The sequence below is a fragment of the Butyrivibrio fibrisolvens genome (assembly GCF_023206215.1).
Classification (GTDB): domain Bacteria; phylum Bacillota; class Clostridia; order Lachnospirales; family Lachnospiraceae; genus Butyrivibrio; species Butyrivibrio fibrisolvens_C.
This window is the reverse complement of sequence record NZ_CP065800.1, coordinates 2,997,859-3,055,529: the sequence shown is the minus strand read 5'-3', so window position 1 is coordinate 3,055,529 and position 57,671 is coordinate 2,997,859. Positions and strand designations below refer to the sequence as shown.

Sequence of the window (57,671 nt, the reverse complement as noted above, 5' to 3'; positions counted from 1 at the left end):
GCAGTTAAGGCTCCTGGCTATGGCGACAGACGTAAAGAGATGCTTCAGGATATCGCAATCCTCACAGGTGGTAAGGTTATCTCATCTGACCTTGGTCTTGAACTTAAGGATACAACACTTGATGACCTTGGACGTGCTAAGAGTGTTAAGGTTACTAAGGAGAAGACAACAATCGTTGATGGTGAAGGCGACAAGGCTGACATCGATTCAAGAGTTGCTCAGATCAAGAAGCAGATCGAAGATACAACATCTGATTTTGATAGAGAGAAGCTTCAGGAAAGACTTGCTAAGCTCGCTGGCGGTGTTGCAGTTATCCGCGTAGGTGCTGCTACAGAGACAGAGATGAAGGAAGCTAAGTACAGAATGGAAGATGCTCTCAATGCTACACGTGCAGCTGTAGAGGAAGGTATCATCTTCGGCGGTGGTAGCGCATACATCCACGCTTCTAAGGAAGCTGCTAAGTCTCTTGAGAACCTTGAAGGTGATGAGAAGACAGGTGCTAAGATCGTTCTTAAAGCTCTTGAAGCTCCTCTTTTCCGCATCGCAACTAACGCAGGTCTTGATGGATCCGTTATCGTAAATAAGGTAAAAGAGTCTGAAGTTGGAGTTGGTTTCAATGCATATAAGGAAGAGTATGTAGATATGGTTAAGGATGGTATCCTTGATCCTGCTAAGGTTACAAGATCAGCTCTTCAGAATGCTACATCAGTTGCTTCTTCATTCCTTACAACAGAAGCTGCTGTAGCAACAATCAAAGAGCCTGTACCGGCAGCTCCAGCTCCTCAGCCAGGAATGTATTAATTAACTGATGGCGGAAGCTCTTAGTTTTTAAGAAGACCTTGAACATTCATAGAAATGGCAGGAGACTTCATATAAGTTAAGATATATTTTGCACCACGACTATATCAATACGATATGATCGTGGTGCATTTTTTGCCCTATATTATGCAGTTTTGATGAGGTGATCATAATAAAAATGCGTAGTATCTTGCTTTACAAGCGTTTTCTTGGTAAAATTACCAATATATGTCTAGTATAATCAGTAAAATGTTATAATAATTATTTAAAAGCGATAACATTTAGACTGGTGATCATTAGAAGTGCATTATAAGTCAAGGATTTTGAAAATTACACGTTCTTGAAAGCGCATTATGACGTTATTGCACAATCTATAATATGTTAAATAATGATGTTAACTAAAAGGTATATTATAAGGATTTGATCCTTCACCTTTATAAACTATCATCATTTTATAATAATCATTCATTGATTATGGAAAAGAGGAATAATGAAAGAATTAAAAGACTATGTACGTACAATACCTAACTTCCCTGAAGAAGGAATTATGTTCAGGGATATCACTACAGTAATGCAGGATCCGGATGGACTCAAGCTTGCTATTGATACAATGCAGGACCTTGTTAAGGATCTTGATTTTGATGTAGTAGTAGGAGCAGAGTCTAGAGGATTCATTTTTGGAACACCTATTGCATATAATCTCCACAAACCATTTGTACTTATCCGTAAGAAGGGTAAGCTTCCTGCAGAGACAGTATCTATTGATTATGATCTTGAGTATGGCAAGGCTACTCTTGAGATGCACAAGGATTCTGTTAAGCCTGGTCAGAAGGTTCTCATCGTAGATGACCTTATCGCTACAGGCGGAACAACAGAAGCTATGATCAAGCTTGTTGAGTCTCTCGGCGGAGAAGTTGCAGGTGTCCTTGTAATGATGGAGCTTGCAGGACTTAACGGAAGACAGAAGATCGCCGGTTACAGACTTGATTCTGCTGTCGTATACGAGGGCAAGTAATTGGAAGATTAATCATAAGATTAACTCCGAGAGATTAATCATTTATATTTTGTGATTAACTTCGAGAGATTAATATCATTTTCATAGATATTGATCTAAGTATATGCATTTTCTATAAAACTAAAAGATTGGCGCAAGAGGGAAAATGTTAGAACAAAGATTTGATGACGGTAAAATTGAATCAATTGAAGAGTTTCAGCCACCGGAAAGGCTTTATGAAGGTCTGATCGCCAGGGTACAGAAGTATCATCCATCTGATGATATCACCATGATCGAGAAGGCTTATAATATAGCGCGCGAAGCTCACAAAGATCAGCTTCGCAAATCCGGAGAGCCGTATATTATTCACCCTTTGTGTGTGTCCATTATCCTTGCAGATCTGGAGCTGGATAAGGAGACTATTGCAGCAGGGCTTTTGCATGATGTCGTAGAAGACACTATTCTCACCAAAGACGAGATAGATGAGCAGTTTGGATCTGATGTAGCACTTCTTGTAGATGGTGTTACCAAGTTGCAGAGTCTGCAGCTTCCTGCCGACTATAAGGACAAGACTGCAGAGCAGCTTGAAATGCAGGCGGAGAACCTCAGGAAGATGTTCCTGGCTATGGCCAAGGATATCCGTGTCATCCTTATAAAGCTTGCCGACAGACTCCACAATATGAGAACACTTGCTCATATGCCGCCTGAGAAGCAGCACAGGATAGCTCAGGAGACGCTGGACATCTATTCTCCTATAGCAGGGCGTCTTGGTATCAGTAAGATCAAGGTAGAGCTTGACGATCTGTCTCTTAAGTACCTCAAACCTGATATCTATAAGGATCTTAAGGAAAAGGTATCTGAGAAAAAGGAAGAGCGTGAAGCCTACGTTGAGAAGATTGCCAAAGATGTTGAAGCTGCTATAAAAGAAGCCGGCATCAAGGGTGAAGTCAACGGAAGAGTTAAGCATTTCTTCAGTATTTACAAGAAGATGCACAATCAGGGCAAGACTCTTGATCAGATCTATGATCTGTTCGCTGTCAGGATAATCGTTGAATCAGTCAAGGACTGCTATGCAGCTCTTGGTATAATCCATGAGATGTACAAGCCTATCCCCGGAAGGTTCAAGGACTATATAGCTATGCCCAAGGTCAATATGTATCAGTCTCTTCATACGACACTGATAGGACCTAACGGTGCGCCATTCGAGATACAGATCAGAACTTTTGATATGCACAGAGCAGCAGAATACGGTATTGCTGCTCACTGGAAATATAAAGAAGCATCTGATGGCAAGAAGATTGAAACTCAGGAAGAGGAGAAGCTGGTATGGCTTCGCCAGATTCTTGAGTGGCAGAGGGACATGAGCGACAACAGAGAGTTCATGAACCTTTTAAAGAGCGATCTGAATCTTTTTTCAGAAGATGTATATTGCTTCACTCCTCAGGGTGATGTCAAGAATCTTCAGAACGGATCTACCCCAATCGACTTTGCATACAGCATTCATTCAGCTGTTGGTAACAAGATGATCGGTGCCAAGGTTAATGGTAAGCTGGTTCCTATTGATTATGTGATCCAAAATGGTGATCGTATTGAGATCCTTACTTCTCAGAATTCCAAGGGACCATCACGTGACTGGCTTGCAATTGCCAAGTCCACATCTACCAAGAACAAGATCAACCAGTGGTTCAGGTCTCAGCAAAAAGAAGAGAATGTTAACCACGGTAAAGAGCTTATCGCTGACTATTGTAAGAGCAAGGGTATTGAGATCTCTGATATAACCAAAACTGAGTATATCAATATCATCATCCGCAAGTATGGTTTCCACGACTGGGATGCTGTACTTTGTGCAGTAGGTCTTGGAGCCTTAAAAGAAGGCGGTATTGTCAACAAGCTCTGTGAGCTCTATGAGAGAGATCACAAGAAGGATCTTACTGATGAAGAAGTTCTTGCAGCAGCTAATGTTTCAAACTCACCTGCAAGGATCAACGGAAGTGGTAATGCCATTATCGTTAAAGGCGTTCATGACGTTGCAGTAAGATTTTCAAGATGTTGTAATCCTGTTCCGGGAGATGATATCGTTGGCTTTGTAACAAGAGGCAGAGGCGTATCTATTCATAGACGTGACTGCGTCAATGTTGCAGAGATGACTATGGAAGATAAGAGCAGGCTCATAGAAGCCCGCTGGGAGAGCGATGGTATTATTGGCTCTGAGAAATATACTGCTGACATCAAGATCTTTGCTAACGACAGACGAGGCCTTCTTGCAGATGTTTCAAGAATTCTTACTGAGAACAACATCAGCATCCTGTCTCTTAATACAAGAACCAGTAAGCAGGGCCTTGCTACCATGGATGTTTCATTCCAGGTTTCAAGCCGTGAAGAGCTTGTAACAGTTACAGATAAGCTAAGACAGATCGATAGCGTCATCGATATTGAGAGAAGTACAGGCTGATACAAACATTCTGATAAGAATAGTCTGATAAAAATAGTCTGATAAGAATGGTCTGATAAGAATAGTTTTATAAGAATAGTCTTATAATAACAGGCTGATTATAATAGACTGATAAGAACAGGCTGTTATATCGGCATCAGTACCTATTGACAAGCATTTTAATAGTTTAAGAATTAATATCAGCATGCCGGCATTATTTATATAATGTCGGCATGGCTGTGCATCATACCAAAGATTGGATCAGCATTCTAATGGACAGTAATATTAAAGTTGGCCAGGTAACACTTGGCCCCGTACAGACCAATTGTTATTTTGTTTTTAAAGATACAGAAGATAGAAGTGCTAGTAATGAGCCAATACCCTGCATCTTCTTCGATCCTGCGGACGCCGGAGAGTATCTGTATGAAAAGCTTACAGAGAAGAATTTTAAGGTTGAGCTCATACTCCTAACTCACGGCCACTTCGATCATATGGCCGGAGCTGCAGATCTTAAAAGGCTCTCAGGAGCTCCTATATGGTGCTGGGAAAAAGAGTCATCGGTATGCGAAGATCCCGAAGTAAACCTTTCGTATGATTTTATTGGAAAAAGTATAACGATTAAACCTGACAGATTTTTAAGAGATGAAGAGATAATCGAAGCTGCCGGTCTTAAATGCAGGCTCCTTGGAACACCGGGACATACAGTTGGTTCCTGCTGCTACAGTTTTGATGATGATAAGATCCTTATAAGCGGAGATACTCTATTTGAAGGATCTGTTGGACGTACGGATTTCCCCGGAGGAAGTTCTCAGGCTCTGGTTAGATCTGTACACGAGAAGCTTTTTGATCTTCCTGATGATACTATTGTATATCCGGGGCACGGCGGTGCTACTACAATTGGAGATGAGAAGCTCTACAATCCGTTTTTAAGGTGAGTTCTATGATTATAGTATATACAGATAAAGAGAAATACTTTTATGACATCCATTCTCTGGTCAAAAGTTTCTATCCGGAGGAGGATGTCCTTGTTTTTGTAAAGGGAAGTAGGCAGATCCCCGAAGATGCCAATATCATACTTACTATAGATATGACTCTGTCCTGGGATGAAGGACATATCGATGCTGATTTTATCTGGGATGGAAGAGCAGCTAAGTCTTTTTCCATGGAATGTATAAGAGAATCGGAAGCCTGCAGCGCAGATATGACGGATTCTCCAAAGAATGTCTTAAAGCGCCTTTTGTATACAGCGCTTAATGAAGAGACCGGGAAAGATCTTCCATGGGGGACTCTTACAGGTATAAGACCTGTTAAGATTGCTATGCACAGGCTCCTTGGTGGTGACAGCGACATACAGATCCGCGATTATATGAAGAAGACCTATATCTGCTCTGATGAAAAGACTGATCTTAGCATCGAGATAGCGCACAGAGAGAACAGGCTTCTTGAAGGCACAACGGATGGCAAAGGATACAGCCTTTATGTGAATATACCTTTTTGCCCGACAAGATGTGCTTACTGTTCCTTCATGTCATCGCCTATAGGCCTTTGGAAGGGGAAAGTTGATGACTATCTTGACTGCATCAAGAAAGAGATAGATGAGACTGCTCCTTTGTTTAAAGATAAGCGACTTGACAGCATATATATAGGCGGGGGAACTCCTACTACACTTGAACCTTATCAGCTTGAAAAGCTTATAGGCTGGATCAAGGACTCTTATGATACCTCTTATTCAAGAGAATTCACCATAGAATCAGGCCGTCCTGACTCTATTACTATGGATAAGCTTAAAGTAATGAAAAAGGGCGGAGTTACAAGGATATCTGTTAACCCTCAGACCATGAGAGACAGAACGCTTGAACTTATAGGCCGTCACCACAGCGTACAGCAGACCATAGACTCTTTCTATATGGCCAGAGAAGCGGGATTTGATCACATCAATATGGATATAATCCTTGGACTTCCGGGAGAAGAGCTTAGTGATGTTCAGTACACAATGGATGAGATAGCTAAGCTTCGTCCTGATGAACTTACAGTTCATTCGCTTGCCATTAAGAGAGCATCAAGACTCTATGACTACGTAGCAGATCACGGCCTTGCAGGTATGGATACCACATCCGCCATGATGAAAGTGGCAGAAGACGGTGCCAGAAGTATGGGACTTGGCCCGTATTATCTCTACAGGCAGAAGAATATAAGCGGCAATTTTGAAAATACAGGATATGGGCGCGGGGACAAGATGTGCCTGTATAACATAATCACCATGGAAGAGACACAGAGCATCCTTGCACTAGGCTCAGGTTCAGTATCCAAGCGTATCTTCGAGGGTAGCAGGATAGAACGAAAAGGTAATCCCAAGGATGTAAAGCTGTATATGGAGAATACAAGTAGCGATCCTTCTGTAATGAGAGATTTCTTTTCATAAAAATGATCCTAAAAAAATAGAATAGTCCCCTACATCCGGTCACCTCGATCTTGATGTGGGGGATTTTTTTGACCTTCTGTTCAAAATTAATAAAAATACATCTTTTTGTCTTTGAAATTTGTTTGAACAGTCGTTCAAAAATCCATTGACATTAGTAGCCGGAGAACTTATATTTGATAACGTAATAAATACCTCTTAATTTTTTGATCGAGTAGGTGATGTCCTTCTCGATTAATATGTTTTTTAAGGGGATTTTGATTTCATCGAAATATAATCAAACGGAGTTTAAGATAATATTTTAAACTCACGGCTTTAAGAGGGCCAGGAAAGGGAGATCATTATGAAGAAGAAACTTTTAAGCACTGTTCTTGCAGCAGCTACATGTGTATCTATGCTTGCAGGATGCGGATCATCAGATGGCGCCGGCACAGACAAGGGTGCTGACAATACTGCAGAAAACACTGCAGAAAACACTGCAGAAGCTGAAGGCGGCGAGGCACTCTCTGCTTCTGACATCAAGATCGGTGTTATCTACATCGGTGATGAGAACGAAGGATATACAGCAGCTCACATGGAAGGTATCGATCAGATGCAGGCTGCTCTTGGTATCTCTGATGATCAGATCATCGAGAAGACACTTGTTCCTGAAGATGAGTCCTGTACAGATGCTGCTGAAGACATGGTAGATCAGGGATGTAATATTATCTTTGCAACAAGCTTCGGTCACGAGTCTTATCTTATGCAGGTTGCTGCAGAATATCCTGAGATTCAGTTCTGCCATGCAACAGGTTATCAGGCTGCTTCTTCAGGTCTTTCTAACTTCCACAACTATTTTGACAACATCTACGAAGCAAGATATGTTTCAGGTGTTGTTGCAGGACTTAAGCTCAATGAGATGATCGCTGACGGCAAGATCACAGAAGATGCTGCCAAGGTTGGTTATGTAGGCGCTTATCCTTATGCAGAAGTTGTTTCTGGTTTCACATCTTTCTATCTTGGTGTTACATCTGTATGCCCTTCAGCTACTATGGAAGTTCAGTATACTAACAGCTGGGCTGATATGACAGCAGAAGGTGAAGTTGCTACATCACTTATCGCTGATGGATGCGTACTTATGAGCCAGCATGCTGATACAACAGGTGCTCCTACAGCATGTGAATCTGCAGGCGTTCCTTGTGTAGGTTATAACGTAGATATGACAACAGTTGCTCCTACATGCGCTCTTACATCAGCTACTAACAACTGGGGTGTTTACTACACATATGCAGTACAGGCTGTTCTTAACGGAGAGGCAATGCCTACAGACTGGACAGCAGGTTACAACGACGGCGCTGTTGCTATCACAGCTTTAAATGATACAGCAGTAGCAGAGGGAACAGCTGATAAGGTTGCAGAAGTTGAGAAGGCTCTTGCAGACGGAACTCTTCACGTATTCGATACCAGCAAGTTCACAGTTGGCGGTAAGTCACTTGAAGATGCTATCGCAGAAGGCGGAGATTATGCCAAGTATGCTGATTATGTAAAAGACGGATATTTCCACGAATCAGAGCTTGCATCTGCACCTGCATTTGATATCATCATCGACGGCATCACTTCTAATGCAAAATAATGCAAACTAATGCAAACTAATGCATAGTGATACAAAATAGAGATTGTAAGTGCAGACAAGAGCACTTAATGCAAATGAATGCGAACTAATTAAAGTTAAAAAGTAGGATTATTATGGAAAATTACGCGATAGAACTTAAAGGTGTTACAAAGCGCTTTGGTAGTGTAGTTGCCAATAATCAGGTAGATCTCGCCCTTAAAAAGGGCGAGATTCTCTCTATTCTTGGCGAAAATGGAAGCGGTAAGACAACCCTTATGAATATGCTCTCCGGAATCTATTATCCGGACGAGGGTCAGATACTCATAAATGGTAAAGAGGTATCCATCAACTGCCCCAAAGATGCCTTTGATCTTGGAATTGGTATGATCCACCAGCATTTCAAGCTTATAGATATACTGACAGCAGCCCAGAATATAATTCTAGGGCTTGATGGCGCTATGAAGCTTGATATGAAGAAGGTTAATCAGGAGATAGATGCTCTTGTGAGTAAGTATGGTTTTGACCTTACTCCTGCAGAGAAGATCTACAACATGTCTGTTTCCCAGAAACAGATCGTAGAGATCGTTAAAGTTCTGTACCGCGGAGCTGATATCCTTATCTTCGATGAGCCGACTGCAGTTCTGACACCTCAGGAGACGCAGCGTCTTTTTACAGTTCTTAAGAAGATGAAGCTTCTTGGTAAGTCTATCATAATAATCACTCATAAACTTAATGAGGTTCTTGAGATATCAGACCGTGTAGCTGTCCTTCGAAAGGGTAAGTGCGAGGGCGTAGTTGAGACCAAGGATGCTACAGCTGCTTCTCTGACTGAGCTTATGGTAGGAGAAAAGGTAGAACTCAATATCCAAAGAAGTGATCCTCAAAAGCCCGAGAAACGTATCGAGATGAGAGGCGTAACAGTTAGAAACAGTGAAGGCCTTTCTATACTCAAGGATATCTCATTTGTTGCAAAAAGCGGAGAGATACTCGGCATTGCTGGTATATCCGGCAATGGACAAAAAGAGCTTCTTGAAGCAATAGCCGGCATACAGAAAATAGACAGCGGAGAGATCCTTTATTATCCTCCAAACGGAGCAAATGTTGAGAAACTTTCTGAAAAAACTGTCAGGGAGATCCAGAATCTTAAGATAAGCCTTTCTTTCGTACCTGAAGACAGACTTGGAATGGGTCTTGTAGGCTCTATGGACCTTACTGACAATATGATGATCAGAAGTTACAGATCAGGTAAGAGCAGATTTTTTACCGACAGAAAGACACCTCAGAAGCTTGCGAAAAGGATTGTAGATAAGCTCGAAGTTGCAACTCCCGATATTGATACACCTGTCAGAAGACTTTCAGGTGGTAATGTACAGAAGATATTGGTAGGACGTGAGATCGCACTTAATCCTGATGTTCTTATGGTTGCATATCCTGTAAGAGGTCTTGATATTACATCTTCATACACAATCTATAACCTTCTTAATGAGCAGAAAGAAAAAGGTGTTGCAGTTATGTGCGTCGGAGAAGATCTTGATGTACTACTGCAGTTGTGCGACAGAATACTGGTACTGTGTGAAGGCAGGATTAGCTGCATAGTTAATGCCAAGCTTACAACCAAAGAAGAAATCGGTATGTACATGACAGGTGCCAGAAAGGCAGGAGTTTAATGAGTAAGATAAGTACAAAAACATCATCACGTATGTCAGTTCATCTTTCAAAGCGTGATACCATATCTGTCTGGAAGGCATGGGGGATCAGACTTACCGCTGTTCTTATAGCTCTTGTCGTATGTGCGATCGTAATCGTAGGAATAACAGGTCAGAATCCGCTTAACGTATATTCGGGTATCATAGACGGAGCAGTAGGTTCAAGGCGCCGTATCTGGGTGACAGTCAGAGAGACTGTAGTACTACTGCTTATAGGTGTGGGACTTATGCCTGCATTTAAAATGAGATTCTGGAATCTTGGAGCAGAAGGCCAGATCCTTATGGGAGGAGCTGCTACAGCAGCACTTATGATATATCAGGGAAGCCTTCCTAGTGTGCTTCTTATAATCCTTATACTTATAGCATCAGCATGCGCAGGTATCATATGGGGATTTTTACCTGCATTTTTCAAGGCACATTTTAATACCAATGAATCTTTGTTTACACTGATGCTCAATTATGTCGCAATGCAGATAATAACCTTTTTGATAGTATTCTGGGAGAATCCGTCAGGATCTAACTCTGTGGGTATCATCAATTCTGCCAATAAAGGCGGTTGGTTTCCTAAGATACTAAACTCAGACTATACTCTTAATATAATCATAGTATTAGTTGTAACTATTATGATGGCTATATACATGAAATATACCAAGCACGGTTATGAGATCGCAGTTGTAGGTGAAAGCCACAATACAGCTAACTATGCCGGTATCAATGTTAAGAAGGTAGTGATCCGTACTATGCTTATTTCTTCCGGAATCTGCGGCCTTGCAGGCGCAGTCATCGTAAGCGGCGCAAGCCATACGATATCTACCTCTACAGCAGGTGGAAGAGGTTTTACAGCAATCATAGTAGCCTGGATGGCTAATCTTAATCCTCTTGGAATGCTCCTTGTATCAGCATTTCTTGTATTCATGCAGCAGGGTGCTATTCAGATAGCTTCTCAGTACGGACTTAACGAGAATGCATCTGACATCATCACAGGTATCATCATATTCTTCCTTATTGGATGTGAATTTTTCATCAAATATAGGGTACGAGTTGAGAAGAAAAAGGAGGATGCAGCATGACACTTCTTCTTACATTTTTGGTTGCGGCAATAGGGCAGGCTGTACCTCTTTTGTTCGGCGCAACTGGTGAGATCATTACAGAAAAATCAGGTAACCTGAATCTTGGAATCCCGGGTATAATGTACATGGGCGGTATTTCAGGCCTTATGGGAGCCTTTCTTTATGAAAATAATACGGATGATCCTTCTAAAGTGGTAGGAGTTCTTATAGCTATACTTTGCAGTCTTATTGCAAGCGGACTTGGCGGTCTTTTGTACAGTGTACTTACTGTATCACTACGTTCTAATCAGAATGTTGTAGGCCTTGCACTTACCACTTTTGGCGTAGGATTTGGTAATTTCTTTGGAGGATCACTTTCAAAACTCGCAGGTGGTGTAGGACAGATATCCGTAGCTCACACAGCAGAAGGCTTTGGCGCATTTCTTCCTAAGGCACTTCAGAATATACCTGTTGTAGGCAAATTATTGTTTTCATATGGCTTCCTTACATATCTTTCTATTGTTATAGCCGTTATTATTACCTGGTTTTTAACTAAAACAAGAAAAGGCCTTAACCTAATAGCAGTAGGTGAGAATCCTGCAGTTGCAGATGCAGCAGGAATCGATGTTAAGAAAAATAAGTATTATTCTACAGTTATAGGCGCTATGATCGCAGGACTTGGAGGACTCTATTTCGTAATGGAATATCTCCACGGAACATGGTCCAATAACGGATTTGGTGACAGAGGATGGCTTGCTATAGCCCTTGTTATCCTGGCTTTATGGAATCCCAACAATGCTATCTGGGGATCGCTTGTATTTGGAGCGCTTTATGTTCTTTATATATACATTCCGGGTCTTACAAGAGCTACATCAGAGCTTGTTAAGATGCTTCCATATGTTGTAACAATCGTAGTACTGGTCATCACAAGTAAGCGTAATAAGCCTGAGAATCAACCACCGTCAGCACTTGGAAGGTCATACTTCCGCGAAGACAGATGAGGAGACTAAATGAAGAATATCGAAAAGAACAATGAAGAGAAAATACTGGACGCAACACTTCGCGTAATCGAATCTCATACAATAAGCGGAACCAGGATCAGTCTTATTGCCAAAGAAGCTGATATGCTCCAGTCCAATGTTTTATACTATTACAAAACCAAGGAAGAGATCCTTGTTGCCATGCAAAAGAGAATCCTGGATATTTTTCCAAAGCTTCGAGAGGAGCTACGTGATAATACTGAGGATACACTTGAATCAGCTCTTGAAGTTTTTTCTAAAAATGAAGAGAATCTTCTCAAGAACTTCCCTGAATACAACCATGCAGAGATGGATTTCTGGGTACAGAGCAGAACTGATGAGGATACCAGAACACGTTTTTCACAGTCGTATGACCTGTGGAGACAGGAGATCAGAGATGTTCTTGTAAAATACGTACCGGATCTTCCGGATAATCTCAAAGAGATCCTTCCGGCTCAGTATGTATCAATGCTTGAGGGATTTACGATTCAGTATCTCATAGATGAGAATAAAATTGACATGACAGAGTATTTTGCCTTGAGCAGACAGCTTATTTTAAATACGGTTAAGCCGTATATGAAATAAGAAAAATAATAACTCAAGAAGTTTGAGATAATAATAATATCGGTATACCAAAACTATAAAAGATATACCCAGCAAGGAGAACAGACATGAATTTTCTGGAAGAACGTATTGCCAGAGACGGACAGGTTAGGGCAGGAAACATTTTAAAAGTAGACAGCTTTTTGAATCATCAGCTGGACGTAGATCTTCTTGATAAGATCGGACAGGCATTTTATGACAAATATAAGGACAAGGGGATCAATAAAGTCCTTACAGTTGAGGCGTCAGGTATTGCTATCGCCTGTATGACAGCAAGATACTTCGGTGTTCCTGTTGTTTTTGCCAAGAAAGCCAAGAGTAGAAATCTTGATGGAGATCTTTATACATCAGTAGTTCATTCTTTTACTTATGACAAGGATTACAATGTAACTCTTGCCAAGAAATTTCTTTCATCTAATGATAAGGTCCTTCTGGTGGATGACTTCCTTGCTGTAGGTAAAGCCATGAATGGTCTTATTGATATCTGCAATCAGGCTGGAGCCAAGGTTGAGGGTATCGGCATCGCAATAGAGAAGGGCTTCCAGGATGGTGGTAAGAGACTTCGCGGTGAGGGATATGATGTAACATCACTTGCTATCGTGGATGCCATGGATGAAGATAAGGGACTTACTTTCAGAAAACAGGATTGATCGATGATCAAATATAATTGATTTTAAATAGGCTGTCGCATTAAATGATTATTGCGCAGCCTATTTTTTCGCAAATAGATCCTAATATTATCTCAGTATATGAGCTGTTTTACCCGATATAAGAAAAGGAAATGAGTTTTTGGACTAATTTACTGGTTCATTCATGTTTGATCAAATATGAACATGCCTGCATACTAAAAGAGAGAGTTCTATGCGTTCATTAAGAACAAGGATCACGGTAACCATGCTTTTGATTGTCTGTGGGGCGCTTATGCTCGTCACTTTTCTTAGTGCGGTCTATATTCAGAGGACCGAGAGCCGCGAATCCGAAGAGATTCTTATGAACATGTGCGAAGCGGGAGTTCGAAGTCTTGATTATTATTTTGACAGTGTTGAGGATACTGTGATCAAGGTCACTGATTACGCTGAGAATCATCTTGAAGGCCTGGGCAAGGATGACCTTGAGGCTCATATGGAGATTGTCTGCGATTATTTTGACATGATGGCATCAAAGACCAAGGGCGTTCTGACCTATTATTATCGTATAGATCCATCAGTTTCTACTGATGTCAAGGGATTTTGGTATGTGAATGTTGAGGGAGAAGGATTCAAGGAACATGAAGTTACTGATATCACCCTTTACGATGTTGAGGATACTTCCAAACTTGTCTGGTTCACAGTTCCCAAACATGAAGGTAAAGCCATCTGGTTACCTCCTTATATCACTGAGAATCTTGATGCATATGTTATATCCTATGATGCGCCTGTTTACTATAAAGACAGGTTTATCGGGGTTGTTGGTATAGAGGTTGACTATTCTACTATGGCGCAGGAAGTTGATGTTATAAGACTTCCAAATAAAGGTTATGCATTCCTTAGTGATGAAAACGGATATCTTTTTTATCATCCCTTCATAGATGTGACAAAGCTTGAAGCCGGAACTGCATTTGAGATACCGTACAATACTGCTATTGATGATGACAATGTAGTTCGGTATTCATATGAAGGGGTAGACAAAAAAGCTGTCTGGCTCCCTCTAAGTAACGGGATGCGGTTTAATGTATCGATTCCGATAGCTCAGACTCAGGCAACATCTAAGAGGCTTGTTCTTAATATCGCTATATGCTCTGTCGAAGTTCTGATTCTTGCCAGTATTTTTATGATGATATATACCAAAAGGCTTACAAGCCCCTTAGAACAGCTTACTAAAGCGGCTGAGAAGGTTGAGAAGGGAGAATATGACTTTACTTTGACTTATGATAAAGATGATGAACTTGGAAGACTTACAAGAGCTTTCCAGAATCTATCTGATAATGTCAAAGAGCATATTAGCGATCTAAGTTCACAGGTGTTTGTGGATTCACTTACCCATGTCAAGAATAAAGGGGCATTGACCAATACCCTTGAGCAGATCCAAAAAGAGATTGATATAGATCCTGACAGCGTAGAATTTGCTATAGGAACATTTGACTGCGACAATCTTAAGCTTATAAACGACAGATACGGACATGACAAGGGAGATATATTCTTAAAGACAGCCTGTTTTGCTATAAGTGATGTGTTTAAACATAGCCCTGTATTTAGAATGGGCGGAGATGAATTTAATGTTATCCTGCAAAAAGAAGACCTTAGTAATATGCAGGTATTGCTAGAGCAGTTTGATGATAAAGTCAAAACGATCAATGAAAAGGCTGATAAGCCTTGGGAGCAGGTATGGATATCCAAGGGATTTGCAGTATATGATAAAACAAGGGATAAGACAACTATAGATGTCATGAAAAGGGCCGACAACCTCATGTATGAGAATAAGCGTATGAGGAAAGCCGCGCGGAAGTGAATCTAATCATTGTCAAGATTTTATGACGCAGTAGATAAATTCATAGACAAGTAATTTGATTAAATATGAATGAGTCAGTACACTAGTCAGATGATCCCTTATCTCCTTATCCAGGGGGTCATTTATGGTATAATATTGGTATGTATATTTCTAAAAAATAATCTATTTATGCCGATATACTTATTTGGAAACCTTTTTATCATCTGTAGTAATACACTTGGAAAGGAAGAATAAGTCTGTGAGTGAACTCGAGCCGCGAAATACAATAGATGAGCTGACAGGACTACCTAATTTTGCCACTTTTATCGCTATGGCTCAGCATGTTCTCAATGATCCTACCGAACGTAAGGATATTGCGTTCGTCTATTTTAATCTGGAAAATTTCAGATCATATAATGAAGCATATGGACTTGCAGCCGGCAATGACTGTCTTGTTACTGTTGCAAGAACTATTGAGGCTTTCTTTCCACAGGAGCTGTGCGGGCGTATTGCGTCTGACCATTTTGGGGTTCTGACAGACAAGGCTGATCTTGAATTCAAAATCGTTGGTGTATGTGATGAGATGCTTCCCTTCAGGATGGATACCCATCTACAGATGAGAGCAGGTATCTATTTTCCTACAGATAAGGACTTCGATGCCCATTCTTGTCTTAATAAGGCCAAGGTTGCCTGTGACAGCATTAGGAAAAAGTATGACTCAATGTTCGGCTATTATGATTCTGCTATAGATGAGAGGTATCAAAGAGAGCGTTTCATAATAGATAAACTGGATAATGCTATAAAGCAAAGGCATATTACTCCTTACTATCAGGCTGTGATTCGTGTTATGACCGGTGAAGTGAGCGGTTATGAAGCTCTTGCAAGATGGGATGATCCTGAGATAGGCAAGATATCTCCCGGAGATTTTGTTCCTATACTTGAAAAATACCAGATGATCAGAAAACTTGACCTGTTCATCTTTGAATCTGTATGTATTGATATAAAAGAGAAGCTGGACTTGGGCGCAGTAGTTGTTCCTGTGTCTATCAACCTGTCCCAGCAGGACTTTCTTGGCGGTGACATCGTAACGGAAGTTGATGATACTATCAAGAAATACGGAATATCCAGCGATCTGTTCCATATGGAAGTTACGGAATCTATCTTTGCCACAGAGCCCGGCAAAGTCGGAGACTGTATTGAAAGATTCAGAAAACTGGGCTATCAGGTATGGCTTGACGATTTTGGAAGCGGTTATTCATCTCTTAATATGCTCAAAGATTACAAGTTTGACTGTATCAAGCTTGATATGATCTTCATGCGCGGTTTTGAAGAAAACCACGAGACCAGAGTCATCCTTCAGTCTATGATCAACATGGCCAAAAATCTCGGGATACAAACAGTTGCCGAAGGCGTTGAGACCCAGAAGGCTGCTGATTATCTTAGGAAAATAGGTTGTGAGAATATTCAGGGATTTTTGTATTCGCGTCCTGAAAAGATAGAAGTTACCTTTAATTCTCAGCTTAAGAGAGAATCTGAGGGTATGAGGAAATATTACACCAGAATTGGTAAGGTTAACCTGTTCTCAGCAAATCCGCTTGATCTAAGCGGCGGCAATGTTGATGAAGAGGGTCTTCCCATGGCTATTATGGAGATGAGAAGAGACAGACTCATCTACCTTAGCTGCAATCCTGCTTATCTTAAACATCTGGAAGAGTTGAATCTAAGCAGTCTTGATGAAGCCGAGGAGTTCCTAAACCAGGGCAAGAGGAAACTCCCATCTATATTTGTTAATGCTGTTATAAGGTGTAAGAACTCGGGCAAGCAGGAATCCTGTGACTATATACTAAACGGACAGAATTGTACTTTTCAGGCAAGGCATATCACAACTTACAGAAACAGATCTGCTTATCTTATAACGAGCCTTAATATGTCTGTATATAAGCAGGCTGCAAGATCTGAGAAGCAGCAGGCTCTTCTTAAGTTCATCTATACTCAGTACAACAAGATTGATGTTCTGGATCCTGAGAAGCTGACTGTGGAGAACATATATATTAATAGTTCTGAATATACAATCGCTGATCATATCATGTCAAGTGATGAGTATAGTCAGCAGTTTATAAATGAAAGCGTACATGAACTTGACAGAGACAGGTTCGTTAACTTTTTTTCCAAAGAAGAGATAATAGGCAAGATATCTAATACCAATAAAGAATACATAACAGAATACTTCAGGATCAAGAATAAAGACGGTTATTACAGATGGCAGAAATTTGACGTTATCTTCATAGAAATCAAAAAAAAGCCAATGTTCATGATATGTATAAGTGATATTGACTTTAGCCGTGTAAGGATGCTCCGGGATATGGATGAGAAGTTACAGGAAGTTCCGCGTAATCCTGCATTTATGTGGCTTTCAAGCCGCGATTTCTCCAAGATCCTGGGTTATAAGTCCTACAATGACTTCCTGGACGGATCCTTCTACTTTGAAGTTAATCTGACTCAGAATACCATCATCGATATGCACCTTAGCGATATCGGTGAAGTCAAGAGTAGTGTCTATAAAGACAGATTCAATGACTATGAAGGTGTTGTTCGGGATATGATCAACACCCAGGTAGATATACAGGATATAGAAGCTGCTTCGCTGTTTTTTGACAGGATCAATATCATAAGAGAGTATCAGGCAGGCAATGAGATCGGCTCTTTGGAATTTCGTTCTTATGCCAAGGGCAAGATGGCATGGCTGCACTGTACATATCAGGTTGTTAAGTCGCAGGAGACAGGAGAGCTTTTTGCTTACTTCTTAAACTACGATGTTGATGAATATAATAGGAAGCTCCTTAAAGAGAAAAAAGCTGTAGAGACAGATTTCCTTACAGGGCTCTTGAACAGATATAGTGCTGTTCCTGTTATGCGTGATTATCTGTTTAATAATCCTGAGAGCTCGTCTGCACTTATCATGATGGACCTTGATGATTTTAAGTTTGTTAATGATACTTATGGTCACGGCTGTGGTGATGAGATGCTCAAGGCTGTTGCAGCCAAGCTAAAGGACAAATTTGAGTTATATGGTATAGTATGCAGACTTGGCGGAGATGAGTTCCTGGGTCTTATAACCAATAAGTCCAAGGACTTTGTGGATGAGTTTTTGGCAGAACTTCTTGCTAAACCTGTAACGATAGAATATGACGGCAATATAGTAAAATGCTCCATGTCAGCAGGTTATGCAATGTATCCGTCACAGGGCAAGGAATATCATCATCTGTATGAAATGGCTGACAAGGCAATGTACTCAGCCAAGCATAGCGGTAAAGCTCGATTTTGCATGTATTCTCATAATGAGAATGAAGAAAAGATCATTAAGATTGAACTTACAACAGATGAGATCTTAGAGACATTGCCTGCTGCATATGCTGTATGTGAGGTATCAGCCAATAATCCTATTCTTCTTGTTAACAGCGAATTTACAAGATTCTTTAAATGCAGTTCTGTAACGCAGCTTCATAATTTCTGCGACGGACATATAATAAATCTTGTAGCCAAGGAAGACAGAGATGGAGTAATAGATACTATCTATAGCGGTTTTGACAACTATACCGGTCAGACTATCAAGATGGCAGTTAACTTCAGGCAATATGATGGAAGTGAAAGTAAGTGTATGTGTCATATCAGATTTGCAAGGACAAGAGAAGGCAAGAGACTTCATGTCATGATAACTTAAAGCATATTGCGCCAAGGCGCGGAAAGCGGGGTAAATATATGATAATTGTAAAATCTCAGACATTTACAACAGAGCGTGAACTTAATGAGTATATCATGAATAAGATGACAGATCCTGTTAAGAAGGATGCTGCATTCAAGGTTCACAGGATCATACCTGTAGTACTTACTTCTTCAGCAGGCAAGGGCGAAGAATTCTCGATATCATCTACTATCAACTATGTCCTTGAAAGTGAAGAAACACTTGATACCAAGAAGGTATACTAAAAATATGATCAGGAGGCCATAAAGAGGAGGAAAAAGCATGGGTGACAAGTACAACATATGCCTTGATATCGGCGGAACCAAGATTCTGGGAGCAATCTTTGACAAAAAAGAAAATATCACTTACAGGCTCAAGAAGAAGACCAAAGAAGGCGGAGAGAGCGCCGGCAATGTAGAAGAAGTCATAATCAGTGTTGTTGACGAGCTTATAAAGGAATCCGGAATCGATAAAAAAGATATAAATGCTATAGCAGCAGGGGCTCCGGGCGTTATAAACCAAAAAGACGGTATCATACTCTTTTCCCCGAATCTGCCATGGAAGAACTATGATATCAAGTCTCCGATTAAGAAAAAATTCGGTGTGCCCTTCTATATTGGCAATGATGTCAATGTAGGAGTCCTTGGTGAGTACAAGTACGGCGCTGCCAAAGGCTATAAGAATGTCGCAGGCTTCTTCGTAGGAACAGGTATGGGCGGCGGTCTTATACTTAATGGCAAGCTCTTTACAGGCAATGAGTTCAAAGCTGCCGAGTACGGCCATATGATATTGGATCCCGAAGGCCCCTTATGCAACTGTGGTCAGAGAGGATGCCTTGAAGCTTTTTCCAGTAAGCAGGGTATGTCTTCTTACATAAGACAGCAGGTATCAAGAGGCCGCAAGAGTGAGATGGCTGAAGCCGTTGAAGGTGGCGTATTTAAGAGTAAGATTCTTAAAAAGGCTCTGGAAAAAGAAGATAAGGTTGCCATGGAAGCTGTTGACAGAGCTTGCCACTTTCTTGCCATCGCATCCGGCAATATGATAAATACCATAAGTCCCGATATCATAGTATATGGCGGCGGAGTTATGGAAGCTGTAGGAGATATCTTCATGGAGAAGATCCTTGCAGAAGTTGACAGATACTGTATGCCGTCCATAAGAAGTACGGTTGAGCTTAAAAAAGCAGCCCTTGGAGACGACTCCATACTCTATGGAGCCCTCTCTATGATAAATGGTCAGAAGGGCTGATGAGTTATATCATTCGGGCATTGTATGGATGTCCACGTATTCTCTTGGAGAGTAGCCATACTCCTTGCGGAAAGCTTTGTAGAAATTTGAATAGTCGTTAAAGCCATACGTGATATATGCTTCGCTTATAGGCGTGCCGCCCAGCATCAGGTCGCGGCACCCGGCGAGGCGCTTTTTGACTATATATTGGTGAACAGATAGGCCTAGCCTGTTCTTGAACTCATGTACGATATAGGACTTACTGACATAGAGCTTTTCTGCAAGTACGTCAAGAGACAAAGTGTCGGTTAGATGTTCATCAATATATGTTATAAGTCTTCCCATCATATCTGTGTTCTCAGGTACGCTTATCTTGTTCTCGGATTCGTAGACATATCTTGTAAGCGTAAGGAGTAGTTCTGATGAATATATCCTAAGAAAAGCATCATGGCCGTAGTGCACAGTACTGATCTCTTCAAGGACAGTAATGGCACGGGATTGTACCTGATAAAAGAGGGCATTCTCAAGATGGTGCACATACCTTCCTTTGTCAGCTTCATCTATGAGATATGAATAGTCTGAAGACATGGCAAAAAGCTCTTTGAGATACATATCACTTATCCAGAATACAAAGCGGCGATAGGGCTTTTGGGGCTGATCATCTATAGTGTGAGCTTTGTCATAAGTTCTTTTTATGGCATGGTGAAAAAGTCCGGGAGGAAATACAACGATATCTCCCGGAGTTAGCTTTATTGTATCTGCCACATTTTCAATCTGCATGTCTATATCGCCTTCTAAAAAAAGATAGAATTCATAATAGTCATGCGAATGCATCTCTACGGGCTTTATCACAGTATCGCTGTAATAATAAAGCTCGAATAGGTCTGAAAGCATGGTCTGTCTGGTTGTAAAATCACTTCTAAGTTCTCTTCTCATAATACCTATATTTTAATGCCAAATTTGCAAACTACGCAACTTTTTTATCAATTGTAATTATGGCATAAAAGCACGAAAATAGGTATTGTAAACGTTTTCACTGCAATTTGCTGATACTTTTTGCAGACGGCCCCTTTATGGGGCCTATAGTTTAAAGATGCAGATCGGGTGATAGATGTAGTATCTGCCGGGAGACTGCGGCAGATTGATGATCGTTAAAAAAATTTATTTATATAAGAGAATGGAGATTTTGAATTATGGAAATGACTCTTCGCTGGTATGGTAAGGAATTTGATACTGTTAAGCTGTGGCAGATCAGACAGATTCCTGGTGTTAAGGGTGTTATTACAACACTTTATAATAAGGCAGCAGGTGACCTTTGGACACAGGATGAGATCAAGAAGCTTAAGGCTGACGTAGCAGAAGCTGATATGCACATCTCAGGTATCGAGTCCGTTAATATCTCTGACGATATCAAGATCGGCGGCGGCAAGCGCGATGAGCATATCGACAATTATATCAAGACTTTAGAGAACCTTGGTAAAGAAGACATCCACATGGTATGTTACAACTTCATGCCTGTATTTGACTGGACCAGAACAGAGCTTGCAAGAAGAAGAGCAGATGGAGCTACAGTTCTTGCATACAACCAGACAGCAGTTGATAAGATCAATCCTGAAGATATGTTCGCATCTATCAATGGTGATATGAACGGAACAGTTATGCCTGGCTGGGAACCTGAGAGAATGGCTCGCGTTAAGGAGCTCTTCGAGATGTACAAGGATATTGATGAAGAGAAGCTTTTTGAGAACCTTGTATACTTCCTTAAAGCTATCATGCCTGTATGTAACAAGTATGATATCAAGATGGCTATCCATCCTGATGATCCTGCATGGAACGTATTCGGACTTCCTCGTATCATCAATAATGAGAAGAATATCCAGCGTATGATGAAGGCTGTTGATGATGTACATAATGGTGTTACATTCTGCTCAGGTTCTTATGGTACAAATCCTGAGAACGACCTTCCTCAGATGATCAGAAATCTTAAGGGACGTATCCACTTCGCACACGTACGTAACCTTCAGTTCAATACATTCCAGCATGAGGACGGAAGTCAGGTTACAAGCTGGGCAGGAGAGAAGATTCCGGTTGGCCCTGCTGATTTCGAAGAGGCTTGCCACCTTTCTTCAGATGGAAGCTTTGATATGTATGAGATTGTTAAGGCTCTCTATGAGACAGGCTTTGACGGACCTATCCGTCCTGACCACGGCCGTATGATCTGGGATGAGAAGGCTATGCCTGGTTATGGTCTTTATGATAGAGCTCTTGGTGCTTGCTACATCCAGGGTCTTTGGGAAGCAATCGACAAGGCAGCTAGAAGATAATCGATTATCTTATTGGATAATGATAAATCTTTTGAAAAATAAAATAACAAGTATAGATTCCTGTTTTTCAGAGAAAAACAGGAGCCAATACTATAAAGCTTAAATAATTGGAGATTAGTCATGAAACTTACAGTAGAAGGAATTAAAGATACAAACGCTTGGGAGTCCAAGGGATATCATCTTCCTGCTTATGACAGAGAGCAGGTTATAAAGAATACACAGGAAGCTCCTGAATGGGTACACTTTGGTGCTGGTAACATCTTCCGTGCATTCCATGCAGTTCTTGCACAGAACCTTATTGAAAAGGGACTTATGAATACAGGTATCGTAGTTGCAGAAGGATTCGACTACGAGATCGTTGAGAAGGCATATAAGACATACGAGGATCTGTCTATCCTTGCAATCCTTAAGTCTGACGGATCTGTTGAAAAGCAGGTCATCGGTTCTATCGCCAAGTCATACATCCTTGATTCTGAAAGAGATGCAGAATTTGAAGGTCTTAAGAATGTATTCAGAAATAAGAGCCTTAAGCTCTGCACATTCACAATCACAGAGAAGGGTTACAACCTCAGAAAGCCTGACGGAAGCTATATGGACGCTGTTGCAGCAGATATGCAGGAAGGTCCTTCCAAGCCTCACAGCTATATCGGTAAGGTAGCAGCTCTTCTTGCTGAGAGATATTCAAATGGTAAACTTCCTATCGCTATGGTCAGCACAGATAACTGCTCACATAATGGTGAGAAGCTCTATGCAGCAATCTATGATTTTGCTAAGGCATGGGCTGATAATGGCAAGATCGATGCAGGTTTTGTAGACTATATAAATGATAAGAACCTTGTATCATTCCCTTGGTCTATGATCGATAAGATCACACCAAGACCTGATGACAGCGTTAAGGCTATGCTTGCAGAGGACGGCGTAGAAGGTCTTGAGCCTGTAATCACAGGATTCCATACATATGTTGCTCCTTTTGTAAACGCAGAAGAGAGCGAATATCTTGTAGTAGAAGATGACTTCCCTAACGGAAGACCTGCTCTTGAAAAGGCTGGTGTTATTTTCACAGACAGAGATACAGTTAATAACGTAGAGCGTATGAAGGTTACAACATGCCTTAATCCTCTTCACACAGCACTTGCTGTATACGGATGTCTTCTTGGATATACAAGAATCTCAGAAGAAATGAAGGATGCAGACCTTGTTAAGCTTATAAATCAAGTTGGTTATGTAGAAGGACTTCCTGTTGTAGTAGATCCAGGCGTTATCAATCCTAAGGACTTCATCGATACTGTAACAAAGGTTCGTCTTCCTAACCCATTCATGCCTGATGCTCCTCAGAGAATCGCTACAGATACATCTCAGAAGCTTGCAATTCGTTTTGGCGAGACTATCAAGAGCTACATCGCAGCAGATGATCTTGATGTACACTCACTTAAGGCTATTCCTTTCGTACTGGCAGGATGGCTTCGATATACAATGGGTATAGATGATAAGGGCGAAGAATTTGAATGCAGCTCAGATCCTCTTCTTGAAGAGGTAAGTGCTATCACACGTACTATCAGCCTTGGCGATACAAGATCATGTGATGAACTCAAAGCTGTTCTTCTTCCTATCCTTAAGAAAAAAGAGATCTTCGCTGTAGATCTTGAAGAAGTAGGTCTTGCAGATACTGTAGTAGCTAACTTTAAGAAGCTTATCGAAAAAGAAGGCGCTGTAAGAGAAAACCTTGCTGCACTTTAATCTATGATATAAGATCATTTGTATCCGATAGATGTTTAGAACAAAGCGGATGCGATGATCTTGATAGATGTTTAGAACCAAGCTAATGCAATGATCTTGATAGATACTTGGAACCAAGCTGATACAATGATCTTAATAGATGTTTAGATAAGATCTTTTAGCTCTAGCTATAAACACCTTATAATGTTTTTATAATTACTTAAGACTGCCATCTTATATGCCGAAATAAAGAACGGATTATTATGCTCGTTCTTTGTTTCGGCTTTTTTATTTGGCTATTTATTTCGATTTTTTGTTTTGACTTTTTGATTTGGCTATTTATTTCGATTTTTTGTTTTGACTTTTTGTTTTGACTTTTTGTTTTGGCTATTTATTTCAGCTATTTATTTCGGCTTTTTGTTTCGATTTTTTGCTTCGCTGTTCATATGTAAGATCAATAGCGGTCTTTGAAAGGATCTTTATGCGCAAACATATAGTTCTGATAACCAATATCCTTATTATTGTAGTAGTCGTGGCAGGCTTCATCGCTATAGAGTATGGCTTTGTAAGTTTCTATAGACAGCAGACGAGGGAACAGGCCCAGAATGCGGTAGTTGTAACCGGTGTAGATGTATCTTCCCAGATCTCAAATGTATCTACCACCCAGAGAGTAGCTTCTCAGATGATAGCTTCAGATCTTTTCTTGAAACAGTGGATCAAAACTGAGACACCCAATCCTGACGACAACAAGGATATACAGGTTCTATATGATTACCTTAAAGAGTACAAGGATGTACTTGGCTATGACACGGTATTCTTTGTATCAGATGAAACAGGCAATTATTATTATCAGGATGGTCTTAATAAGATCATCTCTCCTTTGGATGATTTTGACAGCTGGTATTACAACTTTGTAGAGCTTGATGAACCTTATGATATTGAGATTGACAGGGATGAAACTCAGGGGTATGCTGTTAACCTCTTTGTAAACTGCCGTGTTGAAGACGAGAAGGGCAATCTTCTGGGAGTTGCCGGTACTGCGCAGGAAATTGGTGAGATTGAAGAATATATCACTAGCATGCAGGATGCCATGGGCGTAGACATAATGATCGTCAACAATGGCAATGCCATGAATTCTTTTAGCGGAAGTACAGATCATTATAAGGATGTTTCGGAAGCTTCTAAGATTTTGGGGATTCCTGAGATAGTACTCACTTCAACGGATCTTGGAAATGAGGATTATATCTGGCTTGACAATATTCATTGTATGACGGTCAAGCACAATGCAGACCTTAACTGGAATGTTATCGTTGTTAAGGATATCACACAGATTCTTAATGGATACAAGAAGTTCGTATTTTATGCGATACTGCTTCTTATAGCAGTTCTTGTAGTCTTCATAACTGCTGCTACGGTTTTTCTTACCAAAATGAACAGGATGTCGATAGAACATGAGAATACAGACGATCTGACAGGCCTTTTTAATAATAGGATATTTAGGCAAAAATATACTGAAAGTCTTCGAAAACATCGTGACAATATATCACTTTTTATGATTGATGTTGATGATTTTAAAAAGTACAATGATCAGATGGGTCATCTGTATGGCAATGGTGTTCTTAAACTTGTATCAACACTCCTACTACAGACTGTTGGAGATAGCGGTATCGTAGGAAGATGGGGCGGCGATGAGTTCATAGGTATCATGTATATGAATTCTCAAAGAACTGCGGATCTTCTAAGGCATCTTCAAAAGGACCTTGATGATGCAGAGACCAAGATGCCGGTGAGGATCAGCGGCGGCGTTACTGGCGTGCGCCATGGCGATACAATAGAAGCTGCCATTGATAGGGCTGATGTGGGCCTGTATGAGAGTAAGAATGCGGGCAAGGGCACGGTGACCGTGCATGATGCGTGAGAAGATGCGGTCGTGGTGTACTTTGCAGATTTGCAAGTATACATAGAAAACTGAAAGGAACTTATATGAAATCTGATATGACTAAGGGAGCGATTGCCCCTATATTGATAAAATTTATGCTGCCACTATTTATTGGTAATCTATTTCAACAGTTTTATAATATGGTGGATACGCTTATAGTTGGTAGATATGTTGGAACAGATGCTCTTGCGGCAGTTGGTGCTACGGGTACTATTATGTTCCTGATCCTGGGTTTTGCCAACGGTCTGGCTACGGGATTTACTGTTCTTACCAGTCAGAGCTACGGAGCTCATGATGACAGAAGACTTCGTCATAGTATTGCCAATGCTGTGATACTGGCAGTTATCGTGACACTTATAACTACTATGGTAAGTGTTATCAGTATGAAGTCTATACTTCGTATGATGAATACTCCGGATGATATATTCGATTATGCATATTCTTATATAATCACTATATCTTATGGTATATGTGCCAGCGTCTTTTATAATCTTGGTGCATCAATACTTAGAGCTGTAGGCAATAGTAAAGTTCCGCTTTATTTCCTTATTTTCTCTGCATGTCTTAATGTGGGACTTGATTTTGTATGCATAGTAGGATTTGATCTTAAGACTTTCGGGGCAGCTCTTGCTACCGTTGTATCTCAGGGAATATCAGCAGTTTTATGCTTTGTATATATCTATAAGAAACAGAGGTCTATGTGGCCTGAAAGAAGTGACTGGCACCTTGAAGCCAGGGATACAAGCCATCAGCTAAGAGTAGGCGTACCTATGGCCCTTCAGTTCGCTATAACTGCGTCAGGAACCATGATCATGCAGGCTGCCATCAATCTGTTCGGATCTACAGCTGTTGCATCATTCACTGCTGCAAGTAAGATCCAGGGACTTATAACTCAGGGTATGCCTTCCATGGGACAGACTATAGCTGCCTATGCCGGACAGAACTTTGGCGCTGGCAGGTACGACAGATTAAAAGATGGTATTAAGAATTCCATGATCATCATGACTGTATATTCTGTTGTTGCAGCTGTTCTTTCATTATCACTTTTAGAGCCTGCAATGCATCTGTTCTTTGATTCGGCGCAGGACGTAGCAGTTCACCTTCCATGGGCTATTCCATACATAAGATTCTGTGCTATGTGCTATATCCCTCTTTCTGCTATATTCATCTTTAGAAATATGATGCAGGGCTGCGGATTTGGGTTCCTTCCTATGATGGGCGGAGTAGTAGAGCTGGTATCAAGGGCTATCATGGCAGTTTTGTCAATGAAGCTCATGATCTATGAACTTGCCAGCGCCTGCGACCCGGCAGCATGGCTTACTACCGGTATATTTACATTTGTAGCATGGCTCTATGTTGCACCTAAGATTGAGAAGATGTTTGCCAAATAAAACAGCCGAAAAACACCAAATAAAATTGCCGAAAACGTTAAATAAAACAGCCCAAAATCACTTGTATAGATGATTTGGGGCTGTTTTATTTTAAAAAGTCATTCCTGTGATCGACCTGATTAAAGTTGTATCCGCGTCTTATCATATCTGAAGCCTTCAGGGCTACCAGATTGATGTCTGAATACATGGCGCGGGCTATCTGTGATACATCCATGCCCTGATAGATGTAGTCGAGGATTTCGTCATCGGGAAGGGATATTTCTGCAGCAAAAAGATTGGCCTCATATTCCATACGGCTTGTCTGCATATCAAAAAGATCGTATTCTGCAAAGGCCTTGGCTATGTCTCTATGAAGACGGTCATGGCCTATTTCATGCAAGATTACGATGTTGTAGATCTCGGGAGCAAGGTCTTCCTTGATGAATATAAAAGGTATATCTTCTATGACCTGATATACCCCTTTTTGTTTTCTGAAAGGGACAGGCTTAACTGATATATCCAGATAATCAGCCAGAGAAGCCGGATCAGAAGTTCCGGCTTCTCTTATAAGTTTATGTGCCTGTTTAATTATATGATCATTATCGTAGTACATAATATGTTCTGATTTTTGTTTTGGTATATACGTTAGGCATTTGCATCGTCATGGTGCTTCTTCTTGGCTTCTACATAAGCCTGCTGCATAGAGAGCATGAGAACATCCATATCATCCTCATCCATCTTGCCGCCTGAAAAAAGGCTTGTAAGCTCTGCTACAAGACGCTTGGCTTCGACCTTATATTCAACTTCCTCGGAACTTATAAGGAATCTGTCATCGTCAGATACAAGATCTGCAGGAGTTACGCCCAGTACGTCAGCTATCTTGCGGAGCTGATTGGAGGTACGTGGGATGCTGAGATCTGTCTCGTAGGATGAGATGGTTCTCTGGGCTACACCCGATGCCTGTGCAAGTTCTGTCTGGGATATTTTACGTTCTTTTCTGATTGATTTAAGTTTCTGTCCAAATGACATAATGATCTCCTCTGAGTTAGTCCTCTTATATTGTTAATGCTAAGTTTGAATATTGAATTACCGGTTCGGAAAATGCGTAAAATATAGCTTTCCGATGATTGTAGTTCAGAATCTGCAAATTCGTGAAATGAACATATAGATCCTCTGAAAATAGTAATACAAATGCTAAAATATTGACATTAGCATATTAACATCATAAAATAAAAATGATGAAGTTGAAATGCTAAAACTATGATACAGTATTGTAACATGTTTGGCAAGAGATAAGAGCAGGTTTTATGACTATAATAAAGCTGATAGCAGATCTGCATCGCATGAACACAGCAGGAAGTGCTTATCTGCCAATGCCGGGGCTCACAATATGAGGTTATATATGGATCAGAACAAAGTATTTGTAAAAAGGACGACCAGCCAGAGAGGTACTGTTTCAGGCGACAGGAAAGTATATGTGGAAGTCGAGGCCACTTTTACCAAAGACGGGTTCCTAAGACCTGTCTGGATCATATGGGAAGACGGGACTCGTTATATGATAGATAAGGTCCAAAACTGCAAAAGGGCTGCCAGTCTGTCAGCCGGTGGTTGCGGTATCTTGTATGAATGCATGGTCTGTGGCCGGCAGATACATCTTTTCTATGAAGAGAATTATAAATGGTTTGTATGCAGGAATTAAGATGTAAGCAAAAAATATGCTAATATAGCTTTTGCATGATAACTTCCAAAATCTTTTAAGAGAAATACTATGCATTCCAGGTGGGGAGCTTTAAAGAAATATATTTAAAGTATCAGTAGGTTTTCATACATCAACCTTACATTCTGAGGATAATGTGCAGTTTTAATGATAATTATTAAGGGAGATCTGGGCACTTTAATATATTTTTTTCAAAAGATATTGATTTGAAGCGGTTTTATGGTTTTTGAAATAACATGTAAAAAGTACCTATAGAAAAGTAATATTAGAAGATTTTTTTAATAAAAGTTGCCAAATTCTAAAAAGTAGAGTATAGTTCTGACTTGTACAAAGCGAAAAAAATGAGTACATATAATTAGAAGAAACTCAATTTGCATTTGGATAAAAATAAAAAATGTGGCCCAAGGCTGCAGAAAGGTTATTTAATGGCAGGAAACAAATTACTCATCGTTGAGTCACCAACCAAGGTCAAGGCAATTAAAAAATTTCTTGGAAGCGGTTATGACGTTGCGGCGAGCAACGGACATGTAAGAGATCTTCCCAAATCACAGATGGGAATAGATATTGAGCATGATTATGAGCCAAAATATATAACAATTCGCGGCAAGGGAGACTTGCTTGCGGATCTTCGCAAAAAGGTAAAAAAAGCAGATCATATATATCTCGCAACTGACCCTGACCGAGAGGGTGAGGCTATAAGCTGGCATCTTATTGCAGCTTTAAAACTTGCAGACAGCGGCAAGAAGGTATCTCGTGTTACATTTAATGAGATCACCAAGAATGCTGTTAAGGAAGCGCTCAAGCATCCAAGAGACATAGATATGAACCTTGTTGATGCTCAGCAGGCAAGACGTGTTCTTGACCGTATCGTAGGTTACAGCATCAGTCCTCTTTTGTGGAATAAGATCAAAAGAGGTCTCTCTGCCGGACGTGTACAGTCAGTAGCGCTTCGTATCATCTGCGACAGAGAAGATGAGATCAATGCATTTATACCAAAAGAATACTGGAGTCTTGATGTAAATCTTGGAGTATCAGGTGAGAAGAAGCCTCTCGTAGCTCACTATTATGGTGAGGGTGATGAGAAAAAAGAGATTGAATCCAAGGAAGAGCTTGAAAAACTTGTAAAGTCACTTGAGGGTGAGAAATATAAGATAACACAGATCAAGAAGAGCGTAAGAAGTAAGAAGGCTCCGCTTCCGTTTACAACATCAACACTTCAGCAGGAAGCATCTAAGGCTCTTAACTTCAGCACACAAAAGACAATGCGTGTTGCGCAGCAGCTCTATGAAGGAATTGATATCAAGGGAAGCGGTACTGTAGGTCTTATCACCTATCTTCGTACAGACTCTACACGTATAGCAGATGAAGCTCAGGCAGCTGCAGCAGGATATATAGAGGCTAACTTCGGTAAAGAATATCTTGCAGAAGGCGAAGTTAAGTCAAAGAATGCACAGAAGATCCAGGATGCGCATGAAGCGATCCGTCCTACAGATGTTAACAGAACACCTGTAGTTGTTAAGGAATATCTTTCAAGAGAGCAGTTCCGTCTCTACCAGCTTATATGGCGCAGATTCATAGCATCACGTATGGCACCTGCCAAGTATGAGACAACATCAGTTCGTATAGATGCTGGAACACACAGATTTACTGTTGCTGCGTCCAAGACTGTATTTGATGGTTTCATGAATGTATATACAGATGATGAAGACAAGATCGAGAAGAATACGCTCATGAAGGGAATAGATGAAAAGTCTGTTCTTAAGTTCGAATCTTTCGATCCTCAGCAGCATTTCACACAGCCCAAGGCTCATTATACAGAAGCATCCCTAGTACATGACCTTGAGCAGCTTGGAATAGGACGTCCATCTACATATGCTCCTACAATAGGAACTATTCTGGCTCGTCACTATATCTCCAAGGATGGCAAGAATCTGTTTGTAACAGATTTGGGACTTGCTGTTAATAAAGTAATGAACGATCAGTTCAGCCAGATCGTTAATGTTAACTTTACAGCTAACCTTGAGACACTTCTTGATGGCGTAGCAGAAGGTACGGTTAAGTGGAAGACTATCATTGAGAACTTTTATCCTGATCTTGAGGAGGCTGTTAAGAAAGCGGAAGAGGAGCTTGAGAAAGTAACGGTCGCTGATGAAGAGACAGATGTAATCTGCGAGAACTGTGGTCGTAACATGGTTATCAAGTACGGTCCTCATGGTAAGTTCCTGGCTTGCCCGGGATTTCCTGATTGCCGTAACACCAAGCCTTACTTTGAGAAGATCGGTGTAGAGTGCCCTGAGTGTGGCAAGGATGTTGTCATCAAGATGACAAAGAAGGGAAGACGCTATTATGGCTGTCTTGGATTCCCGGAGTGTGAATTCATGTCATGGGCAAGACCTTCTAAGATCAAGTGTCCTACATGCGGCGGATACATGGTTGAGAAGGGCAACAAGCTTGCATGTGCCAATCAGGAATGCGGCTATGTAATGGACAAGCCTGAAGATGATAAAGACTGATCTGATTTAGTAAGAACAAAGCTTTTCCAAAAGCATATAGATTGTAATTCAAAGAGCTGTTTAGCAGATGCTAAATGGCTCTTTTTTGTGTCTGCTGTGGACTGAGGCAAGGACCATTTAGGTATAGGAATGTTATTAGAGTATATGTGAGTTTATAGAAAGACAAAAGCGAAAAAATCAATCATTGATAGATGATAAAAAGATAATTTAGGGATTAAAACTTTTGAAGTTAAAAACGTTGAAGTGCTGAAAATTCAACGTTTTTGGACATTTTCACCTAGAGAAAAATGACATTTCATGGTATACTAGTTGGCGTTGCTTTGCAAAGATTTAAACTTAAAATTTTTATGGAAAGAAGTTAGCTATGAAAGAGAAAAAGTTAGGACTTACGTCCCTCATATTGATGATTTTTACATCAGTTTACGGATTTAATAACATCCCGCGTTCTTATTACCTAATGGGGTATGCAGCAATTCCATGGTTTGTGATAGCAGGCATCTTATTCTTTATTCCATTTGCATTTATGGTTGCTGAGTTTGGCTCTGCATTTCGCCATGAATCAGGAGGTATGTACTCGTGGATGTGCAAGTCAGTAGGACCTAAGTATGCATTCATTGGTACATTCATGTGGTATACATCATATGTTTTATGGATGGTCAATGTTTCATCTGGTATCTGGGTTCCGGTATCTAATATTCTATTTGGTAGAGACACGACAGCTACCTGGTCATTATTTGGATCAGACTTTTTGTCAGGCTCAAGACTACTTGGTATCATGGCTGTAGCATTTTTTATCTTCATCACATACTTTGATGCCAAGGGCGTTGATAAGATAAGCAAAGTAACTTCGATCGGTGGTACAGCTGTTCTTACTATCAATATATTAGTGGTTGTAGGCTCTATTGTTATGATAATTGTCCGTGGCGGGCAGCTGCAGCAGCCATTTGAGGGCTTCGAGTCACTTAAGACTCCGCTCAATGCAGCATATCAGGGTAGCCCTATTGCTATTCTTTCATTCATCGTATATGCACTCTTTGCATATGGCGGAATTGAAGCTGTAGGCGGCCTTGTTGATAAGACAGAAAATCCAGAGAAGAACTTTCCTAAGGGAATAATTTCTGCAGCTATGGTTATTGTTGCAGGATACGCTTTTCTTATCATGCTTGTCGGTTCATTTACAAACTATAGTGAGATCCTTGGAAGCAAGGAGATCACACTTGGAAATGTGTCATACGTGATCATGTCCAATTTTGCTGCAGAAATAGGTAAAGCATTTGGCGTTAGTCATTCAGCACAGCTGGCACTTGCTCACGGCTTTGCACGCGTTTATGCATTTATCATGCTTCTTGCACTAATGGGAGCAATGTTCACACTTGTATATTCACCACTTAAGCAGATCATCGAGGGAACTCCCAAAGAGCTCTGGCCAGGTAAGATGGGTGAGATTGACAAGGACGGCATGCCTGGGAATGCTATGTGGATTCAGTGCACTATCGTATGCGTAATGATTCTACTTATATCTTTTGGCGGCGATACAATGCAGCAGTTCTTCCTGATCCTTACCGCAATGGTTAATGTTGGAATGACAGTTCCTTACATGTTCATATCATATGCTTTCCCTAAGTTTAAGAAAATGAAGGATGTAGACCGCAGCTTTGTTGTATTCAAGAGCCAGAAGTCAGCAACTATCTGGGGCTATGTAGTAACGATCACATTGTTTTTGGCGAACTTATTTGCTATCATCCAGCCTGCAATGGAAGGTGATATCAAAACAACAATATGGTCACTTAGTGGTCCTGTCATCTTTGGTATATGTGCATGGCTTATTTACTCTACGTATGAGAAGAAAACACATGCAAGCGAAGCTGCAGAAGATATTCTAAAAGACAATACTGCAGAGGATGCTAGAGTAATCTAATAAGATATGTATAAAGCTGTTGGCGATAGTCAGCAGCTTTTTTGCAGAAAAGAGCCCTAGTGACGGAGGTAAGGGCTTATTTGTCATAATATCGATAATTGTCAGAACATTAATGCAAATTGTTGCATTTGTTTGCTTTATTCGATTGATTTATGCCTTGTTTGTGTTTATAATGAGATAGGTATTATAAAAAATGTTTTATGTGCCCAAATATAAATATCAATTGAATGATGCAAATAGTATTCTATTGGCAATTACAGAAAGGATTTGATCATGAGCAGCGTTCAGCTTCTTGACAAGACTCGTAAGATTGGTAAGCTTCTTCATAATGTTAATTCCGGCAAGGTAGTATTTAATGATATCTGTGATGTTCTGGGAGAAATTCTTTTTTCAAATGTTCTTGTTATAAGCAGAAAAGGCAAAGTCCTTGGAACTTCAACAAGGCCTGATATTCCGGAGATAAGCGATCTTCTTATTGGTAAGGTTGGAAGTTTTGTAGATCCTATGCTCAATGAGAGACTTCTTACAATCCTTTCTACCAAGGAGAATGTGAATCTGACTACTCTTGGTTTTGATTCTGAAGAATCAGACCGATATCAGGCAATCATCACACCTATAGATATAGCCGGAGAGAGGCTTGGAACCCTGTTTATATATAAGGTTGAGCAGGCTTACGAGATAGACGACATCATCTTGTGCGAATATGGCACTACAGTTGTCGGTCTTGAGATGCTTCGTGCTGTTAATGAAGAGAGTGCAGAAGAAAACCGTAAGATAGCGGTTGTTAAGTCGGCTATCAGCACTTTATCTTTTTCAGAGATGGAAGCGATCGTACATATATTCGACGAACTCAACGGTATGGAGGGCGTACTTGTAGCCAGCAAGATTGCTGACAGAGACGGAATCACCCGTTCAGTTATAGTCAATGCTCTTCGTAAGTTTGAAAGCGCCGGTGTTATCGAGTCCAGAAGTTCCGGCATGAAAGGAACTTATATCAAAGTTCTTAACGATGTGGTTTTTGATGAAGTTAAGAAACTCAAAAAAGAGTCAAAATAAGCTGGAAAATCCTATTAGAGCAAGGAGATTACTACGAAAGCTAAATGATTGAAGAAATTTGTGGCTTGTTATACGATATTTGACTATTTATAAGTTTTGTTATAGTAATTATAGCCGATGAAATGATGCGATTATTTCATAACAAGCAAACAAAAAAGCCAGGAGATGCCGCTCCCTGGCTTTTTCTATACCGTTCTGGTCAAGGTGGCTAATTTATAATGAGCTTCGCTGGCATACTCCCTAGTTGTGCAATCCCTAAACAATCTGCATTTTTCAGCCGAAATAATGTTAGAGAGTAAAGATTTTTACAGCAATATACGATAATACGTTAACGATGCTTGCATATTACAATTAAAAGTTTTATCATAAATATTGAATAAACAGATAATATTTTACTCTATTTGCGATAATTAATTCCAAGGATGGGAGAAGCGCATAATCAAGCAGGAGCAATAAGCTGCAAAATTATAACGTTTAGGGCCGCGGAATAGGCGGAAAATAGGAGTAAGTATGATTAATTCCAACGCATTCGATTATATTAATGTTCTAGATGCAACGGCTGATGCTACGTGGGTAAGGAATGAGATCCTTGCCAATAACATTGCCAATGCGACAACTCCCGGATATAAAAGAGAAGATATAGATTTTGAAAATGAACTAAGACGAGCTCTTGGTAATATGAAATATAAATCACTAGACGAAAAGGTTGCTAACCTTCGCGGAACTAAAGTTAAAGGAAGAAGCTTTAAAGACAGCGTTAATTATTCCTATCGTCTTGATGAGAACAATGTCGATCCGGAGCAGGAGAACATAGAGCTTGTATCTAACCAGCTCAAGTATCAGGGTGTAATAGCAGGGCTTACATCTGAGTTCCAGAATCTTCAGACGGCTATGAAAGCGCCTTCATGATAAAGCTTAGAAAGGAGCTTTAAATGGGTTTATTTACTTCTTTTGATATTAATGGATCCGGTCTTACAGCGCAGAGATTCCGTATGGATATCATCTCTGAGAATATAGCCAATGCTAATACGACCCGTGATGAAGACGGAGATCCTTATGTACGTAAGGTTGTAACATTTGCGGAAAAAGGGGAACAGACCCCCTTTACAAAAATATTTAATAAAAAACTTGATCAGTACTCGGGTAAAGGTGTGAAAGTCACAACCGTTCGGGAAGACACCGAGACGCAGATGAACATAGTATATGATCCGTCTCATCCGGATGCTGATGAAGACGGCTATGTTACATATCCTAATGTCAACATCGTAACAGAGATGACCAATCTCATCGATGCTGCAAATGCTTATCAGGCCAATGCGACTGCTTTTAACGCAAGTAAGCAGATCGCGCAGATGGGACTTACAATGGGAAAGTGAGGTAGCTAAAAGGGCGGAAAGTTTTATTTCGGGTAAATACTATTGTTAGGGGCAAATGTTCGGGGCGGAGACTTGTTCGGGGAGTATCCTTTCGTGAAGATCTGTATGATCTTCATGTCTTAATGCACAGGGCAGATTTAAGGCAGCTTTAGGGGAAGGGTATTTCATGGGACAAGTTTTGTGTACCCAAAAAGGAGAGGGCTGATGGCTGATATATCTAATCTTACAAATGTATCTTCCGGCGCTGTCAAAGCTGCCGAGAAAAGAACCAGCCGGGTTAGTAATCCGGTTGGCAAGTCAGAGGATGATCGCAACACTTTTTCCAGAATCCTTGCTACAACTATCGATAATATCAATACTACCAATGCTTATCTGTCAGATGCAGAGAATGCAGAGATAGAATGGGCACTTGGTCAGTCCAAGAATACCCATGATCTTACGATTGCCATGTCTAAAGCTTCAACAGCACTTCAATATACAGTAGCAGTAAGAGACAGAGTGCTTACTGCTTATAACCAGCTAATGCAGATGCAATTCTAGGGCGTTTAGAAATGCATCCATGCATTTCTGAGAAAACGCTAGATACATCCTGTATCCAAGGTGCCTAGAAATGCATCCATGCATTTCTATACAGGCACAAGATACATCCTGTATCCGGGCGTTTAGAAATGCATCCATGCATTTCTGAGAAAACGCTTAGATACATCCTGTATCCAGGGCGCCAGGAAATGCATCCATGATCATCATTATGGGAGACATCGGATTATAGTCTTAATTTCTTTTTGAAAATGGGACATTTTCAAACTCATCATTTCATATTCTTGACTTCGGGTTTCTGACTTCTTGTTATTGACTTCGTGTTACATGCTTTATGGATGCAGCCTATGTTATTTGCAACTGGGAGAGGCTGATGATTCCAAATTAGGGTTGGCCGTATGGATCTTATTCTTCGTACGCAGAAGGGGAGGTAAGCATGCCCGATAGATTAAAAGCAATTCTCGACCGCGCCAAAGAGTGGTGGAACCGCTTTACAACTAAACAAAAGACTATGATAGTCGCAGTAGCTGCCGGTGCGCTTGTCACCCTGGCAGTTCTTGTGATGATATTTTCACAACCTAAGTACATCACGCTGGTTACAGCAGATGATACCAAGCAGGCTGCTGAGATAAGAGATCTTCTTGAAGAAAACAGCATAGATTATCAGCTGTCGGAAGATGCTCTTGTATTTAAGGTCCGCGAAGAGAGCCAGCAGGATGCAAGACTCCTTCTTGCGTCCAACGGCGTGCAGGCTGACGATTATACAATTGATAAAGTTACTGATTCTTCTTTTACCACAACAGAATCTGATAAACAGAAGAAGTACGTTACATATATGGAAAAAAAGCTGGAGAAGGATCTTGCATCTATTGAATCAGTAAACTGGGCAAGGATCACACTTCATGTTCCTGAAGATGATGGAACTCTTCTTGCATCACAGGAAGATTCTACAGCAAGTATACTTCTTGAATTAAATGATCCGGAGCATTTTACCAAAGACAATGCAACATATATTGCCAAGATAATATCCGCAGCTTTAGGAAATGAGACTACCGAAGGTATAGTTATCATGGATTCGACAGGCATGATGCTCTATGCGGGTGAAGATGAGACTGTAATGGGCATAGCTACTTCTCAGCTCACATTAAAACAACAGGCTGAAGCAGCAGTAAGAACGGCAGTAAAAAATGTAATACTTGGAACCAACATGTATGACAACGTAGAAGTTGGTACCAATCTGAATATGGTTTTTTCCACAATAGATGACACGATTCATACATACACACCTGTTGAAGGCGGATCTCAGGGCGTTTTAAGTGAACACAGATCTTATTCCTCGGATTCTACAGGAGGTGAGTCGGGGGTGCCTGGGACAGATAGTAACGATGGCACAACCTATGTGACTCAGGACAATGAGAATTATTCCCAGTCGGTCACGGAAGAAGAGTCACATTATCTTCCAAACGAAAGGATCACAACTACCAATACCCCTCCAGGGGCGATTGATTACACTACATCAACTGTATCTGTATCAGCAATCAATTATGTAATACTTAATGAGGATGATTACAAAGCAGAAGATCATGAGGGTCTTAGCTGGAAAGAATATAAGGTTGCAAATGCTCAGCCTGTTGATGTTACTGAAACAATAGATGCAGCAACGCTTACAAGGCTTCAGAACCTTGTAGCCAATGCAACAGGCATCAGCACAGAAAATGTTACCGTAGGTCTTTTTGAACAGAATATCTATTTTGATAGTGAAGGCTTTAATATGAGCCTTACAGATCTGCTGCAGATAATCCTCATCCTCGTGATACTTGCACTTCTTGCATTTGTTATCATCAGAAGTCTTCATTCCGAGCGCCAGGAAGAGGTGGAGGACGAGCCGGAAGAACTGTCTGTTGAGCAGCTTCTTGAGTCTCAGCCAGAAGAAGCTGAATCTCTTGAGAACATCGAAATGGATGAAGGATCTGAAACCAAGAAACTTATCGAAGAATTTGTTGAGTCCAATCCGGAAGCAGCTGCGAACCTGCTCCGTAACTGGCTTAATGATGATTTTGCTTGACTGGCACATAGAAATGCATCCATGCATTTCTAGACATGTGCTAGATGCATCCTGCATCCATGACAGAAGCATGTCTTGGAAGCAATCCTGCTTCCGCGACTGGCACATTGAAATGCATCCATGCATTTCTGGACATGTGCTAGATGCATCCTGCATCCGTGATTGGTACATAGAAATGCATCCGTAATATAGTTTTAACAATAACAAAATGGGAGAAAACGTATGTCAGAAGAAGGCTTAATGCAAGGCATGGCGCCTGCGTCAAATTTGACAGACAACCTTTCAGGCACACAGAAGGCAGCGATACTTCTTATCGCGCTTGGACCCGAGAAGTCATCTCTTATCTTTAAATACCTGAAAGAGGAGGAGATCGAGGAGCTCACTCTGGAGATTGCCAACACAAGATCTGTAAGCTCTGAGATAAAAGAGGCTGTTATCAATGATTTCTACGGCGTATGTCTTGCTCAGCAGTACATTGCTGAAGGCGGTATCACATATGCCAAGGAACTCCTTGAAAAAGCACTTGGTGAAGACAAGGCTATGGATGTTATCAGTAAACTTACTGCATCCTTGCAGGTTAAGCCTTTTGAATTTATCAGAAAGACTGACCCTTCACAGATACTTACTTTCATACAGGATGAGCATCCTCAGACGATCGCACTTATTTTGTCCTACATGTCACCAGCGCAGAGCTCGCAGATCCTGGGTGCCCTTACTCCTGACAGACAGGCAGATGTTGCCAAGAGGATAGCGACTATGGATAGAACGAGTCCGGATACTATCAAGGATGTAGAAAAAGTACTTGAGACCAAGCTGTCGTCTCTTGTTAACCAGGATTACACGATCATCGGCGGTGTCGATGCTGTTGTTGAGATTCTCAATACAGTTGATCGTCAGACAGAAAAGCATATCATGGAAACTCTCGAGATCGAAGAGCCCGAGCTTGCTGATGAGATCCGTAAGAAGATGTTCGTATTCGAAGATATCCTCATGCTGGATGACCGTTCGATCCAGAGAGTACTTCGCGATGTTGATAACTCAGATCTGTCTCTTGCTTGTAAAGGTGCAAATGAGCAGGTTCAGACTGCAATCTTCAATAACCTTTCAAAGCGTCTTGCAGTTATGATCAAGGAAGATATGGACTTCATGGGTCCTGTTCGTATGAAGGATGTTGAAGAAGCTCAGCAGAAGATCGTTAACATTATCAGAAAGCTTGAAGATTCCGGCGAGATCGTAATCTCCAGGGGCGGAGGTGATGATATAGTTGTCTAATCTTGTAAAAGGCATGTGGGTAACTCTTGATAGTGAAGATACAAGAATCATCGATAATAATGAGCTGTCTGATATCAAGATTCAGGAGTCTTATGAGGAAGAGATGCGGCGCCGTGCAAGGCAAAGTGCCCAGATGCAGACTGAAGAAGGCATGGACGGCATGGATGACATGTACGAACCCTCTTTTAACGAAGGAATTCCTGCAGAACCGATTGACAGACTGATGGAAGATCAGGAGGGTATGGATGGAATGGATGCAATGCCCTCTGAGATGAGTCTGTCTGATTTTGATGGCGAAAGCGGCATGATGCCGGATTCTCCGAGCCAGATGCCGGGCGACGAATACGGCGGGCAGGATCCTTCATATGGCGGTTCGGGAGATATGCCTCCAAATATTCAAAAAGATATAGATCAGATATTAAACGATGCTCAGGTACAGGCCAATCAGATAGTTGCTGATGCCAGAGCTCAGGCTGATCAGATTCTGAGTCAGGCAAGGGAAGAAGGCCACCGCCAAGGTTACGACGAAGGTTTTCAGGAAGGCATGAGTAAGTCTGAAGATAAGATAGAGAAGACCCTTCAGAAAAAAGAAAAAGAGCTTGAGGCAAGATACGAGCGCATGACCCAGTCTGTAGAACCTGAGATGGTTGATACACTGACAAGGATCTACGAGCATGTGTTCAACGTATCCTTTAAAGATGATAAGGAGATAATCCTTCACCTTCTCCAGACAGCTCTTTCAAGAATAGAGTCAAGCGGAAGCCTTCTTATACACATTTCGCCTGATGATTATGACATGATCACAGATGCCAAGGAACAGCTCATGCAAAACGTAGTAAGCCCGGATACGGTACTTGAACTTGTAGAAGATCCTACACTTAAAGAAAATGAGTGCATTATCGAAACTGATGGCGGAATCTTTGACTGTAGTGTTGGAGTTGAGCTTGAAGAACTCGGAAGAAAGATAAAGCTTCTTTCTTTTGACCGTAGGAATTAGTAGGAGATCTTATGTCAGGTGGACTTATAGATTTTGGCAGATATAGAAAACTTGAAACTCAGACCTTTTACAGAACAAGGGGAAAGGTCATAAATATCGTCGGTCTTACAATCGAGTCAGCAGGGCCCGATGCCAAGATGGGCGATATTTGCTATATCTATCCCAAACAAAAAGGGGATGAATCTCCTGTTAAATATTCCGGAAAGCCCACTATGGCTGAAGTTGTAGGCTTTTCAAATGGAAGAGTGCAGCTTATGCCATATGAGAATACCAGCGGAATAGGAAGCGGCTCTATCGTGGAAAATACAGAGTCGCCTCTTAGAGTTAATGTTGGTGATGGTCTTCTTGGTCAGACACTTGATGGGCTTGGCCGTATTGATGGAACTAGCTATGGTCAGGGACATGTCCTGGAAAACGGAATCTCTTATTCTGTTGAGAACCAGCCTCCGGACCCTATGTCAAGAGATCCGATATCAGAAGTACTGCCGCTTGGCGTTAAAGCTGTTGACGGACTTCTGACTGTCGGTAAGGGGCAGCGTATAGGGATATTTGCAGGTTCCGGAGTCGGCAAATCCACCCTCCTTGGTATGTTTGCGCGTAATACTAAGGCAGATATCAACGTAATAGCCCTGATCGGAGAGCGTGGAAGAGAGGTTAGAGAGTTCATAGAAAGAGATCTTGGCGAAGAAGGCGTCCAGAGATCTGTAGTAGTAGTAGCAACTTCAGATAAGCCGGCCCTAGAACGTGTCAAGGCAGCTAAGACAGCAACGTCAATAGCAGAGTATTTTAGAGATCAGGGCAAGGATGTTCTTCTTATGATGGACTCACTGACACGTTTTTCTATGGCGCAAAGAGAGATAGGGCTTGCCAGCGGCGAACCTCCTGTATCAAGAGGCTATCCGCCGTCTGTATATGCCGAGATGCCCAAACTCTTGGAAAGAGCCGGCAAGTCTCAGAAAGGATCTATAACAGGCCTATATACAGTGCTTGTAGATGGTGATGACTTCAATGAGCCTATCACAGATACAGCAAGATCGATCCTGGACGGACATATAGTCTTAAACCGTAAGTTGGCACAAAAGAACCATTATCCTGCAATAGATGTACTTCAAAGTATCTCAAGATGTATGTCTGCCATAGCATCTCCTCAGCAAAAGAGGTCTGCAGGTAAGTTCAAAAATGTAATGGCAACCTACAATGATGCAGAAGATCTTATCAATATCGGGGCCTACAGGAAGGGTGCTAACAAGAATATTGATTATGCCATCGAGAAGATAGATGCAGTCAATGATTTTCTACTCCAGTCAACGGATGAGAAGTTTTCCTTCGAAGAGATCATAGACCAGCTTGAGACTCTTTTTCCTGACGAACCCAAGAAATAAAGGCTTTCTTAGGGGTTATGCCTTGCTAAAAGCAAGGCGCAAAGCGCCTTAAAATGACCAAACTGGTCGCAAAGCTAGATCCAGAGCGGCTCAGACCAATCTGGTCAAAAGAGGATTTACATGGCAAAATTTGTCTATAGCATGCAAAGCGTACTCAATCTAAAGATCAAGACTGAGAATCAGTCCAAGATGGAATTTGGTGTAGCGCAGATGCATCTTAATGAAGAATTGGACAAAATGGAAGCGCTTCAAAGACGGCTGGAAGATTATCTGTTTCAGGGCGAGGAACTTCAAAAAAGTATACTGGATGTAAATGAGATTCTGTTTAACCGGAATGCGGTTGAGAATGTAAAAGCTCAGATAGAAGATCAAAAGCTCAATATAGAGCGGGCTGAAAAAGTTGTAGATGAAGCAAGGATCAAACTCTCCAAAGATATGCAGGAGCGCAAGATGCAGGAGACGCTTCGTGAGAGAGCATTTCAGGAATATCTTCAGGAAGAAAAAGATGCTGAGTTTAAGGAAAGCGACCAGAGAACCAGTTTTACCTATGGTCAGAGGATCAGTGACAGAAAGAATAAAGAAAACAATGCGCAAGGAAGATAGCTATGTCTGACCACAATAAAAAACGCAAGGAAGATAGCTATGTCTGATCACAATATAAAGGCGTAAGTAAGAGAGATATGTCTGATCACAATATAAAGACGTAAGGAAGGAACTATTATGGCAGATAAGAAGAAAAAGGAACAAGAGCCCGAAAGACCGGCATACACATTGCCAGATGATCCCAAGGAGGCAATGAAACAGCTTAAAGCTGATAGAAAGCAGCTTAGGAGTGATCAGAAAGCTGCAGCTAAAGAGGCAAGACTGCGTGCAAAAGAAATGGAAGAAGCGGAAGCAGAGCTTAATGGAGATATCCATGGAGGTCTTGGTTCTTTTCTTCTGATACTCCTCATAATACTGGTATGGTTGCTTCTTATGGCCATTATGATCAAATTCAACATCCTGGGACTTGGCGATACCCTTACGCCTGCGCTTAAGGACATTCCTTATATAAAGAATCTTCTCCCGGGGGCGCAAACAGTGCAGATGAATAATAGCGGCGAAGATTCAAGCCAGGTCGTAGCCGATAATTCTGACTATGTTGCATCTCTTGAACAGGAACTTTCAAGGCAGCTTGCCTTAAATGCTTCTTATGCATCAACCATAGATAGGCTGAACGCTGAAGTTGCAAGGCTTGAGCCTTTTGAAGAAGAGCAGGCAGAGTTCGATAAGCAAAGACAGCAGTTCTATCAGGACATTATCTACAACGACAATGCTCCCGATGCTAGTGCATATGCGTCCTATTATGCAATGATAGCTCCTGAGGAGGCTGCTAAGATCTACGAAGAGATTGCTGCAAACGAAGTTTCGGATGAGGAGGTTGAGGTCTATGCGGCAACTTTCTCTGCAATGAAGCCGAAGGAAGCAGCAGAGATTTTTAACAACATGTCTAACATAACTCTTGTTGCAAGGATCCTTCAGCAGATGGGAAGTGATGACAGAGCCAAGATCATGGGTAAACTCGACACTGAGGTGGCAGAGAAAGTAACCGAGCTCTTAGAGCCTGAAGGACTTCCGGAACTGACCAATGGCAAAAGTGGTTAGGGAAGTCTGTAAATAAAAATATGTAAATTTACTGTATAAAAAACTACTGCATAGAAAGCGGGTGCAGTAGTTTTTATGTATATTTTTTATATAAAAAGTATAGGGGAGATTGATAAGAATACTGTTGACATTCATATATGGCGATGCTAGCATAAAATGTAGATAAAATCTGGTCTGGGGACGATACCCATAATAAAAAACGAGGGCTGTGATTTTATGCTAAATCTATATCTACATTAAAGTTAACATCTTTTAAAAGGGGAAGACACCCATGACAAAAAACATTACAGTTACAGATGCAAACGGAGACATTATTGGGACCACATACCCTAAGAGGGCAAAGGGTCTTGTTAAGAATGGGCGAGCATGCTATGTAGGCAGCGGGACCATTCGAATGTCTGCATTGGATGCTTCGTCCGATAATATGACTATTTCGGAGGAAAAATCCATGAATTATATTACTTTTAATGGCGATGAATGGATTCGCCGCGATGCAGATATCTCCTATATGACCAGCGTGATGGACGGAACTCTTACCGAAGCTTTGATGCTTGGTAATTGGGACGATCGCGAGAAGGTTGCCAGATCTAAGGACTTTACACTTTCCCCACTAACTGAATATCATTTTATATTCTGGCTTAACGGCGGCGAGAATGAAAAAGGTGATGAGACCTGCCTTTTCAAAGTTACCTTTATGGGTGACGATGGTAACAGCAGGATCTATAAGCTTAACAGGAACTTTATTCACCCGCTACTACATCAAAAGGGATGGGAGCTTTATGAACTTCCTTTTGTAACGCCGGATGTTCAGGATAGTGTAACTGTCACATTCTCTTTTGTGGCCGGCAAGGCTCCTATGGCTGTACTTCCAGCCCGTGAACCATCTGCTTATCTTGATCTTAAGGATGAGCCTGATGAGTATGAAGACTACAGACCACAGAGGCACAACTTAGTCTTCAAGGACGGATGGCCGTCAATCTCTCAGTATGGAGGAGATAGGTATTCCACTCAGGCTATCAAACAGAAGCTTACCGGGAAGCGCTCCAAACCTGAAAAGGGTAATAATATTTTTAATATCACTTATTCAGGCGGCGATATTGACGAAGAGTGCTGGGAAAGCCTTGAAGAGTCTTTCTATGAAGAAGCCGAGCAGCAGTGCGATGAACTTGAGGACATGCTGGATGAACTTGAAGATCGCCTTGATGACATCAAAGATGAGCTTGACGATGCAGAAGATGAGCTTGATGATATCATGGATGAGGACGATTTCAAGCAAAGAAGCGACTTTGGCAAGATCACAGAAATGGTTGGTCAGCTTGGAATATTGAAGGCCAAAATACCGGGTTATGAGGCAACATTAAAAGGATATGCAGGAGCAGTAAAGAACTTTTCTAAGAACCTTGGAAAGTCAATGTCTCAAGAGATGATCGCACAGTCAGCGAACCTTAGAAGCATAGTGGAAGCTTTTGAAGAAAAGATAAGCTCATTCCAAGATCAGGTAAACGATTTTGTAGATTCTATCTCATCGCTGCAGGATTAAAAGTAATCTTTTGGTTTGGACGCATGATTTAATGAAGCGTCTGTTTTAAACAAGCTTTGTGTAAAAGTTCAAAGTACACAACATGATAAGGAATAGTCCTTTGAGGCTATTCCTTATTTTTATGATTTAAATTGTTATATAAAACAATTGTAGCGTGGCAACAATTTATACATTCTTGAACATAAAGTTCAAGAATGTAGCAATAGAGCCATTTGAGTTCGACTTCGTCGAAGGCTCTATTGCCAACCGATTCACTGAATCACAAAACGCGCAGTAAATGCGTGTTTCTGTAATTTACGTTCAAGAACTCATACTATGCCTCCCTGAAGTTCACATCACCGGCATAACTTTTATAGTTACTACACTCAAACTTGCCATTTGAACAGGTCGGCATCTGCAAAGTCTTTACAGGGTAGGTAGTATATAAATCATTACCACACTTTTTAATCGTTTTATAAAATTCATGAGCGTGATAGATGGAGATTTCCATTCTGCCCGGGGTCCACCTGTTTGAGCGAAGCGAGTTTGGACCCCAGAATGGTAATCGCCAGATATCATGCTATGAATTATAAAACGATTAACAGTGTGGTAATGATTTATATACTGCCTACCCCTGGCAAAGACTTTGGAGATGCCGACCTGTTCAAATGGGAAGTCACTACAATGTTTATGAAAAGGAAGTTTTTATCAGAAAAGGTTATTCCTTTTGCAATTTGCTCCGATATATGTGATGACAAGTAATATATGCGCAGGGAAGCGCGTCTTTATAAGAGCTTGAAACATACAGATTCAAACTCTCTCTAAATGCAAAATCCAAGGACAAGGACGTCACAGATGTAGCAGGAAAGGAGCGAGCGTACATGCCGGGTAACACAGTGTACGATGCCTCTATACTTTCGATGATGCCACAGGTGGCGACTGCAGCTACAAAGGTAGTAAGTAAAGTACAACAGGCAAAAGGCGATGATTTTGGCAGTGTTATCACAGATGCAAGACTTTCGAACATAGCAGGTTCGGATCAGACTAACCAATTAGACAAGACGCTGCAAAACACCGGTCAGGGAACTTCACCCAAAAAGGTGAGTCCTAAAGTAAAACTGAATAATGACAACAAAGATTCAAAAGTAGACATAAAGAAAGATGAATCAAAGGAAATCGACATCAAGGATACCCAAATAAACGGGAATGAAGACATAAGTACCACAGACCTTGAAAACCAGATAGACAAAGTAGTTCAAGACGTCGAAGAAGCAGGTAAAGAACTTATCTCACAGATCGCCGATGAACTTGATGTTACAGATGAAGAAGTATTAGAAATCCTAAATCAGCTTGGAATGACACTTACAGATCTTTTTAATCCTGAGAATCTGACACAAGTGGTAATGGAAGTCACCGGCACGGGTGATGTAGCAGAAGTCCTGATGGATGAAGACTTATCATCATCACTTCAAAACCTGCTTGAAAGTGCTCGTAAGATGATGGAGGACATAGCAGCAGATTACGAGACAGAGCCCGAAGAGATAAGTAAGATGCTTGAAACGGTCAAAGACTTAGAAGAAAAAGGACAAACGCAAGGACAGGAAAATGAGTTTATCAAAGTTCTAAAAGATAAGCAGCCCAAAGACTTAGAAGACAAGATCGAGATCAAAGTAGAAGACAAAGCAGTAACTACTAATGAACAGGTGACAGTAAATAAGGGTTCTGAGAAAAAAGACAGTCAGAGCGATGAACGAAGCGAAGAAGGCAAGAATCTTTTTTCACAAAATGAAGGAATTAAAACTCCTTTGATGAATCCTTATCAGCAGATGGTAAAAGACTTAGAGAGTGCATTTAGTGAAGCAGCAGGAGCTAAAGAGACAGCAAAAGGCACTACCACAAGTCAGATAGACATCATAAACCAGATCACAGAGCATATGAAAGTGAACATCAAAGAGGAAATGACATCAATGGAGATACAGCTCCATCCCGCAAGTCTTGGAACAGTAAAGGTCATGGTAGAGCAGGCACAAGGTGGCGGAGTTACAGCTAAGTTTACAGCATCAACACAGGAAGCAGGGGCAGCGCTTCAGACACAGCTGATGCAGTTAAGACAACAGCTTGACGAGCAGGGCATCAAAGTAAATGCAGTAGAAGTTACAGTAGATGCACATGCATTCGAACAAAACTTAGAACAAGGCAACCAGCAGAACGCTTCAGAACAGGAAACAAAACGTCAGAGCAGAATACGGAGAATCAACCTTGGAGATCCGGACCTATTGCAGGAGGATACCTTGGAGCTCGACGAAGAGACAAGGCTGGCAGCCGAAATGATGGCAGCAAATGGACAGACCGTTGATTACATGGCTTAAACAAGCTTATTACAAAGTCACTATTAAAGTCATGTAGCAGATCTATTTCTGCTAGAGAAATGAGGTAATAGAAATGGCAGTAGATGCAATAGTAAAAGATGGAGTTATCGTAAATAACGGTCAGGCAGCTTCTGAGAAAAAAGACTCAACTACAACCACCAAACTAGGCGAATATAAAGAACAGTTCATGCAGCTTCTGTGTGCACAGATGAAATATCAGGATCCTCTGGAACCTACATCCAACACCGAGTATATCTCACAGTACGCGCAGTTCACACAGGTTGAGCAGATGCAGAACCTCTCCAATACGGTAGCTCTTAACAGAGCAGCAGACATGGTTGGTAAGACAGTTCAGATCACTCAGGTAGATGAAGAGACTGGCGAGACCAAATTAACAGTTGAAGGTAAGGTTGACTTTGTGACCTACGAAAGCGGCACTTCTTATGTGAGCGTTAACGGCAACAAGTATAAGCTTGATGATGTTACAGCAGTTGTAGACGGAACCTATTTTGACAACACTCAGCTTGCAGAGTCCGTAAGAAAAGACCTTGATAAGCTTCCCGGCGTAGATTATGTAACACTCTATGCTGACAAGGACAGACTTGAGAGAATGCTTGCTAATTATGAAACAATGACAGCAATGACAGGCGATGTATCACAATTCTTCTCGACAGCAGAGCTTTCCAAGATATCACAATATGCGCTTAAGTACGCAGAACTTATCGATCAGGCAGCTAAAGAGACAGAGAATACTAACACTTCGCAGCCTGTAGAATCGTTAAATAATGAAGACAAAGAAGACACCTGATATGGCATCTGACAGATTGCCGGACAAGTTACCGGTAAAGTCATCAAAACAAGTTACTAAATAAGCTACACGATAAGGTAAAGGACGTTCCGGAGATAAGCCCTATCTAAGTGATTATCTCCGGAAGATAGAAAGGAGTAAGGATATCAAATGAATAGTTTTAATCCCTCCTTTCTTTCCATAGATCAAGTTCAGGGGCAGTACCTTGGCAAAGAAAAGACAGTTAATAGTAGTCCTAAGATAAACAGTGGACAAGAGTCATTCTCATCGATTCTTGACAAAGCCCAGGAACTGGCCAAAAGAAATGAGCCGCTTAAATTCTCAAAACATGCTACGGCAAGGCTCAATGACAGAAATATCGAAATATCCAAAGATCAGCTTGAACGCCTGAACCAGGGAAAGATACAGGCAGGAGAGAAAGGAATTAACGAATCACTTATACTTGTTGATTCACTGGCATTTATAGTCAACATACCCAATAACACAGTGGTGACAGCCATGAATCAGGAAGATTCAAGTGATAGCAAAGTATTTACAAATATCGACGGAGCAGTAATAGCATAAGGCCGGACTTAAGGAAAAAGAGAAAGTTTTTTCTACAAAGAGGTCTTTTAAAATCCCGACTGACAGAAGGATTTTAAAGTTAAAGCATTCTGCTCCTACCAGTACCCAAGAGTTATTATTGTAGAAAGCAATTATTATCTCCCGGTGCTCTATAGTAGGAGGTTTTATCTATGTTAAGATCAATGTATTCAGGTGTTGCAGGTCTCAAGACTCATCAGACCAAGATGGACGTTATTGGTAACAACATCGCCAATGTTAACACCACATCTTTCAAATCACAGTCTATCAGCTTTGCAGATCTTATGTACCAGACAACACAGCACGCATCAGGCTCAACCGAAACAACCGGTGGTGTCAATGCCCGTCAGATAGGTCTTGGTGCTCAGTCAGCTTCTATAGCAACAGCGATAGATACTCAGGGCGCAACTCAGACTACAAACAATCCATACGATCTTATGATATCCGGTGATGCATTCTTTATCGTCAATGACGGAACTCAGAATGTATACACAAGAGATGGTTCATTCTATGTAGATGGTAATGGTAATCTTGCTACTCAGTCAGATGGTTACTATATCATGGGATGGATGGCAGTTACTGATGAAGATACAGGTGTTACATCTATCAATACCAATGGCGGTCTTACTAAGCTCCAGATCATATCAGATGAGACCAGTACATTCCCTCCTGAAGGAACATCTCAGGCAGTAGTAAGCGGCAACATCGATGCCAAGGATACCAATATCACATCATCTGCAGGTAAGACTATAGCTCTTGAGTTCTATGATAATCTTGGATATCTCTACACAGCAGAGTTCACTATCAAGGACGTTGATGATGCCGAGAATACATATACCATGACACTTACAGATATCATGGACAGCGACGGCGTATCAGTAGGAGCAGAGCAGCTTGCTATGGTGCACCTTGGTAATGATAATCAGGCAGGTGTTACCAATCAGGTACCCGGCGTTTTGAAGTCAGGCTATTATGTAAATAACTATTCCGCAGCTAAGGGAACAGCAGATTTTGCTATAACAGACAGTGATGTTAATACTACAGATACTACAATGTTCTCAGCAGTTCCTACAAGCGGTAAGCTCTCTGATCTGGATGATGCAGGAGTACTTAATGACCTGTACAACATAGTAATAGATGACGTGAATTTCTATGACAATGATACATATACAATGGATCACCTTGGTAATCTGACAATCTCTCATACAGGCACAACATCTCTTACAACCAAGAAGGGCGTTGTAAATGATACCAATACATCATCCTATAAGGTATCCGTATCAGGTGCAGTAGCAACTATAAACTATACAACCTCAACAGGTACTCTTACATCTGATGTTGATGGCGGCAAATACACAGGTATATCCTCTGCGTTAAAAACAGCTTATGCGATTCCTACAGGACTTTCGTCATCCACAACCTATCACACAACAGATGGCAATTCACTTACACTTACAGTTCCAAGTACAACATCTCTTGGCGTAGCAAGCGGCTATGAAGCAGTTGTTACAAGCGGTACAGCAGTAGTGACATCAGGTGCTGCTATCAAGAATACAACTCCTGTTAAAGGCAATCTCAAGAACCTTCCAGAGACAATACGCGGATATTATGGAGATCTTACAGATGCCAAGTATGCTGCATATCCTGATACAGCTACATATTCGCTTTCATCAGATGGAACACTGACAGTATCTTATCCTGTAGATACAACAGATACTAAGACAGCTGATGCTTCACTTTCTAGCACATATAAATTCAGCAGCGTAGATACTACTCAGAATCCGGCTGTCATTACTATTGAAAATGCTGCAGATTCGTCTCTTACTTATACGATCAATCAAAGCGGTACTGTTGACGATGCAGCGCAGGCGCTGTTAGCTAAATATTTTGGTCTGACAGATGCAGATTTTGCTCAGTACCGTAAGGTGGAAAATCCTACATATCAGATCACATATGATGAGACAACCGATGCAATGTCTCTTACGATCACATATAAAGAAACAACACCATCAACTAATACTGATACCTATTCCATAACAGATACTACTAACATTTCAGCAAGTGTAGGAAAAGAGACTGCTGTATATACAGATAAGTCCGGTATCTCAACATATACGCTTAACTCCACAGGAAGTCTTGCTGATCTCATGGCCAATACAGATGCTGATGCTATTCTTGCAGCATTTGGAATTGATAAGACCAAGGCAGCAAATTATATATCCAAATCATCATATTCACAGTCATCATATGTTATATCCAACTCAGGACTTCAGCTTACAAGCTATGAAGACAGTGAGTATACACTTGATACAGGATCCGGTTACTCAGCATCAGTAGCAGGTACAACTGTTACAGTATCTCTTACAACTTCGGAAGAGGTTAATACTTCAGGTAATATGACAGAACTTTCATCTCTTGTTAAGAATGCTTTTGGTATATCAAGTGCAGATTATGATACAAGCGAACCTCTGGATACTTACACAATAGAGATGGATGCCAACGGCGAAGCTAATCTTACTATTACTGATAATTCTTATAAGACAATAGCAACAGAGTACAACCGTAATGAGATGACACTCAACTACGATCATGCCAATGGTTCATACACAGGTGCGACATTCAAACAGGCAGATGGAACAGAGAATGGAATAGGATATTCAACTATCACAACTGATAAGATCGTGCTCAACTTCAATCCTGATATGGATGATACGGTTAACCCTTGGACAGACGTATATCTTGACCTTAGTACAACAACTAACTATAACTCATCAGGTACATCAACACTTCAGGCTTCTAAGGGTGATCTTGCAGGCAATAATACAGGCCGTATGATGGGCGCTATGACAGGTATCTCCATCTCCAAGGATGGTAAGATATCAGCGTCATACTCTAATGGTCAGACACTTCTTCTAGGTCAGATCGCATCTGCAACATTTGCTAATGCATCAGGTCTTGAGAAGGCTGGTAACAACCTCTACACAGCAACACTCAACTCCGGTGACCCTGTAGTTCAGGATATCACAGTAGGCGGCGGCTCAATTTCAACAGGCGTTCTGGAAATGAGTAACGTAGACCTTTCAAATGAGTTCACTAACATGATCACAGCACAGCGTGGTTTCCAGGCCAACTCACGTATCATTACAGTATCAGATACACTTCTTGAAGAGCTGACCAATCTGAAGAGATGATGATATGAAGTCATAAGATTTTGATTTATATCATAAGATTTTGATTTATATTATAAGATTTTGATTTATATCATAAGATTTTGATTTATATTATAAGATTTTGATTTATATCATAAGTTTTCGATTTATATCATAAGATTTCGTTTTTTATCATAAGATTTATACCGAGCAGATGCCCCTTATTACCAGGGCGGCATCTGCCGGCATTTGTATTTTTTCAAAAAGGATAATGACCGTATATTAGATTTTTAACCTAATGTCGCGAGAAAAGCGAGTGACTAATGGTTCAAATTGTACCAAAAATTGCAAAAAAATTTGTATCTTTAGTATAAAATTGACAGACAAGTACAATATTTCGTGATATAATATTTTTATAATAAATATTTATTGCGAGCAGTTGTTTGTACGAACCATGTCTATCTATTGTTAATAACCTGGATAAAGGAGATTTAACGTGGATATAGCTACATTAGCAGCGCTTGGTGGCGGTGTATTTATCATTCTTATAGGAATTGCAACTGCTGGTGGTCTTCAAACAATTCCCAGTTATATTGATATACCATCAGTAATTATTACAATTGGAGGTTCGCTTCTTGCTACATTGGGTACCAATACGTTACCTGGTGCCATAGGTGCACTTAAGACTGTAGGAATCGTTATCAAGATGCCAAGCCTTGATATGTCAGGTCTTGTTAAACAGATTGTCGATTTGTCCAACACTGCAAGAAAAGAAGGACTTCTTGCTTTGGAAGAAGCGGCTAACGGTATCGAGGATCCTCTACTTAAAAAGGGACTCCTATTAACAGCAGACGGTACCGAGCCTGAACTTGTCAGAGCTATTCTGGAAGCAGAAATAGATGCGGTTGATGCAAGACATAAACTGAATATCAAGTTCTTTGAGGACTGGGCCAGCCAGGGACCTTCCTGGGGTATGATCGGTACACTTATAGGACTTGTTAACATGCTCAATAACATGTCTGATGCATCATCACTTGGGCCTAACATGGCGGTTGCTCTTATCACTACATTCTACGGATCTGCAATTGCTAACTGGATATGTTTCCCTGTAGCAGAAAAATTAAAATTCGATAATGATCAGGAACTTACTTATAAAGGGGTTATGATAGAAGGAATCTTGTCTATTCAGGCAGGCGAGAACCCCAGAGTTACAGAAGAAAAGCTTAAGGCATTTATGACTCCATCAGAAAGAGAAGCTTACGACGCAGCTAACGGTGGCGGAGGTGAGTAATGGCTAAAGCAAAAAAAGAAGCCCCGCCTAAAAAAGGATGTCCTGCCTGGCAGGGTACATTTGGCGATCTTATGAATCTGCTTTTGTGTTTCTTCGTGCTTCTTTTCTCAATGTCAACTTTGGATGCGGCCAAGTATGAGGAAGTTGCAGCTTCTTTTAGTGCGGCTTTTGGTATTTTCTCCGGTGGCCAGAATGCTCTTGGTGATGGAGCGCTGATAGGAGATGGTGTATCACAGCTAAGTTCTCTGTCTGCATATACTACTTCTATGGGGGCAGCAGCATCAGGTGATGCCCAGGACCCGACAGATGCCACGTCCGGAGATCAAAGCGCAGTGGGAGCTCCCGATGTATCTGAAGCAGAGGCTATGCTGGAAGCAGCTCAGATGGAAGCTTCAGAGAATCTTGCCAAGGAAGTGACAGAAGCTTTGCAGGCCGGAATGACTGATTCCGAGAAGGCTGAGCTTACAGAAGAGGAAGTTATATCAGATGTAGTTCTAAATTATACGAGTCAGTATGTACAGCTTACTATTAATGGATCGCTCCTTTTTGCATCAGGTAGTGCACAGGTTCAGGAGAGTGCATATCCTGTTCTTGATAAAGTTGGCGCCGTGCTTTCAAGCTACGCTGGCGGCACTATAGAGATAGAAGGTCACACAGATAACGTGCCTATTCATACATCACAGTTTGCCAATAATGATGAATTGTCGGATGCACGTGCACTTGCCGTTTTTTATTATATTATCGATGTAACAGACCTTGATCCTGCCAATATCAAGCACTCCGGAAGAGGTGAGTATCAGCCGGTTGCGGACAATACCACCGCAGAAGGCAGGGCCAAGAACAGACGTGTAGAGATAAGGATCTACAACCCACTTAGTGCTCAATACTAGGATGTTAAAATCCCCAAGGGGGATTTTAAATCCGAGAAGTCATTTTTCTTTGAAAAATGACTTCCCCAGAGCCTGTAACATTAGTAGCTAAGAGCTTATTTCCAGGAGTTTGGAGGTAAATATGAAAAGGAATATGCTGGCGATCATTATTCTGGCTCTTCTTGTGATCAATACAGTATTAACCGGAATAGTAATGCTGTCAGTTATGCAGACCAACCAGAAGACAGCTACAGTAATATCAGATATTGCAGCAGCTCTTGAACTTGAAGCTGGCGGCGGAGCCGGTACCAGTTCCGGATTTGCAAGACAGGCATCTGATATCACAGCTGCAGAGACAGCCAACTTCGAGATCACAGACATTCAGATATCTCTTGCTAAGACAGATAGCGGTCAGGCTGCGATCCTTCAGTGCTCTCTTAACATATCCATGGATACGGTGAATTCTGATTATGCAACTCTTGGATCCAGTGAAAGCCTTGCAGGTGCCACATCCAAGATCAAATCTATAGCCAACGAAGTTGTATCCCAGTACAACTATGACAATATCTCAGATAATCAGGCTGCCATAGAGAGAGAGATTCTTGATAAGGTTCAGGATTATTTTGGTTCAGCATTTATTTATGACATAAGCTTTAGTTCGTTCTTGCCGGTTAAGATGTAACATAGGGACTTATGGGAGAATTATATGAGTGATGTCCTTAGCCAAAATGAGATAGATAACCTGCTGGCGGCGCTGTCAACGGGTGAACTTGATGTAGAGGAGATGTCCAAGGCCGATGAGAAGAAGGTCAAGGACTATGATTTCAGACGCCCTGCGAAGTTCTCTAAAGAGCATCTTAGGACTCTTGAGATCATCTTCGAGCACTACGGAAGACTCCTTGCTACAACTATGCCTCTTTATCTTAGAAAAAATGTACAGATCACAGTAGAGAACTCAGAAACAGTTACTTTCTCCGAGTTTTCCAATGCTCTTTCAAACCCTGTAATCCTTGGAATAGTTAATTTTAATCCTCTGCAGGGTCAGATAATAGTAGAAGTCCAGTCCAATATCGGATTTGCTTTTATAGACAGAATGCTGGGAGGTGAGGGAACTGCTCTTGACAGACCCAGGCCTTTTACAGATATAGAGATGCCGCTTATAGAGAAGATGGTAACTATCTGTGTCCAGCAGCTTGTTGAACCATGGGAGAACGTTGTTAATATCGATCCTATTCTTGACAGAATAGAGACCAATCCTCAGTTTGCCCAGGTCATATCACCTACTGATATGATCGCTATTGTAACACTGAATATGAAAATAGGCGATGTGGAAGGACTTATGAACTTCTGTCTTCCTTTTTTTACACTGGAAAGTGTAATGGATCGTCTCAATACCAAGTACTGGTTCTCCAGTATGCAAAGGCATAATGAAGAGAATGATTCTGAATTCCTTGAATCACTTGTCAGGAGAATCGATGTTCCTGTCAAAGCTGTACTTGGAAAGTGCCAGGTATCTGTCAGCGACTTTGTACAGTTGCAGCTTGGCGATATTATAAGACTTGATTCCAAAGTAACTCAGGAAATGCATGTATATGTGGGAGATATTGATAAATTTACGGCACTTCCCGGTACTTCGGAAAAAAAGTATGCGGTTAGGGTTACGTCGGTGATAAGAGAGGAGGAATAAAAGATGGACGGAACACTCTCTCAGGATGAGATCAACGCCCTCTTGGAAGGGATGGATACATCCGGTGGTGCGGATTCCGGTGACAGTGCACCGGCCGGAGGTGGCGCTATGAGTAGTGAGATTGATGAATCCCTTCTTACTGATGTCGAGAAAGATGCGGTTGGTGAAGTTGCCAATATCAGTATGGGTTCTTCCGCGACAACACTGTTCTCACTCGTTAACCAGAAGGTTAATATCACAACCCCCAGAGTTACACTTTGTAACTGGGACAGACTCATGGCGGATTATGAAAGGCCATGTGTATTCGTACAGATCAAGTACACTATAGGTCTTGATGGAAGTAACATCATGATATTAAAAGAACATGATGTTATGGTCATTACAGATCTTATGATGGGTGGTGACGGTACTAATATTCAGGATGGAGAGATCGGAGAGTTGCAGCTGTCCGCTATTTCTGAAGCTATGAACCAGATGATGGGTGCTGCTGCGACCGCTCTTTCATCTATGATCGACCAGAAAGTTGATATCTCACCTCCGCAGGCAACACTCCTTGCAGCAATGGATACGGATCCCGGTGAGATTGCTGAATTTTTAAGGGGTACTTTCGTAAGGATTACCTTTAAGATGCAGATTGGTGATCTCGTAGATTCGTCAATTATGCAACTGTATCCCGTTGACTTTGCGAAGAGTTTGTACGATACTTTTATTACAAGCACTAAAGAGGATCAGCTCCCACCACCAGGAGAACCGGCTCCTGCGCCGGCACCTTCACCGGCTCCGGCAGCACCCGGACCAGAAGCTGCAGCGCCTTCTATGGATCAGTCCCAGATGATGGGACAGCCAATGATGGGTCAGCCTATGATGGGACAACCCATGATGATGCAGCAGCCGATGATGATGCAGCCGCAGATGATGCCTATGCAGAACATGAACGTGCAGCCGGCATCCTTCCAAAACTTCTCACCGGACGGGCAGCTTATCGCAGGCGGAGAGAACATCACGCTTATCAAAGATGTTCCTTTGGAAGTCACAGTAGAGCTTGGACGTACTCACAAACCTATATCCGATATCCTTGATTTTGCACCGGGTACGATCATAGAGCTTGACAAAGTCGCAGGTGAACCCGTTGACGTACTTGTAAACGGCAAGTACGTAGCCAAAGGCGAAGTAGTTGTAATCGATGAAAGCTTTGGTGTAAGAGTCACTGAGATAATTAAGTAAAAGGGTTTTGTATCATTTATTAAAGATGTAAAGTTATTTGCAAATCTGTCCGATATATTCAACGCAGATTGCGATTAACATAATACTGACAACAAAAAACTTACGTAAAGAAATGGAGAATGAGCGATGGCAAAAAATGTGTTAGTTTGTGATGACGCAGCATTTATGAGAATGATGATCAAGGATATTCTTACAAAAAATGGCTACAATGTCGCAGGCGAAGCAGAGAATGGAGCTAAGGCTGTTGAGAAGTACAACGAGCTTCATCCGGATCTTGTGCTTATGGATATCACTATGCCTGA

46 protein-coding genes (2 of these 46 only partly in view) are annotated in these 57,671 nt (G+C 41.2%); 43 read left to right on the top strand and 3 right to left on the bottom strand.

Annotated features, from left to right (window positions below; genetic code table 11):
- The 15 genes from groL to I7804_RS12665 all read left to right on the top strand — a co-directional run.
- On the top strand, nucleotides 1-801 hold the 3' end of the coding sequence (groL, locus tag I7804_RS12735; RefSeq protein ID WP_022754527.1) for a chaperonin GroEL. The gene continues 816 nt to the left of window position 1, outside the view; 801 of the gene's 1,617 nt are visible here — the last part of the coding sequence; its start codon lies off the left edge, out of view; the stop codon is at nucleotides 799-801.
- Between the two features lie 487 nt (nucleotides 802-1,288).
- Nucleotides 1,289-1,813, top strand: coding sequence for an adenine phosphoribosyltransferase (locus I7804_RS12730; protein ID WP_027218015.1), 525 nt, complete (start codon nucleotides 1,289-1,291; stop codon nucleotides 1,811-1,813).
- A gap of 145 nt (nucleotides 1,814-1,958) precedes the next feature.
- Nucleotides 1,959-4,244, top strand: a complete 2,286-nt coding sequence (locus tag I7804_RS12725) for a RelA/SpoT family protein (protein ID WP_022756494.1) — start codon at nucleotides 1,959-1,961, stop codon at nucleotides 4,242-4,244.
- Nucleotides 4,245-4,495: 251 nt separating this feature from the next.
- Entirely contained in the window at nucleotides 4,496-5,158 is a 663-nt protein-coding gene (locus I7804_RS12720; RefSeq protein ID WP_022754524.1) for an MBL fold metallo-hydrolase, read from the top strand.
- 5 nt (nucleotides 5,159-5,163) lie between these two features.
- Entirely contained in the window at nucleotides 5,164-6,645 is a 1,482-nt protein-coding gene (gene hemZ / locus I7804_RS12715; protein WP_248403761.1) for a coproporphyrinogen dehydrogenase HemZ, read from the top strand.
- A gap of 340 nt (nucleotides 6,646-6,985) precedes the next feature.
- Nucleotides 6,986-8,254: a BMP family ABC transporter substrate-binding protein gene (locus tag I7804_RS12710; RefSeq protein WP_248403760.1), complete on the top strand. Its 1,269-nt coding sequence runs from the start codon at nucleotides 6,986-6,988 to the stop codon at nucleotides 8,252-8,254.
- A gap of 110 nt (nucleotides 8,255-8,364) precedes the next feature.
- Nucleotides 8,365-9,900 (top strand): ABC transporter ATP-binding protein, encoded by a 1,536-nt coding sequence (locus tag I7804_RS12705; RefSeq protein ID WP_027218018.1) that lies wholly within the window; start codon nucleotides 8,365-8,367, stop codon nucleotides 9,898-9,900.
- Nucleotides 9,900-11,009: an ABC transporter permease gene (locus tag I7804_RS12700; protein ID WP_248403759.1), complete on the top strand. Its 1,110-nt coding sequence runs from the start codon at nucleotides 9,900-9,902 to the stop codon at nucleotides 11,007-11,009. The genes I7804_RS12705 and I7804_RS12700 overlap by 1 nt, the downstream gene beginning before the upstream one ends.
- Nucleotides 11,006-11,989 carry an ABC transporter permease gene (locus I7804_RS12695; protein WP_022754519.1) on the top strand — a complete coding sequence of 328 codons (984 nt, stop codon included), beginning with the start codon at nucleotides 11,006-11,008 and terminating at the stop codon, nucleotides 11,987-11,989. The genes I7804_RS12700 and I7804_RS12695 overlap by 4 nt, the downstream gene beginning before the upstream one ends.
- A 9-nt stretch (nucleotides 11,990-11,998) precedes the next feature.
- A complete protein-coding gene (locus I7804_RS12690) occupies nucleotides 11,999-12,592 on the top strand; it encodes a TetR/AcrR family transcriptional regulator (RefSeq protein ID WP_022754518.1) in 594 nt (197 codons plus the stop codon).
- A gap of 86 nt (nucleotides 12,593-12,678) precedes the next feature.
- Nucleotides 12,679-13,260 carry a xanthine phosphoribosyltransferase gene (locus I7804_RS12685; RefSeq protein WP_110073343.1) on the top strand — a complete coding sequence of 194 codons (582 nt, stop codon included), beginning with the start codon at nucleotides 12,679-12,681 and terminating at the stop codon, nucleotides 13,258-13,260.
- Between the two features lie 211 nt (nucleotides 13,261-13,471).
- Nucleotides 13,472-15,097, top strand: coding sequence for a diguanylate cyclase domain-containing protein (locus I7804_RS12680; protein ID WP_248403758.1), 1,626 nt, complete (start codon nucleotides 13,472-13,474; stop codon nucleotides 15,095-15,097).
- Nucleotides 15,098-15,335: 238 nt separating this feature from the next.
- On the top strand, nucleotides 15,336-18,797 hold the full coding sequence (locus tag I7804_RS12675; protein ID WP_248403757.1) for an EAL domain-containing protein: 3,462 nt from the start codon (nucleotides 15,336-15,338) through the stop codon (nucleotides 18,795-18,797).
- A gap of 38 nt (nucleotides 18,798-18,835) precedes the next feature.
- Nucleotides 18,836-19,063 carry a hypothetical protein gene (locus I7804_RS12670; RefSeq protein ID WP_022754514.1) on the top strand — a complete coding sequence of 76 codons (228 nt, stop codon included), beginning with the start codon at nucleotides 18,836-18,838 and terminating at the stop codon, nucleotides 19,061-19,063.
- 37 nt (nucleotides 19,064-19,100) lie between these two features.
- Complete coding sequence (locus I7804_RS12665) at nucleotides 19,101-20,066, top strand: ROK family protein (protein WP_248403756.1); 966 nt, start codon at nucleotides 19,101-19,103, stop codon at nucleotides 20,064-20,066.
- Between the two features lie 9 nt (nucleotides 20,067-20,075).
- Here I7804_RS12665 and I7804_RS12660 read toward each other — a convergent pair whose 3' ends face one another.
- Nucleotides 20,076-20,981: an AraC family transcriptional regulator gene (locus tag I7804_RS12660; RefSeq protein WP_248403755.1), complete on the bottom strand. Its 906-nt coding sequence runs from the start codon at nucleotides 20,979-20,981 to the stop codon at nucleotides 20,076-20,078.
- Between the two features lie 257 nt (nucleotides 20,982-21,238).
- Between I7804_RS12660 and uxuA the strand changes: the two genes are divergently transcribed.
- The 4 genes from uxuA to I7804_RS12640 all read left to right on the top strand — a co-directional run bounded on the left by uxuA (nucleotide 21,239) and on the right by I7804_RS12640 (nucleotide 27,415).
- Entirely contained in the window at nucleotides 21,239-22,369 is a 1,131-nt protein-coding gene (gene uxuA / locus I7804_RS12655; protein WP_092042867.1) for a mannonate dehydratase, read from the top strand.
- A 120-nt stretch (nucleotides 22,370-22,489) separates the two neighbouring features.
- The gene (locus I7804_RS12650; protein ID WP_074754664.1) at nucleotides 22,490-24,106 is read left to right on the top strand and encodes a mannitol dehydrogenase family protein; all 1,617 of its coding nucleotides are present in this window, start codon (nucleotides 22,490-22,492) and stop codon (nucleotides 24,104-24,106) included.
- A 460-nt stretch (nucleotides 24,107-24,566) separates the two neighbouring features.
- Nucleotides 24,567-26,003, top strand: a complete 1,437-nt coding sequence (locus I7804_RS12645) for a sensor domain-containing diguanylate cyclase (protein ID WP_074754666.1) — start codon at nucleotides 24,567-24,569, stop codon at nucleotides 26,001-26,003.
- 65 nt (nucleotides 26,004-26,068) lie between these two features.
- Nucleotides 26,069-27,415: an MATE family efflux transporter gene (locus I7804_RS12640; RefSeq protein WP_282570413.1), complete on the top strand. Its 1,347-nt coding sequence runs from the start codon at nucleotides 26,069-26,071 to the stop codon at nucleotides 27,413-27,415.
- Between the two features lie 85 nt (nucleotides 27,416-27,500).
- Here I7804_RS12640 and I7804_RS12635 read toward each other — a convergent pair whose 3' ends face one another.
- Nucleotides 27,501-28,007 carry an ImmA/IrrE family metallo-endopeptidase gene (locus I7804_RS12635; protein ID WP_248403753.1) on the bottom strand — a complete coding sequence of 169 codons (507 nt, stop codon included), beginning with the start codon at nucleotides 28,005-28,007 and terminating at the stop codon, nucleotides 27,501-27,503.
- A gap of 32 nt (nucleotides 28,008-28,039) precedes the next feature.
- Nucleotides 28,040-28,423, bottom strand: a complete 384-nt coding sequence (locus I7804_RS12630; RefSeq protein WP_022754507.1) for a helix-turn-helix domain-containing protein — start codon at nucleotides 28,421-28,423, stop codon at nucleotides 28,040-28,042.
- 373 nt (nucleotides 28,424-28,796) lie between these two features.
- On the opposite strand from I7804_RS12630, the gene I7804_RS12625 reads away from it, so the two are divergent.
- The 24 genes from I7804_RS12625 to I7804_RS12510 form a co-directional block, all read left to right on the top strand.
- The gene (locus I7804_RS12625) at nucleotides 28,797-29,093 is read left to right on the top strand and encodes a hypothetical protein (protein WP_022754506.1); all 297 of its coding nucleotides are present in this window, start codon (nucleotides 28,797-28,799) and stop codon (nucleotides 29,091-29,093) included.
- Nucleotides 29,094-29,536: 443 nt separating this feature from the next.
- Entirely contained in the window at nucleotides 29,537-31,624 is a 2,088-nt protein-coding gene (gene topA, locus I7804_RS12620) for a type I DNA topoisomerase (protein ID WP_248403752.1), read from the top strand.
- A gap of 364 nt (nucleotides 31,625-31,988) precedes the next feature.
- The gene (yjeM, locus tag I7804_RS12615; RefSeq protein ID WP_248403751.1) at nucleotides 31,989-33,542 is read left to right on the top strand and encodes a glutamate/gamma-aminobutyrate family transporter YjeM; all 1,554 of its coding nucleotides are present in this window, start codon (nucleotides 31,989-31,991) and stop codon (nucleotides 33,540-33,542) included.
- A gap of 273 nt (nucleotides 33,543-33,815) precedes the next feature.
- The gene (gene codY, locus I7804_RS12610) at nucleotides 33,816-34,598 is read left to right on the top strand and encodes a GTP-sensing pleiotropic transcriptional regulator CodY (RefSeq protein WP_022752880.1); all 783 of its coding nucleotides are present in this window, start codon (nucleotides 33,816-33,818) and stop codon (nucleotides 34,596-34,598) included.
- Nucleotides 34,599-35,108: 510 nt separating this feature from the next.
- Nucleotides 35,109-35,507: a flagellar basal body rod protein FlgB gene (flgB, locus tag I7804_RS12605; RefSeq protein ID WP_022752879.1), complete on the top strand. Its 399-nt coding sequence runs from the start codon at nucleotides 35,109-35,111 to the stop codon at nucleotides 35,505-35,507.
- Between the two features lie 23 nt (nucleotides 35,508-35,530).
- Nucleotides 35,531-35,974 (top strand): flagellar basal body rod protein FlgC, encoded by a 444-nt coding sequence (gene flgC / locus I7804_RS12600; RefSeq protein ID WP_022752878.1) that lies wholly within the window; start codon nucleotides 35,531-35,533, stop codon nucleotides 35,972-35,974.
- 204 nt (nucleotides 35,975-36,178) lie between these two features.
- On the top strand, nucleotides 36,179-36,514 hold the full coding sequence (fliE, locus tag I7804_RS12595) for a flagellar hook-basal body complex protein FliE (RefSeq protein WP_248403750.1): 336 nt from the start codon (nucleotides 36,179-36,181) through the stop codon (nucleotides 36,512-36,514).
- Nucleotides 36,515-36,947: 433 nt separating this feature from the next.
- On the top strand, nucleotides 36,948-38,576 hold the full coding sequence (gene fliF / locus I7804_RS12590; RefSeq protein WP_248403749.1) for a flagellar basal-body MS-ring/collar protein FliF: 1,629 nt from the start codon (nucleotides 36,948-36,950) through the stop codon (nucleotides 38,574-38,576).
- A 249-nt stretch (nucleotides 38,577-38,825) separates the two neighbouring features.
- Nucleotides 38,826-39,848, top strand: a complete 1,023-nt coding sequence (fliG, locus tag I7804_RS12585; protein ID WP_027205417.1) for a flagellar motor switch protein FliG — start codon at nucleotides 38,826-38,828, stop codon at nucleotides 39,846-39,848.
- Nucleotides 39,841-40,845: a type III secretion system stator protein SctL gene (sctL, locus tag I7804_RS12580; RefSeq protein WP_248403748.1), complete on the top strand. Its 1,005-nt coding sequence runs from the start codon at nucleotides 39,841-39,843 to the stop codon at nucleotides 40,843-40,845. The genes fliG and sctL overlap by 8 nt, the downstream gene beginning before the upstream one ends.
- 11 nt (nucleotides 40,846-40,856) lie before the next feature.
- On the top strand, nucleotides 40,857-42,227 hold the full coding sequence (gene fliI / locus I7804_RS12575) for a flagellar protein export ATPase FliI (RefSeq protein WP_022752873.1): 1,371 nt from the start codon (nucleotides 40,857-40,859) through the stop codon (nucleotides 42,225-42,227).
- A 120-nt stretch (nucleotides 42,228-42,347) separates the two neighbouring features.
- Entirely contained in the window at nucleotides 42,348-42,830 is a 483-nt protein-coding gene (gene fliJ / locus I7804_RS12570; protein WP_248403747.1) for a flagellar export protein FliJ, read from the top strand.
- Between the two features lie 117 nt (nucleotides 42,831-42,947).
- On the top strand, nucleotides 42,948-43,871 hold the full coding sequence (locus I7804_RS12565; protein ID WP_248403746.1) for a magnesium transporter MgtE N-terminal domain-containing protein: 924 nt from the start codon (nucleotides 42,948-42,950) through the stop codon (nucleotides 43,869-43,871).
- A 271-nt stretch (nucleotides 43,872-44,142) separates the two neighbouring features.
- Nucleotides 44,143-45,411, top strand: a complete 1,269-nt coding sequence (locus I7804_RS12560; protein ID WP_248403745.1) for a hypothetical protein — start codon at nucleotides 44,143-44,145, stop codon at nucleotides 45,409-45,411.
- A gap of 860 nt (nucleotides 45,412-46,271) precedes the next feature.
- Nucleotides 46,272-47,759: a flagellar hook-length control protein FliK gene (locus I7804_RS12555; RefSeq protein WP_248403744.1), complete on the top strand. Its 1,488-nt coding sequence runs from the start codon at nucleotides 46,272-46,274 to the stop codon at nucleotides 47,757-47,759.
- A 73-nt stretch (nucleotides 47,760-47,832) separates the two neighbouring features.
- On the top strand, nucleotides 47,833-48,567 hold the full coding sequence (locus I7804_RS12550; protein ID WP_248403743.1) for a flagellar hook capping FlgD N-terminal domain-containing protein: 735 nt from the start codon (nucleotides 47,833-47,835) through the stop codon (nucleotides 48,565-48,567).
- A 150-nt stretch (nucleotides 48,568-48,717) separates the two neighbouring features.
- Nucleotides 48,718-49,131: a TIGR02530 family flagellar biosynthesis protein gene (locus tag I7804_RS12545; protein WP_027204199.1), complete on the top strand. Its 414-nt coding sequence runs from the start codon at nucleotides 48,718-48,720 to the stop codon at nucleotides 49,129-49,131.
- 170 nt (nucleotides 49,132-49,301) lie between these two features.
- Nucleotides 49,302-52,340 carry a flagellar hook-basal body complex protein gene (locus tag I7804_RS12540; protein ID WP_248403742.1) on the top strand — a complete coding sequence of 1,013 codons (3,039 nt, stop codon included), beginning with the start codon at nucleotides 49,302-49,304 and terminating at the stop codon, nucleotides 52,338-52,340.
- 454 nt (nucleotides 52,341-52,794) lie between these two features.
- Nucleotides 52,795-53,589 carry a motility protein A gene (locus tag I7804_RS12535; RefSeq protein ID WP_022752864.1) on the top strand — a complete coding sequence of 265 codons (795 nt, stop codon included), beginning with the start codon at nucleotides 52,795-52,797 and terminating at the stop codon, nucleotides 53,587-53,589.
- Entirely contained in the window at nucleotides 53,589-54,479 is an 891-nt protein-coding gene (locus I7804_RS12530) for an OmpA/MotB family protein (RefSeq protein WP_248403741.1), read from the top strand. The genes I7804_RS12535 and I7804_RS12530 overlap by 1 nt, the downstream gene beginning before the upstream one ends.
- 121 nt (nucleotides 54,480-54,600) lie before the next feature.
- On the top strand, nucleotides 54,601-55,140 hold the full coding sequence (locus tag I7804_RS12525; RefSeq protein WP_022752862.1) for a flagellar basal body-associated FliL family protein: 540 nt from the start codon (nucleotides 54,601-54,603) through the stop codon (nucleotides 55,138-55,140).
- 24 nt (nucleotides 55,141-55,164) lie between these two features.
- Entirely contained in the window at nucleotides 55,165-56,145 is a 981-nt protein-coding gene (fliM, locus tag I7804_RS12520; RefSeq protein WP_022752861.1) for a flagellar motor switch protein FliM, read from the top strand.
- Nucleotides 56,146-56,148: 3 nt separating this feature from the next.
- Complete coding sequence (gene fliY, locus I7804_RS12515) at nucleotides 56,149-57,369, top strand: flagellar motor switch phosphatase FliY (protein WP_027204201.1); 1,221 nt, start codon at nucleotides 56,149-56,151, stop codon at nucleotides 57,367-57,369.
- Between the two features lie 126 nt (nucleotides 57,370-57,495).
- Nucleotides 57,496-57,671 carry the beginning of a response regulator gene (locus tag I7804_RS12510; RefSeq protein WP_022752859.1) on the top strand. It continues 187 nt past the right edge of the window, so the window shows 176 of its 363 coding nt (coding positions 1-176); it begins with the start codon at nucleotides 57,496-57,498; the stop codon falls past the right edge of the window.

Bases quoted from the DNA above. Each gene is read 5' to 3' on its own strand.
- I7804_RS12730 (WP_027218015.1), top strand. From the start codon at position 1,289: ATGAAAGAATTAAAAGACTATGTACGTACAATACCTAACTTCCCTGAA.
- I7804_RS12725 (WP_022756494.1), top strand. From the start codon at position 1,959: ATGTTAGAACAAAGATTTGATGACGGTAAAATTGAATCAATTGAAGAG.
- I7804_RS12720 (WP_022754524.1), top strand. From the start codon at position 4,496: ATGGACAGTAATATTAAAGTTGGCCAGGTAACACTTGGCCCCGTACAG.
- hemZ (WP_248403761.1), top strand. From the start codon at position 5,164: ATGATTATAGTATATACAGATAAAGAGAAATACTTTTATGACATCCAT.
- I7804_RS12710 (WP_248403760.1), top strand. From the start codon at position 6,986: ATGAAGAAGAAACTTTTAAGCACTGTTCTTGCAGCAGCTACATGTGTA.
- I7804_RS12700 (WP_248403759.1), top strand. From the start codon at position 9,900: ATGAGTAAGATAAGTACAAAAACATCATCACGTATGTCAGTTCATCTT.
- I7804_RS12695 (WP_022754519.1), top strand. From the start codon at position 11,006: ATGACACTTCTTCTTACATTTTTGGTTGCGGCAATAGGGCAGGCTGTA.
- I7804_RS12690 (WP_022754518.1), top strand. From the start codon at position 11,999: ATGAAGAATATCGAAAAGAACAATGAAGAGAAAATACTGGACGCAACA.
- I7804_RS12685 (WP_110073343.1), top strand. From the start codon at position 12,679: ATGAATTTTCTGGAAGAACGTATTGCCAGAGACGGACAGGTTAGGGCA.
- I7804_RS12680 (WP_248403758.1), top strand. From the start codon at position 13,472: ATGCGTTCATTAAGAACAAGGATCACGGTAACCATGCTTTTGATTGTC.
- I7804_RS12670 (WP_022754514.1), top strand. From the start codon at position 18,836: ATGATAATTGTAAAATCTCAGACATTTACAACAGAGCGTGAACTTAAT.
- I7804_RS12665 (WP_248403756.1), top strand. From the start codon at position 19,101: ATGGGTGACAAGTACAACATATGCCTTGATATCGGCGGAACCAAGATT.
- I7804_RS12660 (WP_248403755.1), bottom strand. From the start codon at position 20,981: ATGAGAAGAGAACTTAGAAGTGATTTTACAACCAGACAGACCATGCTT.
- uxuA (WP_092042867.1), top strand. From the start codon at position 21,239: ATGGAAATGACTCTTCGCTGGTATGGTAAGGAATTTGATACTGTTAAG.
- I7804_RS12650 (WP_074754664.1), top strand. From the start codon at position 22,490: ATGAAACTTACAGTAGAAGGAATTAAAGATACAAACGCTTGGGAGTCC.
- I7804_RS12645 (WP_074754666.1), top strand. From the start codon at position 24,567: ATGCGCAAACATATAGTTCTGATAACCAATATCCTTATTATTGTAGTA.
- I7804_RS12640 (WP_282570413.1), top strand. From the start codon at position 26,069: ATGAAATCTGATATGACTAAGGGAGCGATTGCCCCTATATTGATAAAA.
- I7804_RS12635 (WP_248403753.1), bottom strand. From the start codon at position 28,007: ATGTACTACGATAATGATCATATAATTAAACAGGCACATAAACTTATA.
- I7804_RS12630 (WP_022754507.1), bottom strand. From the start codon at position 28,423: ATGTCATTTGGACAGAAACTTAAATCAATCAGAAAAGAACGTAAAATA.
- I7804_RS12625 (WP_022754506.1), top strand. From the start codon at position 28,797: ATGGATCAGAACAAAGTATTTGTAAAAAGGACGACCAGCCAGAGAGGT.
- topA (WP_248403752.1), top strand. From the start codon at position 29,537: ATGGCAGGAAACAAATTACTCATCGTTGAGTCACCAACCAAGGTCAAG.
- yjeM (WP_248403751.1), top strand. From the start codon at position 31,989: ATGAAAGAGAAAAAGTTAGGACTTACGTCCCTCATATTGATGATTTTT.
- codY (WP_022752880.1), top strand. From the start codon at position 33,816: ATGAGCAGCGTTCAGCTTCTTGACAAGACTCGTAAGATTGGTAAGCTT.
- flgB (WP_022752879.1), top strand. From the start codon at position 35,109: ATGATTAATTCCAACGCATTCGATTATATTAATGTTCTAGATGCAACG.
- flgC (WP_022752878.1), top strand. From the start codon at position 35,531: ATGGGTTTATTTACTTCTTTTGATATTAATGGATCCGGTCTTACAGCG.
- fliE (WP_248403750.1), top strand. From the start codon at position 36,179: ATGGCTGATATATCTAATCTTACAAATGTATCTTCCGGCGCTGTCAAA.
- fliF (WP_248403749.1), top strand. From the start codon at position 36,948: ATGCCCGATAGATTAAAAGCAATTCTCGACCGCGCCAAAGAGTGGTGG.
- fliG (WP_027205417.1), top strand. From the start codon at position 38,826: ATGGCGCCTGCGTCAAATTTGACAGACAACCTTTCAGGCACACAGAAG.
- fliI (WP_022752873.1), top strand. From the start codon at position 40,857: ATGTCAGGTGGACTTATAGATTTTGGCAGATATAGAAAACTTGAAACT.
- fliJ (WP_248403747.1), top strand. From the start codon at position 42,348: ATGGCAAAATTTGTCTATAGCATGCAAAGCGTACTCAATCTAAAGATC.
- I7804_RS12565 (WP_248403746.1), top strand. From the start codon at position 42,948: ATGGCAGATAAGAAGAAAAAGGAACAAGAGCCCGAAAGACCGGCATAC.
- I7804_RS12560 (WP_248403745.1), top strand. From the start codon at position 44,143: ATGACAAAAAACATTACAGTTACAGATGCAAACGGAGACATTATTGGG.
- I7804_RS12555 (WP_248403744.1), top strand. From the start codon at position 46,272: ATGCCGGGTAACACAGTGTACGATGCCTCTATACTTTCGATGATGCCA.
- I7804_RS12550 (WP_248403743.1), top strand. From the start codon at position 47,833: ATGGCAGTAGATGCAATAGTAAAAGATGGAGTTATCGTAAATAACGGT.
- I7804_RS12545 (WP_027204199.1), top strand. From the start codon at position 48,718: ATGAATAGTTTTAATCCCTCCTTTCTTTCCATAGATCAAGTTCAGGGG.
- I7804_RS12540 (WP_248403742.1), top strand. From the start codon at position 49,302: ATGTTAAGATCAATGTATTCAGGTGTTGCAGGTCTCAAGACTCATCAG.
- I7804_RS12530 (WP_248403741.1), top strand. From the start codon at position 53,589: ATGGCTAAAGCAAAAAAAGAAGCCCCGCCTAAAAAAGGATGTCCTGCC.
- I7804_RS12525 (WP_022752862.1), top strand. From the start codon at position 54,601: ATGAAAAGGAATATGCTGGCGATCATTATTCTGGCTCTTCTTGTGATC.
- fliM (WP_022752861.1), top strand. From the start codon at position 55,165: ATGAGTGATGTCCTTAGCCAAAATGAGATAGATAACCTGCTGGCGGCG.
- fliY (WP_027204201.1), top strand. From the start codon at position 56,149: ATGGACGGAACACTCTCTCAGGATGAGATCAACGCCCTCTTGGAAGGG.